We start from the raw sequence: 44,126 nt of genomic DNA on the forward strand, positions 1-44,126 counted from the left end.
CCATGCCCCTACCGTCGAACGCCTCCCGCGTCATACCCCGACCGCCGCATTGCTGCAATTTTTAGAGGCGCCCTATGGTGACGACGTTGCCGGTACGGATACGGTTGGCGGCGCGGATTCGATTGATGGCGGCGCTGGCAATGACAGCATCATCGCGGGCATCGGCAACGATACCGTCACCGGCGGTGCCGGGGGCGACACGATCCTGGGCGGCGCGGGCAACGACACCATCTATGGGGATGATGCTGCGGGCACGGATACGCTTGGCGGCGCGGATTCGATTGATGGCGGTGACGGCGATGACAGCGTCGTCGCGGGTGTCGGCAATGATACCGTTACGGGCGGTGCCGGGAACGACGTCATTCTGGGCGGGGCCGGGGCGGACTCGCTTTTGGGCGGCGCGGGCGACGACAGGGTGGACGGCGGGGCGGATGGCGACATCATCCGCGGCGATGCCGGCAACGACAGCATCGCCGGCGGCACCGGCAATGATACCATCTTCGCCGGCGACGGGTCCGACACCGTCGACGGCGGCGCCGACAATGACCTGATCTACGGTTATGGCGACTCGATCGGCGGCACCGACGACGGCGCGGCGGATTCGCTGACCGGCGGTTTGGGCAGTGACACGATCTTCGGTGGCGGCGGCAACGACACCATCTATGGCGATGACCTTGCCGGCACGGACGCCGCCGGCGGCGCGGATTCGATTGATGGCGGCGACGGCAATGACAGCATCGTCGCGGGTGCCGGCAACGATACCGTCACCGGCGGTGCGGGTGCGGACAACATTCTGGGCGGGGCCGGGGCGGATTCGATCTCGGGCGGCGCCGACAATGACCGCATAGACGGCGGCGACGGCAATGACGTGCTGAATGGCGACGCCGGAAACGACATCCTTTTGGGGGGCGCCGGGGACGACACCATGTCCGGTGGCGTCGGCAATGACTCGCTGGATGGTGGCGCGGGCGTCGACAACCTGACCGGAGGCGAGGGGTTCGATACCTTCGCCGCCGGCAACGGCGACACGATCACCGACTTCAACACCGGCAATGGTCAGGACTATAACGACGGCGTCCAGAACAATAACGATTTCGTCGATCTCAGCAGTTATTATAACAACGATAACCTTGCGATCATCAACGCGGCGCGGATGGCTGCGAACCTGAAGCCCTATACGACGGCGCTTGGCTGGCTGCGGGCCGATCAGGCCGATGGTGTGCTGGACGACATCAATACGAAGAACGGCTTCGCGTCGAACTTCACCATGACGATCAAAAGCGGCACCGCCGCCACCAAGCCCGACGATCTGACCTATGACAACACCAACGTGCCATGCTTCGCGGCCGAGACGCTGATCGAAACCGAAACCGGCTTTTCGCAGGCAGGTGATCTTGCGGTCGGCGATCTTGTCCGGACGCGTGACTGCGGGATGCAGGCGATCCGCTGGATCGGCAAGCGCCGGCTGGACAGACAATCGCTGGCGGCGCATCCAAACCTGCAACCGATCCGCATCCGCAAGGACGCCTTGGGCGCGGGCGTTCCTGCGACGGATCTTGTCGTCTCGCCGCAGCACCGGATCCTCGTCCGCTCGAAAATCGCGGCACGGATGTTCGGCGCCATGGAGGTTCTGGTCGCCGCCAAGCATCTGACGGCGATCGAGGGGATCGACGTCGCGGATGATCTGACCAGCGTGACCTATGTCCATCTGCTGTTCGATCAGCATCAGATTGTGTATTCCAACGGAGCCGAGACGGAGTCGCTGTTTACCGGGACCGAGGCGCTGAAATCGGTCGGCCCGGCTGCCCGCGCCGAGATCTTCGCGCTGTTCCCGGAACTGGAAAGCGGCATCGGTCTGCCGCCGGCGCGCGAGCTGGTGGCCGGCGGAAAGGGCCGCAAACTTGCCGGCCGCCATCATTCCAAGGGCCGCCCGCTGGTTTTCTGAACCGGGTGGTTGTGGCGCACTGTGGTGTGGTGATCACAGTGCGGCATAGCGGCCTTGTTGTTGGCTGTAACGGACGGATTGCCGCTGTGCCCTGCTGCTATGTGGAACGCAGGGAACGTACCGTCGCTGGAAGGGGTTGATCAGATAGCGCATTTTCCCCGCCCCGGCGCGGTCGGAAACCGTTCTGGATGTGCACGGTATAAATCGCTGAAACGTTCTCGACACACCGGTTTGGGGGTTGCGGTCAAACGATGCGCAACTCTGCGGACGGTTGCCTGATCAGCAGGGTGGCGACGCCTCGCAGCGGACTAAGCGCGATACGCTGCAGTAGACTTCCGGTCAGTTGACGGGTGGCGCGTAATCTTCACAACCGACCCCCCGCACGGCATGAAGGCAGAGGGTAACGACACACCACATTCATCCGGCCGGAGGGCTTAGCTGCGACCAAAGTCCTTCTGCTTGAAATCGGTTTCTCCGCGATAGCCGTACAGCTTCGATACCTTCTTAAATTCGTCCACAGGGAACCCTTTCCACGCATAGTTGCGAAGATTCCGGCCGGTCTTGATATCTTGGACGTAGAACGACAGATCTGCGGGTTTCTCTGGAAAATTTACGGTCTTATGCAGCGAAGGGACCCAGCGATAACTCTCAGTCGGATATGTTCGTTCTGTTCCCAGAAGCGTGGAGACCGAGATTCTGTCCGGCGAGAAAGCATAGCGATTTACGGAGATATAGTCCCGACGGAACGCCACGAATGTGATCAGCGCCAGAACAAGCGTCGCTGCATAGAACCAGAAGCCAGAGGCGTCCCAGTCGACCGCGAAACGATAGGCATAGTTGAACACCAGCGAGGTCAAGCCGACCGCTATAACCAACTGCCCAAACTGTGAAAAAAACCATTTCGCGGGTTCTTTCACAGAAACGATAATATCTGACCTGTTCATGCCTGCGCCTCCTTCATCGCCACGCCCGGCCCGGCGGCGACCTTTCCGTCTTCGAAAAACTGATTGCCTGGGGCTTCGAGGGTCAGCCTTGCAAGCTGCGCCGTCGCGGCTTTCCCTTCGCCCTGGTCCGGCTTGTTGAGCGGGTTCCCGTGCAACCCCGTCATTTCAGCAAGCTGTGGGTTGGTCAGGCCGAGAAACGCCTTTGCCGCTTTGAACCGTTCTGCGTTCATAACTCATTCACATACTTTAAGCACAAATTTTGTATTAACGGCATATGCTATCATCATACGAGAGGGAAGCCCGCCATGTTCAACCGCTCGGAAATCACGAAGGCCGCATGGGCGGGCAGGCCTTTCTGGACGTGATGTGCCCGCCGCGGCGGCAATTGGTCCATCCGATCTGATCCCAATGCCTCGAACGTGCGGGGGCAGTAGGAGGCCTGTTGCTCTCCCTTTCCTGAAAAATTCCGGGACAACCGTCCGTAACGTTCCCGCCTTGTCCACGTCTTTTCCTTTTAGGTAAGGAAGAATTGGGGGGCGCTTTCAGCCATTGGCTAAATAATACAGAAATATCAATGTTTTGAAGCGGGGAAGTGGCGGACGGTGAGGGATTCGAACCCTCGAGACGGTTCCCCGCCTACACACTTTCCAGGCGTGCGCCTTCGACCACTCGGCCAACCGTCCGTCCGGGCGATTTAGCCGGTCGGGCTGGGGGTGGCAAGGGCGGATGCGCCGATGTTCGCCGCTAAAGCTGCGAAATCTTTTTCTGAAGCGCGGCAAGCTCGCGCCGGATGGCGCCGAGTTTTTCGTCGTCCTCATCGGCCGGGTCCGCAGCCGGGGTTTCGGCGGCGGCGGCGCGGTTTTTGGCGGATCTGGCGGCTTTGGGCGGCGGTGGCGCAGTCTCGGGGGCGGGGTCGGGCGCCGGATCAGGCATCGGGGCGTCGTCATCGTCGAATTCCGGCCCGCTACTGCCGGCGCGGGCCCAGCCGCCCATCATCGCTTTCAGAAACCGCTGCTGTTGTTTCTGCAACTGCTCGAACCCCGGCATCGACGACATCGGGTTGGGGAAGGTCGACATGTTTTCCATCATCTTCGACTGCCCCTCGCGCAGCATCTCGAAGCTGGCGGCCAGAAACTGCGGCACCACGCTTTGCGCGCTGGTGGTATAGCTGCGCACCAGATCGGTCAGCACATCGACCGGAAGCACATTCTCGCCCCGACCCTCATGCTCGGCGATGATCTGAAGCAGATATTGCCGGGTCAGGTCGTCGCCCGATTTAAGATCGACGATCCTGACCTCGCGCCCCGCGCGAATGAACCCGGCGATGTCATCAAGCGTCACATAATCGCTGGTTTCGGTGTTATAGAGCCGCCGGCTGGCATAGCGCTTGATCAGCAGCGACGTTTGCGGGTCTGGCATGTGTTTCAATGACCTTCGGTAAAGCTATGGTTCCACAACGGAACGGCCGTCGCCTCATGATGGGAAAAGCGCCACGAAAACTCAAGGAAAACATGTCGCGTGCAATGGTGGGTGGTGAGGGGCTCGAACCCCCGACATCCTCGGTGTAAACGAGACGCTCTACCAACTGAGCTAACCACCCGGCGCGTGGCTTATGCCCGCTTGCGCGCGCCGGGGCAAGGGGGTTTGGCGGGGCTTGGCGACGCGGGTGCGGGCGTCGTGACGGGCGGCGGTTGCGTGGTTGACGGGGTGCCCGCAATTTGACAACCAATCCTGACGACAGGTGGGGAAAACCGGGGGACCTTATGACCAGTGGCAGCGATTCTAGGGTCTGGGATTTCTGGATCGACCGGGGCGGCACCTTCACCGATGTGGTGGGGCGCGACCCGGACGGCGGGCTTCATGCCCTGAAACTTCTGTCGGAAAACCCCGAATCCTATCCCGATGCGGCGATCGAAGGGATCGGGCGTCTGCTGGGCGGGCTGGATCCGGCGCGGATCGGCACCGTCCGGATGGGGACCACGGTCGCGACGAACGCGCTGCTGGAGCGTAAGGGCGACCGGACGGCGTTGATCATCAATCGCGGCTTCCGGGATGCCCTGCGTCTGGCCTATCAGGCACGGCCGGATATTTTCGCCAAGGAAATCATACTTCCCGACCAGCTTTATGAGAAAGTGATTGAGGTGACCGGGCGCCTGTTCGCCGACGGGACCGAAGAAACGCCGCTGGATCTGGACCCGCTGCGGCCCGAACTGGAAAGGTTGCGGGCCGAGGGCATCGACTCGGTCGCCATCGTGCTGATGCATGCATGGATCAACCCCGCGCATGAAATCGCGGTTGCGGCTCTTGCGCGGGAAATGGGCTTTCAGCAGGTTTCGGTCAGTCATCAGGTCAGCCCGCTGGTCAAGCTGGTCGGGCGTGGCGACACCACCGTGGTCGACGCCTATCTGTCGCCGATCCTGCGCCGTTATGTAGCGCGCGTGTCCAAGGCACTTGGGGCGACGCCGGCGAGTCAGCCGGGGCCGACGTTGCAATTCATGATGAGCAGCGGCGGGCTGACCGCGGCCGAGCAGTTTCAGGGCAAGGACGCGATCCTGTCCGGGCCGGCGGGTGGGGTCGTCGGCATGGTCCAGACCGCCGCCGAGGCGGGTTTCGACCGGGTCATCGGCTTTGACATGGGCGGGACCAGCACCGATGTCGCCCATTCGGCCGGCGCCTATGAGCGCGCCTTTGATACCGAGGTCGCGGGCGTGCGGATCCGCGCGCCGATGATGCGCATCCATACCGTCGCGGCGGGCGGCGGCTCGATTCTGCATGCCGAGCCGGGGCGGTTCCGGGTCGGCCCCGACAGCGCCGGCGCCGATCCGGGGCCGGCCTGCTATCGCCGGGGCGGGCCGCTGACCGTGACCGATGCGAATGTGATGCTGGGCAAGCTGAACCCCGAGCTGTTCCCGGCGATCTTCGGCCCCGGGCAGGATCAGCCGCTGGACGCCGAGGTCGTGCGCCGCAAATTCTCCGACATCGCGGCGGGCATCGGCAAGACGCCCGAGGAGGTCGCCGAGGGCTTCATCCGCATCGCCGTCGACAACATGGCCAATGCGGTCAAGCGGATCAGCGTCCAGCGTGGCTATGACGTGACCAATTACCTGCTGAACAGCTTTGGCGGTGCCGGTGGTCAGCATGCCTGTCTGGTGGCCGATGCGCTTGGCATGGAGGCGGTGCTGGTGCACCCGCTGTCCGGCCTTCTGTCGGCCTATGGCATCGGGCTGGCCCGGGTCTCGGCCAGCCGGCAGCAGGGGCTGGTGATCGACCTTTCCGAAACCGACCGGATCGAACAGGCGCTGGCGGCGCTGCGCGATCAGGTCACCGGGGATCTGGCCGGGCAGGGCGTGCGGGACCACGATTTCACCCCGCGCCTGCATCTGCGCTATGACGGCACCGACAATGCGCTGCCGATCGAGTGGTCGGGCGATGCGGCGGCGGCGCGCAACGGTTTTGAACAGGCGCATCGCGCCCAGTTCGGCTTCATCAGCCCCGAACGCGCCGTGATCGTCGAGGCGGCCGAGGTCGAAGGGGCCGAACGTCGCGACGATTCCCCGGCCGCTGCCGGCGCCCGGACGGCGGAAAACCTGCGCGAGCCGGGCCGCACGGTGCCGATGTATGCGGGTGGCGAAATGCGGGACGCGGCGGTCTGGCTGCGCGAGGATCTTGCCCCCGGTGACGCGGTCCGCGGCCCGGCGCTGGTCGTCGAGGCGAACCAGACCATCGTGGTCGAACCGGGCTGGACCGCGACGCTGACCGCGCAGGGCACTATCCTGATGCGGCGGCACGAGGCCGCGCAGCGCAGCCTTGCCGCCGGCACCAGCGCCGATCCGATCCTGCTGGAAGTGTTCAACAACCTGTTCATGAACATCGCCGAGCAGATGGGGCTGGCGCTGCAAAACACCGCGCAATCGGTGAACATCAAGGAACGGCTCGATTTCTCTTGTGCGGTGTTTGATGCGACCGGGGCGCTGGTCGCGAACGCGCCGCATATGCCGGTGCATCTGGGGTCGATGGATCGCAGCGTCGAGGCGATCATCCGCCAGAACCCGAACCCGCGTCCCGGCGACGTATTCGCGCTGAACGCACCCTATAACGGCGGCACGCATCTGCCTGACATCACCGTGGTGTCGCCGGTGTTTCTGGATGGCCGGATCATCTTCTGGGTTGCCTCGCGCGGGCACCACGCCGATGTGGGGGGAACCGCCCCCGGCAGCATGACGCCCCTTGCCACCACCGTGGACGAGGAAGGCGTGCTGATCGACAATTTCCTGATGGTCGAGCAGGGCCGTTTCCGCGAGGAAGCCACTTACCGGCTGTTGACCGAACATAAATGGCCGGCGCGCAACCCGGCCCAGAACATCGCCGACCTGAAGGCTCAGGTGGCCGCAAACGAACGCGGCGCGGCCGAGCTGCGCCGGATGGTCGATGATTTCGGGCTGGATGTGGTCACCGCCTATATGGGCCATGTGCAGGACAATGCCGCCGAAGAGGTCGCGCGCCTGATCGGCCGGCTGTCGGATGCCGAATATGAATATCCGACCGATACGGGTCAGGTGATCCGGGTGAAGATCACCGTCGACCGCGACGCACGCGAGGCGACGGTCGATTTCACCGGCACCTCGGACGCCATCGCCAACAACTTCAACGCGCCCGAGCCGGTGACGCGGGCGGCGGTGCTGTACTGTTTCCGGGTCATGGTCGAAAGCCCGATCCCGATGAACGCCGGCTGCCTGCGCCCGATCCGGATCATCGTGCCCAAGGGCTCGATGCTGGCGCCCGAATACCCCCGCGCCGTCGTCGCCGGCAATGTCGAGACCAGCCAGCACGTGACCAACGCCATTTTTGGCGCAATGGGGGCCATCGCCAACAGCCAGGGCACGATGAACAACCTGACCTTCGGCAACGACACCTATCAGTATTACGAGACGATCTGCTCGGGCAGCCCGGCCGGGGTGATGAACGACGGCCGGGTTTTCGACGGAACCGGCGGCGTCCATGTCCACATGACCAACAGCCGCCTGACCGACCCCGAGGTGCTGGAGATGCGTTTTCCCGTGTTGCTCGAGGAATTCAGCCTGCGCCCCGGCTCTGGCGGCAAGGGTGCGGGCACCGCCGGCGACGGCACGCTGCGCCGCATCCGCTTTCGCGCGCCGATGGAAATGGCGATCCTGTCGAGCCACCGGACATTGCCGCCGCGCGGCGTGGCTGGCGGCGGCGACGGCCAGCCCGGCGAGACGGCGGTTCTGCGGCAGGACGGCAGCCGCGAGATTCTGCCGGCCTGTGCGCAGACGGCACTCGAGGCCGGCGAGGTGGTGGAACTGCGCACCCCGACCTCGGGCGGCTGGGGGCGGGGCTGACCGCCCAGCCACCGCCCAGCCACCGCCCAGTCACCGGCCAGTCACCGGCCATCCCTCCCCAACCGTGTCCCTTTCGGCTTTCCGCCCGCGACCGGCCGGTGGTCATATTCCCCCATTGCCGCGCGCTGCCGTGGCCCGACATAACGCCATGCGTCCGCGCTGGACTTTCGGGCCGGACGTGGCAGGGTGGTGACAGGACAGGTTCCGGCTTGACCGCCCAACGGCGCGCCGGTAAATGAACGCCTGTTCAATAACCCCGGGGAGGGCCGTCATGTTCACGAAAGCCATGGAATTCGATCTGGGCGAGGATGTGAACGCCCTGCGCGATATGGTGCATCGCTGGGCGCAGGACCGCATCAAGCCGATCGCGGCCGAGGTGGACCGCTCGAACAATTTCCCCGCCGAGCTTTGGCCCGAGATGGGCGCGCTGGGTCTCTTGGGCATTACCGTCCCCGAGGAGCTGGGCGGCAGCGGCATGGGCTATCTGGCCCATACCGTCGCGGTTGAGGAAATCGCCCGTGCCAGCGCCAGCGTCAGCCTGTCTTATGGCGCGCATTCAAACCTTTGCGTGAACCAGTTGAAGCTGAATGGCAGCCCCGAGCAGAAGGCGAAATACCTGCCCAAGCTGTGCAGCGGCGAACATGTCGGCGCGCTGGCCATGTCCGAAGAGGGCGCGGGCAGCGACGTGGTGTCGATGAAGCTGCGGGCCGAGAAGCGCAACGGCTATTACGTGCTTAACGGCAACAAATACTGGATCACCAACGGCCCCGACGCCGATACGCTGGTCGTCTATGCCAAGACCGACCCCGAGGCCGGCAGCAAGGGCATCACCGCCTTCATCGTCGAGCGCGGCTTCAAGGGCTTCTCGACCAGCCCGCATTTCGACAAGCTGGGCATGCGCGGCTCGAACACCGGCGAGCTGATCTTTGAAAACTGCGAAGTGCCGTTTGAAAACGTGCTGGGCGCCGAGGGCAAGGGCGTGCGCGTTCTCATGTCCGGACTTGATTACGAGCGGCTGGTCCTGTCGGGCATCGGCACCGGCATCATGGCCGCCTGCCTTGACGAGGTGATGCCCTATGTCCGCGACCGCAGGCAATTCGGCCAGCCGATCGGGAATTTCCAGCTTATGCAGGGCAAGATCGCCGATATGTATGTCGCGCTGAACACCGCCCGCGCCTATGTCTATGAGGTCGCGAAGGCCTGCGACGCGGGTCGGGTGACGCGCCAGGACGCCGCCGGCGCGGTGCTTTACGCCAGCGAACAGGCGATGGTGCAGGCGCATCAGGCCGTGCAGGCCTTGGGCGGCGCGGGCTTTCTGAACGACAGCGCCGTCAGCCGGCTGTTCCGCGACGCCAAGCTGATGGAGATCGGCGCCGGCACCTCGGAAATCCGCCGCATGCTGATCGGACGCGAGTTGATGGGGCTGGTGTGATAAAGGGTTTGAACGGAGTTTTTGGAATGAATTGGTTGAGCGGAATTCTCGTGGTGTCGCTGCTGGCCCTTGGCGCGACGACGGCAAGCGCGCAGGAATCGGCGGCGGAACCGAAATTCGATAGCGCGATCCTTGATGAATGTCTGGATGCGCGCCGGGACGGGGACGGCGATCCGTTCGCCTGCATCGGCCGAGCCGCCAATCGCTGCATGGAGACGCCCGAGGGCGGCACCACGGTCGGAACGTCCTATTGCCTCAAGCAGGAACTGGATCGCTGGGACCTGATGCTGAATGAGGCCTACGGCGCCGCGCTGACCGAGGCCGAGGCCACGGATGCCGAGATGAAGGAACTCGGCTCGGCCGCCCCGCAGCAGGCGCCGCTGCTGCGCGACATGCAGCGGAAATGGATCGCTTTCCGGGATGTCGCCTGCGCCTATGAAGAAAGCAAATGGGGTGGTGGCAGCGGCGGCGGTCCGGCCAGCGTTCAATGCGCCATGAAGCTGACCGCCCAGCAATATCTGAATCTGATCGGCGACCAGACGGAGGAGCCCTGATGCCGCGCTTGCACCCCGCTCATCTGGCCGCGATCCTGTTCGCAGCATCTCCTGTCGCCGCGATCGGCGGTGACGCATCGGGCGTCGATCCGCAGGCGCTCGCGCAATGCATCAGCAACGCCGACAGCGATGGTGCGCGGCTGGATTGCGCCGGGACCGCGCAACCGGCCTGCATAGCCTATGCCAAGTCCCGGTACCCCGAAATGAACCCGGTGGATATGCAATTGAATTGCCTCGACGCGGAATGGCAATATTGGGAAACCGAGCTGACCCGGGTCTATACGGAATTGCTCGCGACCGAAGAGGCGCGCGGGGCCGACCGCGCGGCGGCATTGCGGCGGATGGAACGCGACTGGATCAGCTTTCGCGATGCCCGTTGCGCCTATGACAAGGTGACCAACGGGCGCGGCACCGGCGGCGCGGTCGCCGAGCCGCAATGCAAGCTGAACGAAACCGCGCGGCAGGTCATTCTGCTGATGTCCTATCAGCGCGACCGGACCTAGGCGGCGACAAAGCTGACGAACCATGGGATTGCCGAGATGAAGCTGAACTCACAGGCCCTGACCAGTTCCGACGCCTTCCGCGCCAATCGCGCCGCGCATCTGGACCTGCTGGCGACCGCCCGCGCCGCCGCCGATGCGGTGCTGGCAGGCGGCGGTGAAAAGGCGATGGAGCGTCACACCGCGCGCGGCAAGATGCCGCCGCGCGAACGGGTGGCGAACCTGCTCGATCCCGGCTCGCCCTTCCTCGAAATCGGGGCGACGGCGGCTTACGGCATGTATGACGGCGATGCGCCGGGTGCGGGGATCATCGCGGGCGTCGGCCGCGTGCATGGTCAGGACGTGATGGTCGTGGCCAATGATGCGACCGTCAAGGGCGGCACCTATTACCCGATGACGGTGAAAAAGCACCTGCGCGCGCAGGAGATCGCCGAACAGTGCAACCTGCCCTGCATCTATCTGGTCGATTCGGGCGGGGCGAACCTGCCCAATCAGGACGAGGTTTTCCCTGACCGCGAGCATTTCGGCCGCATCTTCTTCAATCAGGCCAATATGTCGGCGAAGGGCATTCCGCAGATCGCGGTGGTGATGGGGTCCAGCACGGCGGGCGGGGCCTACGTTCCGGCCATGTCCGATGTTTCGATCATCGTGCGGGGTCAGGGCACGATCTTTCTGGCCGGGCCGCCCCTGGTGCGGGCGGCGACGGGCGAGGTGGTCAGCTCCGAAGACCTCGGCGGCGGCGATGTGCACACGCGCCTGTCGGGCGTGGCCGATTATCTGGCCGAGGATGACGCCCATGCGCTGGCTTTGGCGCGGCGCGCCGTCCAGCAGCTGAACCGCCGCCTGCCGCAGACCGTGGTCTGGCAGTCGCCCGAGGCCCCGGCCTATGACCCCGAGGAAATTCTAGGCGTGGTGCCGGGCGATCTGCGCACGCCTTACGACATCCGCGAGGTGATCGCGCGGACCGTCGACGGCTCGCGTTTCGACGAGTTCAAGGCGCGTTACGGCGAGACGCTGGTGACCGGTTTTGCCCATATCGAGGGCTGCCCGGTCGGCATCGTCGCCAATAACGGCGTGCTGTTTTCGGAAAGCGCGATCAAGGGGGCGCATTTCATCGAGCTTTGCAGTCAGCGCAATATCCCGCTGATTTTCCTGCAGAATATCACCGGCTTCATGGTCGGCCGGAAATACGAGAACGAAGGCATCGCGCGCCACGGCGCCAAGATGGTGACGGCGGTGGCGACGACGCAGGTGCCGAAGATCACCATGCTGGTCGGCGGTTCGTTCGGCGCCGGCAACTATGGCATGGCCGGGCGCGCCTATTCGCCCCGCTTCCTGTGGACCTGGCCGAACAGCCGGATCAGCGTCATGGGCGGCGAGCAGGCGGCGGGCGTGTTGGCCACCGTGCGCCGCGACGGGATCGAGCGCAAGGGCGGCACCTGGTCCGCCGAGGAGGAGGCCGAATTCAAGCGCCCCACGATCGAGATGTTCGAGCGTCAGTCGCATCCGCTTTACGCCTCGGCCCGGCTTTGGGACGACGGCATCGTCGACCCGAGGAAAACCCGCGACGTGCTGGCCCTGTCGTTAAGGGCGGCGCTGAACGCACCGATCCAGCCGACGCGCTTCGGCGTGTTCCGGATGTAAAGGGGGGCGATGATGGCTGCCTCCGGCGGGGATATTTGTACAAGGAAGAAAGGCGGGTTAGCGGCATGAAATGGCTTGCGCGGCATTTTCTGACACCTGCGCTGATGGCCGCCGGCATGGCGGGTGGCCCTGCGGCAGCCGATGGCGGCGGCTTGCTGCGCGCCGCCGCGAATGGCGATGCGGCCGCGATCCGCGCCGAGATCGCCGCCGGCACCCCGGTCGATACCCGTAACACCAAGGGCGAAACCGCGCTGCTTCTGGCGACCCATGCCAATCACGTCGAAGCCGCCCGCACCCTGATCGAGGCCGGCGCCGATGTGAACGCCAAGGACGGCATTCAGGATTCGCCCTATCTTTATGCCGGCGCGCGCGGCCATCTGGAGATCCTGCGCCTGACGCTGGAAAACGGCGCCGATCTGAAAAGCACAAATCGCTATGGCGGCACGGCGCTGATCCCGGCCTCGGAACGCGGCCATGTCGAGACGGTGGCGACGCTGATCGCGGCCGGGGTCGATGTGAACCATGTCAACAATCTCGGCTGGACCGCGCTGATGGAGGCGGTGATCCTTGCCGATGGCGGAGCGCGCCACCAGCAGATCGTGCGCCTTCTGCTCGATGGCGGGGCCGATCCGAATATTCCCGATTTCGACGGGGTGACCCCCCTTCAGCACGCCACGCGGTTGGGGTTCGCCGAGATCGCCGGACTGCTAAAGGCCGGGGGCGGGCGATGAACCCGTCCGGCGGCATCATCGAGGAGGAATGGGTCGATACCGGCCCGGAATTCGCGCTGAGCCATCCGCTGTCGCAAAGCCTTGGCGGCATTTGGTGGATCATCGCATGGTGCGTGCTTACCGTTCTCGCCTCCGCCTATTTTCTGGCCATTATCGTTCTGGACATTCTTCTGTTCGGCAACCTGAATTGGCTCTCTCTCCTGTTGCTGCCGCTGAACCTGCTAACACTCATTGTCGGACTTGCCGCTATTCCCTGCCTGTTTCTGCGCAATCCGATGGCGTCGGCTCTGGTGTGGATCGTCCTTGTCCTGACCCTGATGGTGCCGCTGATGTTCTACTGGAATTCCGGCACGCGCCCCAACCTGATCTATCGCCACCGCTTTTCCCGCCTCATGCGTGCCGATCCCGCCGAAGGGAACGCGGCATGACCACCTGCCAGCCGCCCGCCTGTATCTTCCTTGTCTAAATATCCCGCGGGGTCCGGGGGCGCGCAGCCCCCGGCCGCACCCTCCGACCCAAGGGCCTGCTCATGTTCGAAAAAATCCTGATCGCGAACCGGGGCGAAATCGCCGCCCGCGTCATCGACACCTGCCGGCGCATGGGCGTGGCGACCGTCGCCGTCTATTCCGAGGCCGATGCCGCCTCGCGTCATGTCGCCATGGCGGACGAGGCCGTGCTGATCGGCGGTCCGGCGCCGCGCGACAGCTATCTGCGCGGCGACGCGATCATTCAGGCGGCGCTCGACACCGGCGCGCAGGCGATCCATCCGGGCTATGGCTTTCTGTCGGAAAACCCCGATTTCGTCGATGCGGTGACCGATGCCGGGCTGGTCTTTATCGGACCCACCGCCGATGCGATCCGCAAAATGGGTCTCAAGGACGCGGCGAAAGCCCTGATGGAACAGGCGGGCGTGCCGGTGGTGCCCGGCTATCACGGCGCCGATCAGGACCCCGCCCATCTTGCCAGACAGGCCGAGCGCATCGGTTATCCGGTCCTGATCAAGGCGGTGGCGGGCGGTGGCGGCAAGGGCATGCGGCTGGTCGAACGGCCGCAGGATTTTCAGGATGCGCTGGCCAGCGCGCAGGGCGAGGCGCAGACCGCTTTCGGCAACCCCGCCGTGCTGATCGAGAAATACATCCAGCAGCCCCGCCACATCGAGGTGCAGGTCTTCGGCGACGGCACCCGCGCGGTGCATCTGTTCGAGCGCGACTGCTCGCTGCAACGGCGCCACCAGAAGGTCATCGAAGAGGCGCCGGCCCCCGGCATGACCCCCGAGATGCGCAAGGTCATGGGCGCCGCCGCAGTCCGCGCCGCCGAGGCGATCCGCTATCGCGGCGCCGGCACGATCGAATTCATCGTCGACGGCTCGGACGGTCTGCGGCCGGACCGGTTCTGGTTCATGGAGATGAACACCCGCCTTCAGGTCGAACATCCGGTTACCGAGCTGATCACCGGCGTCGATCTGGTCGAATGGCAGCTGCGGGTCGCAAGCGGTGAGTTCCTGCCCAAGCGGCAGGAGGATCTGCACATCAACGGCCACGCTTTCGAGGCGCGGCTTTACGCCGAGGACGTGCCGGCGGGCTTTCTGCCGGCGACCGGGCAGCTTGCGCATCTGGCTTTCCCGGAAACCGCCCGGATCGAAACCGGCGTCCGGCCCGGCGATACGATCAGCCCGTGGTATGATCCGATGATCGCCAAGATCGTCACCCATGGCGCCACCCGCGCCATCGCGCTGCGGGCGCTGGAATCGGCGCTGGTCGACACCGAGGTCGCGGGCACGACCACCAATCTTGAATTCCTGATCGCCCTGACCCGTCACCCCGGTTTCCGCAAGGGGCAGGTCGATACCGGCCTGATCGGCCGCGATCTGGAGACGCTGACGGCGGCGGCGGCGCCCGATCCGCGCGCGCGGGCGCTTGCCGTGCTGGGGCTGGCGGGGCTTGACGATCCGAATGTACGGGGCGGGATCACGCTGTGGCAGCCCTTGCGCCGCACCGTCGCGTGGCAAGGTGGGCAGGCCGTGGTCGAGGTGCTGGGCCCGGGTGCGGCGCGGGTCACGCTGGACGATTCCAGCCACGACATCCTGTGGCGCGGCGACCGCTGGTGGGTCGATGGCAGCCCGCGGCGTTCGCGGATCATCAACCATGCCGCCGGCACCTCGGTTTTTGGCGGGCGCAGCCTGACACTGGTTCCTGCCGATCCGCTCGACCGGGCCGGCGCCGAGACCGGCGGCGGGTTGACGCTGTCGCCGATGCCGGGGCTGGTCAAGGCGATCTTCGTCGCGGCGGGCGATCAGGTGGCGGCGGGCGACCGGCTGGCGGTGCTCGAGGCGATGAAGATGGAACACACCCTGACCGCCGCCCGCGACGGCACCGTGGCCGAGGTGCTGGCCAGCGCCGGCGATCAGGTCGAGGCCGGCGCGCCCCTGATCCGTCTGGCCGAGGACGAGGAGACCGCCGCATGATCCGCCTGCATCATATCCCCGGCTCACGCTCGATCCGGGTGCTGTGGCTTTTGGAAGAGCTGAACCTGCCCGCCGACATCCGCATCTGGTCGCTGACCGACGGCAGTCTGCGCAGCCCCGAGTTTCTGGCGATGTCGCCGGCCGGTCGCGTGCCTGCGCTTGAAATCGACGGCCGTACGATCTTTGAATCGGGCGCGATCATCCAGTACCTGACCGAGCGTGAAGGCAAGCTGGCCCCGAAACCGGGCGCATCGGATCGGGCCGATTTTCTGGAATGGATCAGCTTTGCCGAAACCCAGGCCTATCAGTTTCAGGCGCTGAATATTCAGCATATCTTCCTGCGCCCGCCCGAGGCCCGCTCGATCCCGCTGATGCGGCTTGACACCAAGCGGCTGGCGCTGACCGCCGATGCGCTGGAACGCCATCTGAGCCATCAGGACTATCTGCTCGCCAGCGGATTTTCCGCCGCCGACTGCATGATGGGCTTCAATATGGGCGCGACCTTCCGCTATCTCCGGCGCGAGAGATACCCGGCCCTTGCGGCTTATGCAGCACGGACCCAGGCGCGCCCGGCATGGCAGCGCGCGCTGTCGATCGGTGGCGACGGCGACATTTACGAAAAAGATTTCTACGAGATCCCAGATGGCTGAACATATCGAGATATTCGAGATGGGGCCCCGCGACGGGCTTCAGAATGAAAAGCGGCTGATCCCGGCGGCGGAAAAGATCGCGCTGGTCGATCTGTTGTCCACGGCCGGGTTCCGGCGCATCGAGGTCACCAGTTTCGTTTCGCCGAAATGGGTGCCGCAGATGGCCGACGCGGCCGAGGTCATGGCCGGGATCACCCGTGCGCCCGGCGTCCGGTACGCGGTGCTGACGCCGAACATGAAGGGTTATGACGCCGCGCGCGCGGCCGCGGCCGACGAGGTCGCGATCTTCGCCAGCGCCTCGGAAGGGTTCAGCCGGGCCAATCTGAACGCCTCGATCGCCGAAAGTCTGGAACGGTTCGCGCCTGTGGCGCAGGCGGCGGCGCGGGACGCGGTGCCGGTGCGCGGCTATGTCAGCGTGGTGACGGATTGCCCCTTCGACGGCCCGACCCCTCCCGAAAACGTGGCCCGTGTCGCGGCGGCGCTGCGCGACATGGGCTGTTATGAGATCAGCCTTGGCGACACCATCGGGCAAGGCACGCCCGAGACGGTCGACGCGATGCTGTCGGCGGTGTTGGACGAGGTTCCGGCGACCCGGCTTGCCGGCCATTTCCACGACACCGCCGGCCGGGCGCTGATGAATATCGACGCGAGCATCGCCCGGGGGGTGCGGGTATTCGACGCGGCAGTCGGCGGGCTTGGCGGCTGCCCCTATGCGCCCGGCGCCAAAGGCAATGTCGCGACCGAGCGGGTGGCCGAATATCTGGCCGGGCAGGGGTTCGATACCGGCCTTGACATGGGCATCGTCGCCCGGGCGGCCGATATGGCACGGGGGATGCGCAATGTTTGACACGGTTCGGATCGAGGTCGATCCGCGCGGCGTCGCGACCCTGTGGCTGGCGCGCGCCGATAAGCACAATGCGCTGTCCGCACAGATGTTGCGCGATCTGACCGCCGCCGCCGGCCAGCTTGCGGCCGATCCGGCGGTGCGGGTCGTGGTTCTGGCGGCCGAGGGCAAAACCTTCTGCGCCGGCGGCGATCTGGGCTGGATGCAGGAACAGATGAACGCCGATACCGCGACCCGGCGTGCGGCTGCGACCGAGCTTGCGATGATGCTGAAGGCGCTCAACGATCTGCCCAAGCCGCTGATCGGACGCATTCACGCCAATGCCTTCGGCGGCGGTCTCGGGTTGATGTCGGTCTGCGACGTGGCCATTGGCGCCCGGACCGCGCGCTTTGGCCTGACCGAGACCCGGCTTGGCCTGATCCCGGCCACCATCGGCCCCTATGTGCTGGCCCGCATGGGCGAGGGCAAGGCGCGGCGGGTGTTCATGTCCGCGCGGCTTTTCGATGCCGATGAGGCCGTGGCGCTGAACCTGCTCGCCCGCGTCACCGAGCCGCAGGATCTGGATGCCGCGGTCGAGGCCGAGGTCGCGCCATACTTGCAATGCGCGCCGGGTGCGGTCGCGGCGGCCAAGGCGCTGGCGCGCGCGCTTGGCCCGCGCATCGACGATGAGACTATCGCCGACAGCATCGACGCGCTGATCGGCGTCTGGAACGGCGATGAGGCGCCCGAAGGTGTCTCGGCCTTCTTTGAAAAGCGAAAGCCGCGCTGGGGCTGAGCCGATACCGCCCTCCGCCACCGCTCCGGCCGGTCGCGGAGTCGGGATAGATCCGGCCAGACCAAGCCGCGTTGAGCGTGCTGCTGACCGCCGTGTTCAATCTCGGGCGGCGGCAATCCGCTGTCTTACGGTTTGCGGTAACGCGCCGCTGCATCAGCCGTGTCCCAATATCGCTGCGCCGAACCTTGGGCAGCAGACAGATGGCAAGGGTTTCGCCGTCCACGGCACAGGTCGGATCGCGCGCCGGGCCAGCCGATGATCGGCCGCGAACCGGCGCAGGTGACGCTCATGCTGTTGATCAGCGGACAGCCCGTTCAGAAACACAGCTGGCAGCAAACCCCGCAAAAGCATGCTGCCACGATTTCACAACGATTGCGCCGATTTGCGCCAAGTCGCCCTGTTCGGCGCGTCTGATCGCGATGCGGTGGATCCAACCGCGCCCAGCCGAAAGCGAAAGGGCGCGGCATGAACCGCGCCCGTTGTCCGATCAGTCGAAAGCCTTGAAGTTGAACTCGCCGCCTTCCTTGATCCCCGAGGGCCAGCGCGAGGTGATCGTCTTGGTCCGGGTGTAGAAGCGGAAGGCGTCCGGGCCATGCTGGTTCAGGTCGCCGAAGCCGGATTTCTTCCAGCCGCCGAAGGTGTGATAGGCAAGCGGCACCGGGATCGGCACGTTGATCCCGATCATGCCGATGTTGATCCGGTTGGCGAAATCGCGCGCGGTGTCGCCGTCACGGGTAAAGATCGCGGTGCCGTTGCCATATTCATGGTCCATGGCCAGACCGATCGCCTCTTCATAGGAGCCGGCGCGGACGGTGGACAGAACCGGGCCGAAGATCTCGGTCTTGTAAATGTCCATGTCAGGCGTCACCCGGTCGAACAGGTGCGGACCGACGAAGAACCCGTCCTCATAGCCCTGAAGCGTAAAGTCGCGGCCGTCGACGACAAGCTCGGCGCCCTGATCAATCCCGGTCTGGACCAGACGCGCGATATTTTCTTTCGCGGCCTTGGTGACGACCGGGCCGTAATCCACGTCGTTGCCGGCGGTATAGGGGCCGACCTTCAGCTTTTCGATGCGCGGCACCAGCCGTTCGATCAGCGCGTCGGCGGTTTTCTCGCCCACCGGCACCGCCACGGAAATCGCCATGCAGCGTTCGCCCGCCGCGCCGAAGCCGGCGCCGACCAGCGCGTCCGCCGCCTGATCCAGATCGGCGTCGGGCATGATGATCATGTGGTTCTTGGCGCCGCCGAAACATTGCGCGCGCTTGCCGGTTTTCGCGGCTTCTTCATAGATATATTGCGCGATCGGGGTCGAGCCGACGAAGCCCACCGCCTGAATGACATCGCTGTGCAAAAGCGCATCGACCGCGCCCTTGTCGCCGTTGATGACCTGCAACACGCCATCGGGAAGCCCGGCTTCTTTCCACAGCGCCGCCAGCATCAGCGGCACCGAGGGGTCGCGCTCGCTTGGTTTCAGGATCATCGCATTGCCCGAGGCAAGCGCCGGGCCCATCTTCCACAGCGGGATCATCGCCGGAAAGTTGAAGGGGGTGATGCCCGCGACCACGCCCAGCGGCTGGCGCATCGAATACATGTCGATGCCGGTCCCGGCCGAGTCGGTGAACTCGCCCTTCAGCAGATGCGGCGCGCCGATGCAGAATTCGATCACTTCCAGACCGCGCTGGATGTCGCCTTTCGCGTCGGGAAAGGTCTTGCCATGCTCGCTGGACAGGACCTCGGCCATCTTGTCCATGTCGCGGTTGATCAGATCGACCATTTTCATCATCACCCGGGCGCGGCGCTGCGGGTTGGTGGCGCCCCAGCCCTTCTGGGCCTTGGCCGCGCTGTCGATCGCGGCCTTGATCTCGGCGTCGCTGGCAAGGGCCACCTGGGCCTGAACTTCGCCAGTGGCCGGGTTGAACACATCCGCCGTGCGCCCCGAGGTGCCGGCGACTTCCTTGCCGTCGATCCAATGTCCGATTTGCTTCATGGTAGCCTCCAATCCTTAGCTTGACGCCGATCATAGTCTTGCGGAAATGCGGTGAACAGGCAAAGGTTGGCAAATCCATTTTGCGTTTTTGCAAAGGTTGGCGATCTTGGACTGGGACGATCTGCGGGTGTTTCTGGCGGTCGCGCGCGACGAAAGCCTGTCGGCGGCGGGGCGGCGGCTGGGCATGGATGCGTCGACCGCCGGGCGCCGGGTCGCGCGGCTGGAGCGTGAGCTGGGCAGCGAGCTTTTCGCCAAGACGCCGCAGGGTTACGCGCTGACCAAGGACGGCGCCCGGCTGGTTATTCACGCCGAGGCGGCCGAGCGGGCGGCGACCGGCGCGGCCGAGGCTCTGACCGGGCCGGGGGGCCTGACCGGGCAATTGCGGATCGGCGCGCCGGACGGGTGCGCGAACTATCTTTTGCCGCAGGTCGCGGCGGCGCTTTGCGACGCGCATCCGGGGCTTGAGGTGCAGATCATCGCCCTGCCGCGCATCTTCAACCTGACCAAGCGCGAGGCTGATCTGGCGATCGCGGTCTCGCCCCCTTCGGGCGGCCGGCAGACGGTGCAGAAGCTCAGCGATTACCGCCTGTCGCTTGCCGCATCCGAGGATTACCTGACCCGGCATCCGCCGATCCGCAGCCGCGCCGATCTGCGCAGGCACCGCATGATCGGCTATATCGCCGACATGATTTTCGACAGCGAGCTGGACTATCTGGCCGAAACCGGGGTCAGCGGTGCGGCGCTGACCTCGAACTCGGTGGCGGTGCAGATGCAGGCGATCCGCGCCGGCGCCGGGGTGGGGATCGTCCATGACTTCGCCATTCCCGCGGCGACCGGGGTGCGGCGGATCCTGCCCGACGAGGTTGCGTTAAGCCGCGCCTTCTGGCTGATCCGGCATATCGACGACCGCCATTCCGACCGGCTGACCCGGCTGGCCAATGAGCTTGCCGATGGCGTCCGGCAAGAAGTCGCCCGATTAGAGCGACTTGCGGCGAAAGCCGACTGGCCCGGCTGACGGTCCGGAATGGCCGGCGCGGCCCGGTTTTGCGGGTTTTCGCCGCGACGATGGCGCGCGAACGCGCAGGAATCTGCATAAACCGATGCCACGGGTCGCAAACGCCTGAACAGGCTTGACGATCATTTCCGTGCCGCGCAACTTTGGGGGTAATAGCCAGGGAGGCGGAAATGCTCGTCAGTCAGATTCTTGTCATGAAACCAGCGGTCAGCCCCGACCAGTTGGTGACCATCACGCCCGAGACGACGGTGGGCGAGGCGACGCGGGTTCTGGCCGAAAAGCGCATCGGCGCGGTTGTCGTCAGCGATGCGGCGGGCAAGCTGACCGGGATCCTGTCCGAACGCGACATCGTGCGAGAGCTGGGACGGCACGGCCCGGAAGTGCTGGACAAGCCGGTGGGCGAGCTGATGACCAAGGGCGTGCATACCTGCCACAGCGCCGATGACGCGCTGGTCGTGCTGGACCGCATGACGCAAGGCCGTTTTCGTCACCTGCCGGTGGTGGATGACAGCGGGCAGATGATCGGCATCGTCTCGATCGGCGATGCGGTATCGGCGCGGCTGAAGGAACTCGCGGCCGAAAAGGAAGCCCTGACCGGCATGATCATGGGCAACTGACCGATACCGGATGCCGGCGGGGCGCGCCGGCCCCGTGACGCGATCTTCAACAGTGATACGGTTTTCGCGCGTCGGGCAGGGCGCTCAGCGCGCCATCAGGATCGGGATGTTCGCATCCTGCAGCATGTTGCGTGTGGTGCCGCCCAAGATCGCTTCGCGGAAACGGGAATGGCCATAGCCGCCCATGACGACCATCTCGGCGGCGGTTTCAAGGGTGTGCTGCTTGATCACGTCGCTGGTCAGCGGATAGGTCTGGGCGACCACCGATATTTTGGTCGGGACGCCCTTGCGCGCCAGCATCTGCGACAACTCGCTGCCCGGTTCTGCCGCGTCGCGCCCCGAGGGCGGCGGCGCGATGATCAGGATCTCGACCGTTTCGGCGCCGCGCAGGAAGGGCAGGGACCGGCGGACGGCGTCCAGCGCCTCTTCGCCCTCGTTCCATGCGATCAGGATGCGGCGGGGCGGCAACTCGGGCGGAGCCCCCGGAGGCAGGACCAGCACCGGGGCCGATCCTTGGAACAGCGCCGCCTCGGTGATCGCCACGGTATCGGGGGGCGCGTCGTCGCCATAGGGGCGGGGCATCACCACCAGATCGGAAAACCGCGCCTTCTGCCCGACCAGCGCCGACACCCCGCCCAACTGGGCGACGGCGGTGTCGATGGACCAGCGGACCGTGCTGCCCCGCATCCGTTCGTTGACGATCGCCTCGACGGCGCGCGCGCTGTCGACGGCGCGGTCGATGGCGTCCTTGAAAACCTGCGGCGCGGCATCGGGGTAATAGAACCCCGCATGCACCTGATCCAGACCAAGACAGAATATGTCCAGATGCGCATCGAAAACCGAACACAGGGTTTCGGCCGCGGTCAGCGCGGCAAGGCTTGCCGCATTCGGTTGCTTGTCCTGATCGCGCCCGGCCATCACGGTGAGAATTGTATCGTAAGACATTTTCTTTCCCACGGTTCATGTGCTGCAAGGTATCGTCGGATTGTGGCTTACATCCCATGGCGGTTCAAGGCGCCCCCGCGGCAAACCGTCGTGGCGCTTTGCCGCAGGCGTCGGGGCTTGAACGCGGCAGCCGTGCAACAGTTGCGAATCCGCATCTTGTGGCCCGGTTTTCCGCCTACCCAACCGGAAGCGGCCCCCCTATAGTCATGGCCGAATGGTGGGCCAACACCGCCACATTGGGGATAAAAAGGGGGCGCCATGCGCTGTCCGTTCTGCGGAAACGTCGATACCCAGGTCAAGGATTCGCGTCCGGCGGAAGACCATGTCTCGATCCGGCGCCGGCGCTTTTGCCCCGCCTGCGGGGGCCGTTTCACAACCTATGAGCGGGTCCAGCTTCGCGATCTGGTGGTGGTCAAATCGACCGGCCGGCGCGAGGATTTCGATCGCGACAAGATGGGGCGCTCGGTCCGCATCGCGATGCAGAAACGCCCGATCGAGCCGGAACGGATCGACCAGCTGATTTCGGGCATCGTGCGTCGGCTCGAGTCGCTGGGCGAAACGGATATCCCCTCGAAAGTCATCGGTGAGATCGTGATGGAGACGCTGGCCAGGATCGACACCGTCGCCTATGTCCGCTTCGCCAGCGTTTACAAGAATTTCCAGGCCGCGGATGATTTCGACAAATTCGTGTCCGAACTGCGTCCCGACCAAAAGGACGACGCTTGAGCCATGCCGACGATGCGCGCCACATGGCCCATGCGCTGGGTCTGGCGCGGCGCGGGCTTGGCAATGTCTGGCCCAATCCGGCGGTAGGCTGCGTCATCGTCCGCGACGGTATCGTGGTCGCGCGGGGCTGGACCCAGCCCGGCGGCCGACCCCATGCCGAGCGTTTCGCGCTGGATGCGGCGGGTGACAAGGCGCGCGGGGCCACCGCCTATGTGACGCTTGAGCCATGCTCGCATTACGGCAAGACGCCGCCCTGCGCGGATGCGCTGATCGCGGCCGGTGTGGCGCGGGTGGTCGTGGCGCTGACCGATCCGGACCCGCGCGTCGCCGGGCGCGGGCTGGCGCGGCTGCGTGCGGCGGGGGTTACGGTGACCGAGGGCGTCGGCCGCGATCAGGCCGCCGCACTGAACCGGGGGTTTCTGAACCGGATCACCCTTGGCCGGCCGATGCTGACGCTGAAGCTCGCGACCAGCCTTGACGGCCGCATCGCCACCGCTTCGGGTGAAAGCCGCTGGATCACCGGGGCCGAGGCCCGGCGTCAGGTGCATCTTCTGCGCCTGACCCATGACGCCGTGATGGTGGGCGGGGGCACCGCGCGCGCCGATCTGCCGGCGCTGAACGTGCGTGGTTTCGGCCCGGTGCGCCAGCCGGTCCGCGTCATCGCTTCGGCCCGGGGCGATATCCCGCCGCTGCCAGAGGATCACGACGCGGGCCCCCTGTGGCTGCTGCACGACCGCGATGTGGCCGTGGCGCTGCCGCCGGGCGCGCGCGGCATCGGTGTCGATAGCGTGCAGGGGCATCTCGACCCGGTTGCGATGATGCGGGCGCTAGCCGGGGCCGGGCTGACCCGCGTGCTGTGCGAGGGCGGCGGCGCCCTTGCCGCAAGTCTGCTTGCCGCCGGACTGGTCGATGACCTGATCACCTATTCGGCCGGCCTGGTTCTGGGCGCCGAGGGTCGTGCCGCCGTCGCCGCGCTGCCTTTGGCGCCGCTGTCCGCGATGCCGCGCCTGCGGTTGCGGGGCGTGCGGCGGCTGGGCGGGGATGTCATGCAACTTTGGTCGGTGGTGAACGAATGATTTCCCCTAACAAAAAGAGTTTATTTGACTTTTTTATCGGAATATTGACTTAGGTGGCCACGCTGTCTTGCCGGGGCAGCGGGTATTCGTTGCCGGGTAGATGGTTCACGGGTTCTGAATACGGGTGTCGACGCCTTGCGCCGACAGGTCATCTTGTCCGCAGTCCCGGACATTGCATTCCCCGGATTGGCCCCGGGCGCGGCTCAGGCGGCCGCGCCCGGGCCCTCCGCAGAATGCGATATCCGGGTCGACGGAAAAGGCCCTGTGGCAGGCGTTGACCCCCAACGGCATCGGGTTTTGCGGGCATCGCCCCACCCGTCACCGATCGCGCCCCTGAGTTCTAGCCGCGGCGCCAGATCGCGGAATAGCCCGCGAAGACGCCCTGCAATTTGGCCAGCCAGCGCGGGCCGCCGGGTCGCAAATCCGGGTCGGCCAGACGCTCGACGGCGATTTCGGGCGGGCAGGGCAGGCCCGACACCGGGTCGGTATAGCGCGGATAGGCGATCAGCGCCGCATGGGCAAAGGCAAGGATCTCCGGGCGGGCGGTGCGGCGTTCCGGCGTAGGCGCCAGATCGCGCGTCAGCCCCCAGCCGGCATAGAACGGCACCCCCAGACAGGTCACCGGCACGCCGCGCAGCAGCGCCTCGAACCCGAAGGTCGAGGTCAGGGTCCAAAGCTCGTCCACCACGGAAAGCAGCCGCGCCGGATTGGCGCTTGTCACCACCATATCGGCCAGTCCCGCGGTATCCGTCGCCCCCGGCCGCAGGCCCGCGACCACATCGGGATGCGGCTTGTAGATGATGAACGCCTTGGGGTTTTCGGCCCGCGTCTGCGCCAAAAGGTCGCGGTTGGTCCGCCATACGGCGGTGCCCAGCCGGATCGAGGCATCATCCTCGACCTGACCGGGGACAAGGATGACCCGCTGGCCGCCGGTCGCCGGCAGGGCCGGAGGCGCGCCCGCCAGATTGTATTTCGACACGCCGAGCGCCCGCAGCCGGTCGACCAGCGCCTGCGCCCGGGCGACGCCGCCGGCGTCGGTCCCGGCGTTGACCAGCGCCTCGAACCGCGATGGGCGACCGGGGTCATAGTAGATGCCCAGATCATCGGCGACCAGCGACAGCGGCGGGACAAGCTGGGCCCCGAGCCCGCGAGACCGCAGAAAACCATCCTCGACGCGCAGAACGGCGGGCAGGTTTTCGGCGTTGCCCGAGATCGCTTCAAGACCCTCGGCCCGACCGGCCCAGACCAGCAGGTCGCGGCCCTGATGCCGGGCCAGATCGCGGGCCTGCGCGGGATCGTCGGCAAAGCGCACACCCCGCGCGGCGCCGAAGGTCCGGGCGATGTGGCGGCGTTTCCACAGCCGCATCCCGGTCGCGACATAGCCGCGCCGGTCCTGCCGCCATGCCCGCGCCTCGGCCTCGATCTGGTCGGCGGCGCCGAAGAAATCCGTCAGCCGGTCGTGGCAGGGATCATACCAGACCGGCGCCAGAAGATGGCTGGCCGCGAAAAGCGTTTCCGCACGGTCGGCGGCACGGCCCGGCACCGGGGCCTCATCGTCCGAAAGCCCGCGCCCGGCATAGAAGGGCCGGCCAAAGACGCGGGGCCGGTGGCCGGCCAGAATGGCCTCATAGCCAAGCTGCGAGGACCAGACATAGAGACGCGCGGCATTGCCGATCAGCCGCCACGGCGATGTCGGGCCGTCGTGCAGGACCTCGCCCGCCAGCAGGTCGCCGGGGCCGAAATGTCCCGGACGCAGGCCCTGGGCCGTTTCGGGATGGCTGCGGATGACCAGCGGCAGGCCCGGGTTCTCGGCCCGTGCGACCCGAAGCATGGCCAGAAATTCCGCCCGCCCCGCACCAAGAAGCGAGGCGTCGCCCCGGGTCTGATCCACGACCAGCACATAGCCGGGATCGGGCGCGGGTGCGTCCGGAAGATGGGCGTTATACTTGGACAGATCGGCCGAAATCAGCCGCGCGATGGCGTCGGCCGCCAGATCCTGCATCTTGCGGGCGCGGGGCAGGTGGTGGTCGATCAGCGACGGCCGCGCGGGATCGAAATGGACCCCGTAAGGGTCGATCAGCAGCCCGATCGGGCCGCGTCTGGCGATCGGCCCCCGCGCCCGCCCGGGCAGGACCGAGCGCAGAAACGCATCCTCGATCCGCACCAGCGGCGCACCGGTTCGTCCGGCGACGGCGAGGCCGCGCCAGGCATAGGGCGACGCGCCCCAAACCGCGATATGATCCCCGGCGCCCGGCCACCCGGCGCGAAGCCGCCATCCGGCCAGCGACAGGATCCGGCGCAGGCGCGGGCCGGTCCAGAAACCGGCATTGAACGCGAACAGCCGCCGGGGGAGGCCCTCGGCGGCTGTTTCAGGCGTCTTGGCCTGCGTCACTTGACGGCGTTTTCCAGCGATGCGGCCTGGCTCAGCGACCCGGTCAGGGCCGATATGGTCTTGTGCCACTGGACGAACGGCGCCTCGGTCACATAGACGGTGTCGCCGTCGCGCAGCAGGAAGTCGCGGGCCACGAACAACCCGTTCGGCTGGGTCAGATCCAGAATATAGGCGACCCGCTGCGTGCTTTGGACCGAGCGGCCAAGCACCTTGCTGGCCACCGATGCCGGTTCCTCGCGCAGGACGAACACCCCGGTCGGGTCTGCAAGGTTGGAACTGAGGCCGCCGACCATGGCGATACCTTCCAGCGCGTTGATCTGTTCGTTCCCCAAGGGCACCATGGTCTGGCCGCCAAGCGCGCCAAGGGCGGTAAAGTTGCGGCTGTCTTCCTCGACCAGGATCACGTCGCCCGGGCGCAGCGCGATATCGTTGCGGGGGTTGGAATAAAGGTCGGTCAGCCAGACCTTGCCGGTTTCGCCACCGCGCTTGACCGTAACCACGGCGACCTCGGGGGCGATGGCCACGCCGCCGGCCTTGGCCAGCATCGAGGAAAGCGTGCGGGTCGGCCGCTCGATCGGATAGACGCCCTGACCGCCGACCTTGCCCATGACCGAAACCGTGGCACCATCGCCGGCAAGCCGGGTCACGGTGACCTGCGGGTCGGGGGTCTGGCTGGCCAGACGGTTGGTGATGATCTGGCGCAGCGCGTCGGGGCTGTTCCCGGCGGCGCGGATCCGGCCGGCATAGGGCACGAAGATAAACCCGGCGCTGTCGACCTGAAGCTGTTGCAACTGGGTCGAGGATGCGCCCATCGAGGTCAAGAGCCCGTCATCCACGTTTTCCCAGATCATCAGACCCAGCGTGTCGCCCGGTCGGATCTCGTCCGCGCCGACTTGGCCGGCGGCCTGGAATGAGCGTGAAAAGCCGTAGGTGGGGGCATAGCTTGCGGCCCGGGCGATGGCGTCGTTCACCATGACGATATTGGTACTGCCGCCGTTTTCGACCGCGCCGCTCATCACCTCGCGTTTGGTTGGGCCTGAACGGGGAAGCCCGCAGGCTGCCAGCACCAGCATCGCGCCAAGCAGCGCCACCCGGCCACACCGGCCAAACGCGCTGGCCGAAGCCATCGGGAAACTCAACTCGGTCAAAACGATTCTCCTGTCACCCGTCTCCGCGGCCGTCTTTTGATGCGGCGCCTGACCGGACCATACGGAAAACAAAATGCGATTACTATATATTGTGTGATGTTCGGATACCGGGATACGCATAAATTTGCCGCATGTGGCCGGATGGCGACTTAATCCCCGCCCCAGATCTGCTGGCGGGATGTGCCGCGCCCCTGTTCCAGCGCCTGATAGGGGTCGTCGGGGGCAAGCATCATGTCCACGACCAGACGCAGCGCATGGCCGCGCGAACGTGCCGCGTAATAGCCCCCGGGCACCTGAGAACTGTCCAGAAGATAATCCCGGAACACCCGGTAAAGCCGGGCATCGGGGCGCGCCGGGTTTTCCAGAAACCGGTCCAGCGGCTGTTCCGAGACCAGCCCCGGCTTGTCATAGACCGCCCGCCCCAGCGCCTTGACCGGAAGCCCGCGCCAAAGTGCCTGCTGGGCCGAGGTGGAATTCACCGTCAACACCGAACGCGCCTGCGCCAGCAGCGCGGCCAGCTTGCCGCCCGGCACGAAATGTACCCGGTCCTGAAGCCCGAGTTGCGCCGCGCGGTCCCGGATCGCCCCCCTGACATCGCCGCGCCCGTCCTCCAGCGGGTGGGCCTTGAAGACGATGTGATGGTGGCGCGGCGCATGTGCGGCGAATGCGTCAAGGCACAGATTCACGAAATCCGCCATCCGCTCGAAATCCGAATGCGCGACGAAATTACTGTCATGTTCAAGCTGCAACGGCACAAGAACAAAGGGAAATCCGCCCCTTCTTATCTTGGAGGATTCGATCAGTTGCAGCGCCGCGTTCAGCGGCGTGCGCACGATCCGGCGCATGTGCAGGACATATTCGCGCCAGACCCCGACATCGCGATGGGTGCGATAGCGGGGCCATTGCCGGCGCCGCGTCAGCAGCAGGAAATGATAAAGCGCGCCATAGAATTTATGTTGCCGCATGTCGCCCCAAGTGGCCGGCGGCCGGGTGATCTCGGGGCCCGAGCCGTCCAGCGCCGCCCGCATCCGTTCCAGCGGGATCCGCATCAGCGCCGAATGCCCGTTCGATCCGCCACGCTCATAGGTGATCCAGAACGGCCGGAGATAACCTTCCTCGAACACGTGGAGTGTGATTCCATGCGCGGCGGCGGCGGCGCGGGCGGCGGCATGAATGGGCCGGACATCGCCGTAAAGCACGATGTCGGTCACGCCGTTGCGGGCGATGATCTGGTCAAGATGCGCGGGCCAAGCCTCGGGCGGGGCATCATGGCGGATCAGATGGTCCTGATCGCTCCAGAAAAACGCGTCGCCGCCGTTGAAGGCGACACGCCAGCAGGTGGCGCCGGCGGCGGTCAGCAGCCGCGCCAGCCGGTGAAAGAACGGCCCGTGCGGCCCCTGCAGCAACAGGAACACCCGTTTTTCGGGCGCAAGCGGCGTGGCGGTGAGGTCTGGGACGGGATCGGCGGATATGGGCAATGGCGAACCGGATACAGTGCTGAACAGGCGGGAAAAGACGGCACGATAGCCCTTGACCCAGCCGGTGAATAGCGGCTCTGTGCCCCCGATGTCATCCTAAATCGCCAAAACCGGCGCTGCGTCGTTCGCGGATGGTGAACAGGGCGTTCGCGGCCGCGCGCCCCCGCCCTTGCGAGCGCGCCCTTGCGGGAGTAGGCAAAGCCTTTATCTATGGCCCTATCCAGCGGTCGTATCAGAAGCAGGGGGCATGCCATGTTCACGGGGATCATCTCGGACGTAGGTGAATTGGTCGAATCCCATATGGATGGCGACCTGCGCGCCCGCATTTCGACCCGCTATGACATGTCGGGCGTCGATCTTGGCGCCTCGATCGCCTGCGACGGTGTTTGCCTGACGGTCGTCGACAAGGGGCAGGGCGCCGATGGCAGGGGCTGGTTCGATGTCGACATCTCGGCCGAGACCATCGCCAAGACCACCATCGGTCAACAGGAATGGAACGCCGGCCACCGCCTGAACCTTGAACGCGCCTTGCGGGTCGGGGACGAGCTTGGCGGCCATATCGTTTCGGGTCACGTCGACGGCGTGGCGGTGGTCGAAAAGATCACCGACGAAGGCGGCTCGACGCGGGTGCTGTTTCGCGCCCCCGAGGCGCTGGCGCGGTTCATCGCCCAAAAGGGTTCGGTGGCGCTGAACGGCACCTCGCTGACCGTGAACGAGGTTGACGGCAACACCTTCGGCGTCAACCTGATCCCGCACACCAAGCAGGTCACGACCTGGGGGCAGATCGCCGAGGGCGACCCGGTGAATCTGGAGATCGACACCGTCGCCCGATATGTCGCCCGTCTTCAGGAATGGGGCGCGTAGCGCAGATGACCCCGACCGGCCCCGTTCACGCCCAGACGATCCGTCCCGGCATCGGCCATAACAACGGTCCCGATATGGCGGGCACCGGCTGGCGCAGGCATTGCTGGCAGAAGGCGCGGGCCGATCTGCTGCCGCATCTGCCGGTCGAGGTCGTGCGCATGCAGGTTCGGCGCGCGGCGGCGCTGGGGTTGCCCTATCGCACCTATGCCAGCGTCCGCGCCACCACCGGGCGCGACCTGATCGCGTTCCTGTTTTCGTCAAACGGGCTCGAGGTGTTCCGCGACGGGCGCCCGGTCCGGCATGCGGCGCGTCTGGCCACGATCGCCGCCGACCGGCATCTGGTGACCGCGCCCGGCGTCGATCCTCAGGCGCTGGCGGCGCGGCTGGACCGGATCGCCACCGCCCGGCCGCTGCCGGTTTTCGGAACGTCCTGGGGCCGGATGCGCGCCGACGCCAAGGCGTGGCTGCGCGATTGCCGCCTGCCGGGCGATGCCGTGTTGATGGTGGGCGAGACCGATCATGAACGCGAATATGCCGGGGCGGGCGGCTTTGCCGCCTTCATCCCCGGCACCCAGTTTTTTCAGGAGAGCGACGTCCGATGAGCTATGAAAACCCGGGCCCGGTCGAGCGCCGCCATTCCGACGTCATCTCACCCATCGAGGAAATCATCGAGGATGCCCGCAACGGCCGGATGTTCATTCTGGTCGATCACGAGGATCGCGAGAACGAAGGTGATCTGGTGATCCCGGCGCAGATGGCGACACCCAATGCGATCAACTTCATGGCCACCTACGGCCGCGGCCTGATCTGTCTGGCGTTACCCGGCGCGCGCATCGACGCGCTTGGCCTGCCGCTGATGAGCCCGCGCAACTCCAGCCGTCACGAAACCGCCTTCACCATGTCGATCGAGGCGCGCGAAGGCGTGACCACCGGCATCTCGGCCCATGACCGCGCCCATACCGTTGCCGTGGCAATCGACCCCAGCCGTGGCCCGGCCGATATTGCGACGCCCGGGCATGTTTTCCCGCTCCGCGCACGCGATGGCGGCGTGCTGGTCCGGGCCGGCCATACCGAGGCGGCGGTCGATGTGGCCCGGCTGGCGGGGCTGAACCCCTCGGGCGTGATCTGCGAGATCATGAACGAGGACGGCACCATGGCGCGCCTGCCCGATCTGATCGCTTTCGCCCAGCGGCACGGGCTGAAGATCGGCACGATCAGCGACCTGATTGCCTATCGCCGCCGCCACGACAATCTGGTGGCCGAGCGCGGCCAGCGCCAAGTGCAATCCGCCCATGGCGGCAACTGGATGATGCGGATCTTTGCGGATGAAACCCAGGGCGCCGAGCATATCGTGCTGACCAAGGGCGATCTTTGCGCGCCCGGCCCGGTTCTTGTGCGGATGCACGCGCTGGACCCGTTGCACGACGTGCTGGGTATCGGGCGCGAAGGCGCGGGCGATCTGCCCGCCGCGATGCGCCTGATCGCGGCCGAGGGGCGGGGGGTCGTGGTGCTGCTTCGCGACACCGCGATGCGGCTGTCGCAGGGCGAGCCCGGCGGCCCCCATACGCTGCGCCAATACGGGGTCGGCGCCCAGATCCTGTCGACGCTGGGCCTGTCGGATCTGATCCTGCTGACCAACTCCGCCCCCTTGAAAGTCGTTGGTCTGGACGCTTATGGCCTGACCATCACCGAGACCCGTCCGATTCCGCCCGACGCCTGAAGGAACCGCCATGGCCAGCAATGAACAGCATTACACGCTCGACCTGCCGAAATTCGATTCCGCGCCACGGCTGCTGATCGTCGTCGCCCCCTATTACCGCGACGTGGCGGACGGGCTGATCGCGGGCGCGCGCGCGGTGGCCAGGCGCGCCGGCGCGGTGGTCGATCTGGTCGAGGTGCCGGGCGCGCTGGAGATTCCGACCGCCATCGGCATGGCCGGCCGGATGGCGGATTATGACGGGTTCGTGGCGCTTGGCTGTGTGATCCGGGGCGAGACCACGCATTACGAGACAGTCTGCAACGACAGTTCGCGCGGCTTGACGCTGCTGGGGTTGCAGGGGCTTTGCATCGGCAACGGTATCCTGACGGTCGAGAACAAGGCACAGGCCGATGTCCGCGCCGACCCGGGCGGTCAGGACAAGGGCGGCGGGGCCGCCGCCGCCGCCTTGCATCTGGTCGCGCTTTCGCGCAGATGGGCGGGCACCCGCCGGGGCAAGGGCAAAAAGCTGCCCGACACCATCCTGATCGCCGGCCAAACCGAAGGACCGACCACCGCATGAGCTCTGCCCCCACTCAGCGCGCCAACCGCCGGCAACTCAGCTCGGCCGCGCGTCTTTATGCCGTGCAGGCGCTGTTTCAGATGGAGGCCGCCGGCCAGTCGGCAGATCGCGTCCAGCGCGAGTTTCAGGATTACCGCATCGGCGCCGATGTCGAGGGCGAGGCGATGCCCGACTGCGACGAGGATCTGTTCAACCGCATTCTTGACGATGCGGTGACATGGCAAAGCCGGATCGACCAGATGGCCGACCGGGCGCTGGTCGCGCGCTGGCCGATCGACCGGATCGATCCCGTGCTGCGGGCCGTATTCCGGGCCGCCGGGGCCGAACTTGTCGCGCCGAACACGCCGCCCAAGGTGGTCATCTCGGAATATGTGAACGTCTGCGCGGCGTTTTTCCCCGACAGCCGCGAGGCGAAATTCGTCAACGCCGTGCTTGATCACATGGCACGCGAGGCGCGTCCCGACGCCTTCTGAGGTCTTGCCGCGATCCGAACCGGGCCAAGCTGCGGCGCCGGCGCCTCTCCGATCTTGGCAAAGGCAAGTGGCAGCGGCTTTATGCATCATTTGTCAAACCAGATTTTGGGTCGCCGCGTGTCGATTTGGCAACATTTTCGACGGGGCCCGGCGGGCGCGCGTGGGTAGTGTGATGAACCACGTGAACGGACATCACGAAAGCGTGATAACGGGGCGAGGTTCCGCAACTTACGCGCGCATCGTTAAGCATTGTTTCGCTTGATGTTCCCGGGATTGCCTCAACGTGACGATCACGTGAAAGCCTGCCGAATGACCGGCACATTGGGCGGGAAATCGCCCAAAGGGGGGTTCCATCTCACGACTTCAACTTATCGCGATCCGGGGCGGTTTCAGGCATCAGCACGGGCTGTTCTTTCATACCCGGGGCAGGGGGCATATGTGTCCGTTCGCAGAGATGCTCGGGCACTTTCGGGTGCGCCGATCACGTAACGGAACTTGAGGATTCAGTCATGAAAACCATTTCCATGCTGGCGGGTGCGACGGCACTTGTAGCTTCGCTTTCAGTCCTTCCCGCCTTCGCCCAGACCGAGTCGGCCGCGGGCGCCAACATCACCGGCGGCACCAATGTCGAAACCCGTATCGACGACATCCAGGACGCGGTTCAGGACAACTTCGACCGCTCGAACGATATCTATCGCTGGGGCACCCCGAACGCCCGTCAGGGCCTGACCGGCGGCGTGTCGCTGTCCTATGTCGGCCGCACGGGTAACGTCGAGAACCAGAACTTCGACCTTGCCGGCCGTCTGGCCTATACGCAGGGCCCGTTCTCGCAGCACGTCGGTATCGCGCTGGAATTCGGCGAAGACGATCGTGGCCGCAAGGACACCGAGGACACGCTGGCCGTCTATGACGCGATGTATTCGTTCAACGACCGTCTGTATGCCTTCGGTCTTGGCCGTGTGGCCGTCGACGGTCTGGCCGACGACTTCAAAGGCCTGACCGCGGACGAGATCGCCGACCACGCCGGCCGCGTCAAGCGCGACGCGTTCCTTGGCTTCGGTCCGGGCTACCGCATCATCAACACCGACACCACCGCGTGGCGCGTGCAGGCCGGTGTGGGTATCCGCTATACCCAGACCGTCGACTTCAACGAGGCCGACAACCTGCGCTCGAACACCGGCGTTGGCTACATCGTGTCGTCGCGGTTCTACCACCGCTTCAACGACAACGTCTTCCTGACCAACGACACCGACTTCCTGAAGTCGGACGACAACAAGACGGCCACCAACGAACTGGGCGTGAACGTCAAGATGTCTGACGCATTCTCGACCCGCGTCAGCTATATGACCGAGTATCAGTCGGACCGCGAAATCCGCACCGACAACAAGCTCGGCGTGGCACTGGTATACGGTTTCTGATCCCTTTCCCTCGGATCAGTCCCTCTGACGGGGCGGCCTTCGGGTCGCCCCTTTTTTATTGGTGCGTTTTATCGCTGGGGCGACGCGGTTTGCGGCGGTTTGCGACCATCCGGACCCGGCGCCGCTGCGCCATACCATCGCGCCCCGAACCAAAGCGCCACATGCACCAGCAGGATCAGTGCCGGCACCTCGACCAGCGGCCCGATCACGGCCGCAAATACCACCGGTGAGGCAACGCCGAAGGCGGCGATGGCGACGGCAATCGCCAATTCGAAATTATTGCCCGCCGCGGTGAATGCGATGGCCGTCGTGCGCGGGTAATCGCTCCGGATCAGCCAGCCCATGGCGAAGCTGATCAGGAACTGGACGAGAAAATAGATCGCCAGCGGCACCGCGATCCGAATGGCGTCCAGCGGCAGGTCAAGCACCTCGCCGCCTTTCAGGCTGAACACCGCAACGATGGTGAACAGAAGCGCCGCCAGCGTGATGGGGCCGATGCGCGGCAGGAATGCGGTCCGATACCAGTCTTCGCCCTTACGGGCGATCAGGGTTCGGCGGGTCAGAAACCCGGCCGCGAAGGGGATCCCCAGATAGATCAGGACGGCCTTGGTGATCGTCCAGAACCCAACGTCGATCACGCTGCCCTCGAGCCCGAAAAGCGGCGGCAGCACCGACAGGAAGAACCATGCGTAGGTTGAGAAGAACAGGATCTGAAAGACCGAGTTGAAGGCGACCAGAGCCGCGACATACTCCCCGTCGCCCTGCGCAAGCTGGTTCCAGACCAGCACCATCGCGATGCAGCGCGCCAAGCCGATCAGGATCAGCCCGGTCATATATTCTGGGCGATCGTGCAGAAAGATCACCGCCAGGGCGAACATGAGCACCGGGCCGACAAGCCAGTTCTGCACCAATGACAGGATAAGAACACGGCGATCACGAAACACCCGGGGCAGCTCTTCGTATCGCACCTTTGCAAGCGGCGGATACATCATCAGGATCAGCCCGACGGCGATGGGAATATTCGTCGATCCGACCGAAAGCCCGTTCAAGGCGCCCTGAAATCCCGGAAATGCCGCCCCCAGCGCCAGGCCAACGGCCATTGCCGCGAAAATCCACAGGGTCAGCCAGCGATCCAGGAAAGACAGACGGGCAGGGGTGGCGGCGGGGATCATCTGGGCTTTCCTTGATCTGGAGTGGCCGGAAAAACCGGGTTGCCGCTGTTGTCGACCACTGGGGCGCCATCCTCTTTGAAAAAGGCACCGCGTTGCGGGGGCAACAAATCAAGCACCTGTTCGGACGGGCGGCACAGGCGAACGCCGCGCGGGCTGACGACGATGGGTCGGTTGATCAGGATCGGATGGGCCATCATGGCCTCAAGCAACTGATCGTCCGTCAACAGCGGATCAGCCAGCCCCAGTTGATCGTAAGGCGTGCCTTTTTCGCGCAGGACCGCCCGCAGCGGGATCGACATGCGCGCCACAAGCCGGGTCAGCATCTCGGCCGACGGCGGTGTTTTCAGATATTCGATGACATGCGGCTCGACCCCCGCATTGCGGATCAGGCCAAGCGTATTGCGCGAGGTGCCGCAATCGGGGTTGTGATAGATCACTACGTCGAAGGACCAGTCAGACATCGGCGGACTCCTTGGTCGGGGTGCAACCGCAGGTCAGGATCCGTTCGATCGGCGCGCAGATTTCGGGGTGACCCTGACAGCAGTCGCGCATCAGAAAGCCGATCAGTTCGGAAAGCGCGTCAAGCTGCGCACAATAGATTATCTGCCGGCCATCGCGGCGCGATAGCACCAGTCCGGCATGTTCCAGATGGCTAAGATGAAACGACATCCGGGACGAGCTTGCGTTGTCCATCGCCTTGGCGATCGCCCCGGCGGGAAGGCCTTTGGGGCCTGCGGTGACCAACAGCCGAACGATACGCAAGCGGGTTTCCTGCGCGAGGGCCGCGAAAGCGGAAAGGGCCTGTGCTTCTTTCATCGAATCAATATCTCAAGATATGTTGAGATAAATTAGCCGGTGTTGGTGTGTCTATGCAAGCCATGATCGTGAACCGGGTGCCGAACCGTTCGGCCCGGAATGCAAAAAGCCGTCCCCTTGGGGACGGCTTTCTTGGGTGACGGGAACCGCGGCAGCCGTGTCGGCTGTCATTTCCCGAGAGCCTGGAGAACCAGGTGGGCGCCGGGTAGCCGGACCAGGGTCCGGGCAGAGCCAGCTCCCTCGGAAATATTATAGGCCACTGGAAAAGGGCCGATCACGCACAGGGCAGAAGCCCGTCGGCATCAAAGATAAGATCGTCGGTAACCTGCTGCAAGAGCCGCCGCGCGGCTCCTGTCGCGCGCGACCCGTCTTGCCAGATGTTGCCGTTTCGTTCATGGTGCCACGATGGATGACACCAGCCGCCTTCAACCCGGACAGCGCCTGCAGCGCGGGGTCGCGCGTTTTCTGCGCGATCTGGGTCACGCCAGCCTTCTGGAATTCGTGCCGGCGCCGGGGCTGCGTGTCGATGTGATCTCTATCTCGCCCAAGGGCGAAATTTGGATCGTCGAATGCAAATCCTGCCGCGCGGATTTTACCGGCGACCGGAAATGGCAGGGCTATCTGGAGTGGAGCGATCGGTATTATTGGGCCTGTGACACCGCGTTTCCGGCCGAGTTGTTGCCCGAGGATACCGGCATGATGCTGGGCGATGCCTATGGGGCCGAGATCGTGCGGGAATCGCCGCTGACCCCCCTGGCCGGTGCGCGCCGGAACCGGCTGACGCGGGATATTGCGCGGACGGCCGCGCTGCGGCTTCAGACGGCGATCGACCCCATGGGCGTGCTTCAGAGCGGCCCGGGCGGCAGGTGATCCCGGCCGCCGGCCGCCGTCGGTTCAGGCATTGACGAAATCACGCACGAAAGCCGTTGCCGGCCGGGCGCGGATGTCCTGCGGGCGGCCGATCTGCTCGATCCGGCCCATCGACATGACCACGACCAGATCGGCAAGCTCCATTGCCTCTTCCTGATCATGGGTCACGAAGATCGTGGTCAGCCCGGTTTCGTCGTGGATGTCCCGCAACCCCTGACGCAATTCCTTGCGGACCTTGGCGTCCAGCGCACCGAAGGGCTCATCCAGCAGCAGCATCCGCGGCTCGATCGCCAGCGCCCGGGCAAGGGCCACGCGCTGACGCTGGCCACCGGAAAGCTGGTTGGGATAGCGGCCGCCCAGATCGGGCAACTGGATCAGGTCGAGAAGCCGGGTGACGCGGCGCGCGATCTCGGCCTTTTCGGGGCGGCGCGCGCGCGGGCGGGCGTTCAGACCATAGGCGATGTTGTCGAACACCGTCATATGCCGGAACAGGGCATAGCTTTGAAACACAAAGCCCGCGCGGCGTTCCTGAATGGTCAGCCCGGTCGCGTCCTGCCCGTCGAACAGCACCCGGCCGGAGCTGGGAAACTCAAGGCCCCCCAGAATGCGCAAGAGCGTGGTCTTGCCCGAGCCCGACGGCCCCAGAAGCGCCACCAGAGCGCCCGAGGGGATCGCCAGCGACACCGGATGCAGCGCGATACTGGCCTTGAACGATTTTGCGATTTCTTCGATCTCGATATGCATGGCGGTCTCTTTCAATGGCGGCGGGTGGCGGCAAGCTGGTCGGCATGACGCAGCTCCAGCCCGGTTTTCAGCATCAGGGTCAGCAGGGCGAGGGCGGTCAGCAGCGCTGCCATCGAGAATGCGGCGACCGAAAGATATTCGTTATACAGCATCTCGATGGTGATCGGCATGGTCGCGGTCTTGCCCCGGATCTTGCCCGAGACCACGGCGACGGCGCCGAACTCGCCCATGGCGCGGGCGGTGCACAGCAGCGTGCCGTAAAGCAGCGCCCAGCGGATATTGGGCAGGGTCACGGTGCGGAAGGTCCGCCACCCCGAAGCGCCCAGCGTCAGGGCGGCCTCTTCCTCGGCCCGGCCCTGTTCGATCATCACCGGGATCAACTCGCGGGCGACGAAGGGGAAGGTGACGAAGACCGTGGCCAGCACGATGCCGGGGATGGCGAAGACGATCGGGAAGCCATGCGCCACCAGCCAGCCACCGACGACCGAGTTCGCCCCGAACAACAGCACGATGCACAGGCCCGCGACGACCGGGCTGACCGAAAACGGCAGGTCGATCAGGGTGATCAGAAACGCCTTGCCGCGAAAGTCGAATTTGGTGATCAGCCAGGCGGCGGCGATGCCGAATGCGGCGTTGACCGGCAGGGCGATGGCCGTGATGATCAGCGTCAGCCTGATCGCCGACAATGCGTCCTTGTGGGCAAGGCTGGCCAAGGCGGCGGCGATGCCGTCGGCCAGCGCCTCGGCGAACACGGTGACAAGCGGCGCAAACACCAGCACGGCCATGCCCAAAAGGCTGATGGCGATCAGTGTCAGCCGCGTGGCCCGGCTTTCGGCGGTTGCGTCGCGGAACCCGCGCGGCGGGGTTGCCCGCTGCGGCGCGGGCGCCCCTGCGGGCCGGTTGGTGATGATGGCGTCAGACATTGCCCATTCTCCGGCGCGAGAAAATCTGGATCAGGTTGATGACCAGCAGCATCGCGAAAGAGATCACCAGCATGGCGATGCCGATGGCGCCCGCCGCGTCATAGTTGAACTCTTCCAACTGGATCACGATCAGAAGCGGCGCGATCTCGGTCTTCAGCGGGATGTTCCCGGCGATGAAGATGACCGAGCCGTATTCGCCCACCGCGCGCGCCAGCGACAGCGCGAAGCCGGTCAGCGCCGCCGGCGTCAGCATCGGCAGGATGACATGGCGGACCGTGTACCCGCGCGAGGCGCCGAGCGTGGCCGAGGCTTCCTCGACCTCGCGGTCGATCTCTTCGATCACCGGCTGCACGGTCCGGGTGACGAAGGGCAGGCTGACGAAGATCAGCGCCAGAAGGATACCCCATTGCGTATAGGCGATCTTCACGCCGATCTGGGCGAAGAACTGCCCGAAGGCGCCGTTCGGGGCGTAAAGCGTGGTCAGGGCGATGCCGGCCACGGCGGTCGGCAGCGCGAAGGGCAGGTCGACGGCGGCGTCGATGATGCGGCGCCCGGGAAAGTCATAGCGCACCAGTACCCAGGCCAGCAGGACCCCGAAAACCAGATTGAACAGCGCCGCCAGAAAGGACAGCCGGAAGGACAGAAACAGCGCCGCCCAGACCCTTTCGCGGTTCACCACCTCCCAGATATTGCCAAGGCCGAAACCCGCGCCCTGCAACAGCAGCGCGCCGATCGGCAGCAGAACGACGATGGACAGCATCGTCAGGGTGATGCCGGCCGACAATCGCAGGCCGGGCATCGGGGTTTTCTGGACAAGACCGCTGAACATGGCGGTCACTTCGCGGTATAGATCTGGTCGAAGATGCCGCCGTCGCCGAAATGTTCGGGCTGGGCTTTTTGCCAGCCACCGAATTGGCTGATATTGACCAGATCCAGTTTCGGGAAACGGGCCACGTCCTTGGGGTCGGCGGCCGAGCTGTCCCAGGCGCGGTAGTAATGCTTGAAGGCAAGCGCCTGCCCCTCGGGGCTGTAGAGATAGTCCAGATAGGCATTCGCCAGCTTCCGCTGCGCGTCGCTGGCGATATTCGCCTCGACCACCGCGACCGGCGGTTCAGCCAGGATGCTGACCGAGGGGACCACGATCTCGAACTGATCCGGTCCCAGCTCTTCCAGCGCCAGATAGGCCTCGTTCTCCCACGCCAGCAGCACGTCGCCGATGCCGCGTTGAGCGAATGTCGTGGTCGCACCGCGCGCGCCGGTATCCAGAACCGGGACATGGGTGAACAGTTGACGGACGAATTCCTTGGGGTCCTGATTGTTCTTCTCGGCCCATGCCCATGCGGCCAGATAGTTCCAGCGCGCCCCGCCCGAGGTCTTCGGGTTCGGCGTGATCACCTCGACCCCGTCCTTGATCAGATCGCCCCAGTCCTTGATGCCTTTCGGATTGTCCTTGCGGACCAGAAACACGATGGTCGAGGTATAGGGGCTGGAGTTGTGCGGCAGTTTCGCCTGCCAGTCCTTGGGCAGCTTGCCGGCCTCGGCGATCTTGTCGATGTCCGAGGCCAGCGCCAGCGTCACCACCTGCGCCCCCAGCCCGTCGATCACCGCCCGCGCCTGCGCGCCCGATCCGCCGTGGCTGGTTTCGATTTCGGGCGCTTCATTGCCCTCGGCCTGCCATTTGGCGGCGAATTTCTCGTTCAGTTCCTTGTACAGCTCGCGCGTCGGGTCATAGCTGACGTTCAAAAGCGCCTCGGCCTGCACCCCGGTGGGCAGCGACCACAGCGCCATGACGGCCAAAGCCATTGCAGAGATACCGTTCCGGACGCGGCGCAGGGCGATGTCGCGCAGGCAATCCGCCGGGATTGCGCGGGCCGCGGCGAAGGGGCGGGGCTGCTGACTGGATTTGGTGAGAATCAACATTTCGGCTTTCCTTGGTCGTTCGGTTTCAGGGATGCCCGTATGCATCCCCATTAATACGACCGATTAAATCGTCTAAAGCAAGATAAAAATCACGATGCGACAAGTCGGGAATAAATACCGCCGGCAGAAGGGGGCATGATCCACAGGAAATACGTGAAATCAGTGACTTGCCGACAAGCTGCCTTGCCTAAAAATTACGCAGATCGCCTCTCGCCCGGCCGGCCTCGGCGGAAATGCGCGTGCCGGGCCGCTTCCGTTCCGGTTCCGACTCGCGACTGGGGCGGATGACTTCCGCCCGGATACCGAGTCAGCGCGCTTGATTGGCGGCGGCCTTGGTGGCAGTCTGGGCGCATAACAGGAGGACCGGTTTCGTGCCGGAAAAATAGACAATATATTTCAGTAAGTTGTAGCTTATCTGCCACCATATTGTGCAGAAACTCGCGATGAACGACGAAAAGGAACCACCATGTCTGACACGGTTGAAACCGATATGAAGGACCCTGACGACACCGCCCCGAAGGCCACGGCGCCGGAGGCGGGTCAACCCGTGCAACCCGGCCGCCGGGCGTTCCTTCGCAAAGGGGGGTTGTCGGCATTCGGCGCCATGCTCGGCATGACGATCCCGTTCGAGCGCGGCTTGCCGGCGGGGGTGATTCCCGTCGCCTTGGCGCAGGACACTGGGCAGGACCTGATGTCGGGCAAATCCGGGCTGGTGGTTCTAAGCGACCGGCCGCTGAACGCCGAAACGCCGGCCCATCTGCTGGATGACGACATCACCCCCTATGACCGCATGTTCATCCGCCTGAACGGCCTTGTGCCGCAGACGGCGCTGGATGGCGATGCCACAGATTGGAAACTGGTCATCGACGGCGAGGTCGACAAGCCGCTGGAGCTGACGCTGGATGACCTGAAATCTCAGTTCGAGAACGTGACCAGCGCGCTTGTGGTGGAATGCGGCGGGAACGGCAGGGCGTTCTATCAGCCGGGCACGACCGGCAACCAATGGACCCTCGGGGGGGTTGGCTGCCCCGAATGGACCGGCGTCCGGCTTGCCGACGTCCTGAAAGCCGCAGGGGTCAAACCCAGCGCGGTCTATACCGGGCATTACGGCAATGATGTGCATCTGTCGGGCGAAGAGAAAGACACGATCTCGCGCGGGGTGCCGATCGAGAAGGCGATGGAGAACGACGGAATCATCGCCTGGGCGATGAACGGCGAACCGATTCCCGCCTTGCACGGCTTTCCGCTGCGGCTGGTGATCCCCGGCTATCCCGGCTCGGTCTCGCAAAAATACCTGACCCGGATCTGGGTCAGGGATAAGGTGCATGACGGGGAAAAGATGGGCGGGGCCTCCTATCGCATGCCCGCCCATCCGGTCGCGCCGGGTGCCGAAGTGCCCGAATCGGACATGGAAATCCTGACGGAAATGCCCGTCAAATCACTGATAACGTTCCCCGAAACCGGAACGAGCGTCGCAAGCGGGCAACAGGCCGAGGTGCGTGGCCACGCCTGGACCGGAAATGGCGATGTCGCGGCGGTCCATACCTCGATCGACTTCGGACAGACCTGGCAGGAAGCCACCCTTGATGCGCCGCCGAACCGTTTCGCATGGCAGCGGTGGCGCGCGATGGTGACCCTGCCCGCGGCCGGCTATTACGAGGTCTGGGCACGCGCGACGGACAAGAACGGCGTGTCTCAGCCGCCGGTATCGCCCGGCTGGAACCCGCGTGGTTATGCCAATAACATCCAGCACCGCATTGCCCTGATCGCGACCTGAGCCATGGCGCAGCACATGTCATATCCCGCGAAAAGCCCCGCGTCCCGCCCGGTAACGGCTGCCGTCCTGGCCGCAGGATTATCCTGCGTCATGCTGTTCGCCGGGCCAGTCACGGCACAGACGGATGCGACGCAGGCGGTCTTTGACCCGATGAAGGCGCTGACGGAAAAGGGCGCGGTGGTTTCGTCGGGCAAGGATCCGATGACGGCCCTGCGCATGGCCGAACCGACCGAGGAGGGCGCGCCCGCGCCCAACCCGGAATTCGGCGGACTGCCGGATGCTCCGGGGGCGGAAGAAACCTTTTATCAGTGCACCGCCTGCCATTCGACCGAGATCATCAAGCAGCAGCGTCTGACCGATGGGCGTTGGGACGAGCTGTGGAAATGGATGGTCGACAAGCAGGGCATGGTCGAGCCTGACCCCGAAACCAAGGTGGTCATACTGAACTATCTGAAAGCGAACCAGTCGTCCGAGCGATAGGCGCGGGAGACAGCGACGGGACCGGAGCACCACGGGCTGCTCCGGTCCATTTTTTTCAGCCGTTCGGCATCGGATAGTCGTCGGCGTTCAGAACCCAGCCGTCTTTCTGCGAAAAGTCGATGCGCGGCGGGCAGAAGATATCGACCAGATCATTTTCCCCTGCACCGACCGAGCGGGTGGTGTGGATGACCGGCGGCGGAATGATCAGCGACGAGGGCGAGCCGACCGTGATCGTCAGATCCTCGCGCCAGTCAGCCATGTCGACAGTCCATGGCCAGCGCAGATGATGGACGAAATCGCCGCGCAGCGTCAGCGAGCATTGCTCGAAATCGTCATGGTGATGGGGCGACAATTTCGTCGTGTCGCGCGGGCCGACCTGCGGGCGAAAGACGTTGACCATGAATGTGGTGCACCGAAAGATGCGCCCGAACCGCCCCGGTGCATCAGGCACGTCAAGCGCATAATGACGCACCTTCCAGCCGCCGACGGGGTCGGGCCATGGGGCGAATGCGGGGATATGGTGGCGATGCTGGTCATAGGCATCGGCGTTCGACGCGGCCCCGGCCAGATCCCGCGACCTGATGGTGAAAAGCCGCGTAACCTGACCACCGCCGCCCAGCGTCACGCGGCTGTCGCCGGCGGGGATAAAGGCGATGCTCTGTCCCGGAATCTCGACGGTTTCGCCGCCCCATTCCACCACCGCGCCCGGGCCGGCGTCCGGCAGGTACAGCACATATTCATCGGGCTGGCCCTCACGGCTCAGCACCGCGCCGGGTTCGGTTTGCGAATAGGCGAGCACGAAATTGTTGCCGCGATGATACCAGCTTTTCCAGCCGGGACCCGTCGCCTGCGGGTCGGACGCATAGAACAGCGCAAGCTGTTCCTTGGCGATCAGCCCGGTCGCCGGGGGTTTCGCGCCCGCCGCGAACAGCTCGGCCCGGGGATCCTTGTCCTTGTACATGGCTTGTTCCTTCCTTTGCCTCAGCCCTGGGGTGGGGCCACAAGGCGCCGCGCGGATTTCAGCAGCATGCTCTGATCCGAGCCGCAGACGAAAACCGAGATGCCTCTCTCGCGCCACTTCGGGACCTGTGGGCGCCTCTAAAAATTGCAGCAATGCGGCGGTCGGGGTATGACGCGGGAGGCGTTCGACGGTAGGGGCATGG

At 65.3% G+C, this 44,126-nt stretch carries 41 protein-coding genes, 2 tRNA genes and 1 other RNA gene; 25 read left to right on the forward strand and 19 right to left on the reverse strand.

Annotated features, from left to right (window positions below; all coding sequences use genetic code 11):
• Window positions 1-1,945, forward strand: a 1,945-nt coding sequence (locus ACFSCT_RS04260; RefSeq protein WP_379140378.1) for a Hint domain-containing protein, incomplete at its 5' end; no start/stop codon positions are given.
• Between the two features lie 434 nt (window positions 1,946-2,379).
• On the opposite strand, the gene ACFSCT_RS04265 is transcribed toward ACFSCT_RS04260, so the two are convergent.
• The 5 genes from ACFSCT_RS04265 to ACFSCT_RS04285 form a co-directional block, all read right to left on the reverse strand.
• Window positions 2,380-2,889: a hypothetical protein gene (locus ACFSCT_RS04265; RefSeq protein ID WP_379140380.1), complete on the reverse strand. Its 510-nt coding sequence runs from the start codon at window positions 2,887-2,889 to the stop codon at window positions 2,380-2,382.
• Window positions 2,886-3,119 (reverse strand): hypothetical protein, encoded by a 234-nt coding sequence (locus ACFSCT_RS04270; protein ID WP_379140381.1) that lies wholly within the window; start codon window positions 3,117-3,119, stop codon window positions 2,886-2,888. The genes ACFSCT_RS04265 and ACFSCT_RS04270 overlap by 4 nt, the downstream gene beginning before the upstream one ends.
• A 363-nt stretch (window positions 3,120-3,482) precedes the next feature.
• Window positions 3,483-3,572 (reverse strand) — tRNA-Ser (locus tag ACFSCT_RS04275).
• 61 nt (window positions 3,573-3,633) lie between these two features.
• Window positions 3,634-4,308 carry a polyhydroxyalkanoate synthesis repressor PhaR gene (phaR, locus tag ACFSCT_RS04280; RefSeq protein ID WP_379140383.1) on the reverse strand — a complete coding sequence of 225 codons (675 nt, stop codon included), beginning with the start codon at window positions 4,306-4,308 and terminating at the stop codon, window positions 3,634-3,636.
• A 105-nt stretch (window positions 4,309-4,413) separates the two neighbouring features.
• Window positions 4,414-4,489, reverse strand: a tRNA-Val gene (locus ACFSCT_RS04285).
• A gap of 163 nt (window positions 4,490-4,652) precedes the next feature.
• On the opposite strand from ACFSCT_RS04285, the gene ACFSCT_RS04290 reads away from it, so the two are divergent.
• The 11 genes from ACFSCT_RS04290 (at window position 4,653) to ACFSCT_RS04340 (ending at window position 17,843) form a co-directional block, all read left to right on the forward strand.
• Window positions 4,653-8,249 (forward strand): hydantoinase B/oxoprolinase family protein, encoded by a 3,597-nt coding sequence (locus ACFSCT_RS04290; protein WP_379140385.1) that lies wholly within the window; start codon window positions 4,653-4,655, stop codon window positions 8,247-8,249.
• A 271-nt stretch (window positions 8,250-8,520) separates the two neighbouring features.
• Window positions 8,521-9,681 carry an isovaleryl-CoA dehydrogenase gene (locus tag ACFSCT_RS04295; protein WP_379140387.1) on the forward strand — a complete coding sequence of 387 codons (1,161 nt, stop codon included), beginning with the start codon at window positions 8,521-8,523 and terminating at the stop codon, window positions 9,679-9,681.
• A gap of 35 nt (window positions 9,682-9,716) precedes the next feature.
• Window positions 9,717-10,235, forward strand: coding sequence for a lysozyme inhibitor LprI family protein (locus ACFSCT_RS04300; RefSeq protein ID WP_379140389.1), 519 nt, complete (start codon window positions 9,717-9,719; stop codon window positions 10,233-10,235).
• Window positions 10,235-10,738: a lysozyme inhibitor LprI family protein gene (locus tag ACFSCT_RS04305; RefSeq protein ID WP_379140391.1), complete on the forward strand. Its 504-nt coding sequence runs from the start codon at window positions 10,235-10,237 to the stop codon at window positions 10,736-10,738. The genes ACFSCT_RS04300 and ACFSCT_RS04305 overlap by 1 nt, the downstream gene beginning before the upstream one ends.
• A gap of 36 nt (window positions 10,739-10,774) precedes the next feature.
• Window positions 10,775-12,379 carry a carboxyl transferase domain-containing protein gene (locus ACFSCT_RS04310; RefSeq protein ID WP_379140393.1) on the forward strand — a complete coding sequence of 535 codons (1,605 nt, stop codon included), beginning with the start codon at window positions 10,775-10,777 and terminating at the stop codon, window positions 12,377-12,379.
• A 65-nt stretch (window positions 12,380-12,444) separates the two neighbouring features.
• Complete coding sequence (locus ACFSCT_RS04315) at window positions 12,445-13,110, forward strand: ankyrin repeat domain-containing protein (protein ID WP_379140395.1); 666 nt, start codon at window positions 12,445-12,447, stop codon at window positions 13,108-13,110.
• Complete coding sequence (locus ACFSCT_RS04320) at window positions 13,107-13,538, forward strand: hypothetical protein (protein WP_379140396.1); 432 nt, start codon at window positions 13,107-13,109, stop codon at window positions 13,536-13,538. The genes ACFSCT_RS04315 and ACFSCT_RS04320 overlap by 4 nt, the downstream gene beginning before the upstream one ends.
• Before the next feature lie 101 nt (window positions 13,539-13,639).
• Complete coding sequence (locus tag ACFSCT_RS04325; RefSeq protein ID WP_379140398.1) at window positions 13,640-15,574, forward strand: ATP-binding protein; 1,935 nt, start codon at window positions 13,640-13,642, stop codon at window positions 15,572-15,574.
• Entirely contained in the window at window positions 15,571-16,224 is a 654-nt protein-coding gene (locus tag ACFSCT_RS04330) for a glutathione S-transferase family protein (RefSeq protein WP_379140400.1), read from the forward strand. The genes ACFSCT_RS04325 and ACFSCT_RS04330 overlap by 4 nt, the downstream gene beginning before the upstream one ends.
• Entirely contained in the window at window positions 16,217-17,071 is an 855-nt protein-coding gene (locus ACFSCT_RS04335; RefSeq protein WP_379140403.1) for a hydroxymethylglutaryl-CoA lyase, read from the forward strand. Before ACFSCT_RS04330 ends, ACFSCT_RS04335 begins: the two co-directional genes overlap by 8 nt.
• Window positions 17,064-17,843: a crotonase/enoyl-CoA hydratase family protein gene (locus ACFSCT_RS04340; RefSeq protein ID WP_379140405.1), complete on the forward strand. Its 780-nt coding sequence runs from the start codon at window positions 17,064-17,066 to the stop codon at window positions 17,841-17,843. Before ACFSCT_RS04335 ends, ACFSCT_RS04340 begins: the two co-directional genes overlap by 8 nt.
• Window positions 17,844-18,330: 487 nt before the next feature.
• Here ACFSCT_RS04340 and ACFSCT_RS04345 read toward each other — a convergent pair whose 3' ends face one another.
• The gene (locus ACFSCT_RS04345) at window positions 18,331-19,830 is read right to left on the reverse strand and encodes a CoA-acylating methylmalonate-semialdehyde dehydrogenase (RefSeq protein ID WP_379140407.1); all 1,500 of its coding nucleotides are present in this window, start codon (window positions 19,828-19,830) and stop codon (window positions 18,331-18,333) included.
• 106 nt (window positions 19,831-19,936) lie between these two features.
• On the opposite strand from ACFSCT_RS04345, the gene ACFSCT_RS04350 reads away from it, so the two are divergent.
• Both ACFSCT_RS04350 and ACFSCT_RS04355 read left to right on the forward strand, forming a co-directional pair.
• Window positions 19,937-20,845, forward strand: coding sequence for a LysR family transcriptional regulator (locus ACFSCT_RS04350; protein WP_379140409.1), 909 nt, complete (start codon window positions 19,937-19,939; stop codon window positions 20,843-20,845).
• A gap of 170 nt (window positions 20,846-21,015) precedes the next feature.
• The gene (locus ACFSCT_RS04355; protein WP_379140411.1) at window positions 21,016-21,462 is read left to right on the forward strand and encodes a CBS domain-containing protein; all 447 of its coding nucleotides are present in this window, start codon (window positions 21,016-21,018) and stop codon (window positions 21,460-21,462) included.
• A gap of 84 nt (window positions 21,463-21,546) precedes the next feature.
• Here ACFSCT_RS04355 and ACFSCT_RS04360 read toward each other — a convergent pair whose 3' ends face one another.
• Entirely contained in the window at window positions 21,547-22,407 is an 861-nt protein-coding gene (locus tag ACFSCT_RS04360) for a universal stress protein (RefSeq protein WP_379140412.1), read from the reverse strand.
• Between the two features lie 258 nt (window positions 22,408-22,665).
• Here ACFSCT_RS04360 and nrdR point away from each other — a divergent pair, with 258 nt between their 5' ends.
• A complete protein-coding gene (nrdR, locus tag ACFSCT_RS04365) occupies window positions 22,666-23,133 on the forward strand; it encodes a transcriptional regulator NrdR (RefSeq protein ID WP_379140414.1) in 468 nt (155 codons plus the stop codon).
• A complete protein-coding gene (gene ribD / locus ACFSCT_RS04370) occupies window positions 23,130-24,209 on the forward strand; it encodes a bifunctional diaminohydroxyphosphoribosylaminopyrimidine deaminase/5-amino-6-(5-phosphoribosylamino)uracil reductase RibD (protein ID WP_379140416.1) in 1,080 nt (359 codons plus the stop codon). The genes nrdR and ribD overlap by 4 nt, the downstream gene beginning before the upstream one ends.
• A 340-nt stretch (window positions 24,210-24,549) precedes the next feature.
• Here ribD and ACFSCT_RS04375 read toward each other — a convergent pair whose 3' ends face one another.
• The 3 genes from ACFSCT_RS04375 to ACFSCT_RS04385 all read right to left on the reverse strand — a co-directional run bounded on the left by ACFSCT_RS04375 (window position 24,550) and on the right by ACFSCT_RS04385 (window position 29,164).
• Complete coding sequence (locus tag ACFSCT_RS04375) at window positions 24,550-26,601, reverse strand: capsular polysaccharide biosynthesis protein (protein WP_379140417.1); 2,052 nt, start codon at window positions 26,599-26,601, stop codon at window positions 24,550-24,552.
• Window positions 26,598-27,728, reverse strand: a complete 1,131-nt coding sequence (locus tag ACFSCT_RS04380; RefSeq protein ID WP_379140447.1) for a polysaccharide biosynthesis/export family protein — start codon at window positions 27,726-27,728, stop codon at window positions 26,598-26,600. Before ACFSCT_RS04380 ends, ACFSCT_RS04375 begins: the two co-directional genes overlap by 4 nt.
• Before the next feature lie 170 nt (window positions 27,729-27,898).
• Window positions 27,899-29,164: a capsule biosynthesis protein gene (locus tag ACFSCT_RS04385; RefSeq protein ID WP_379140419.1), complete on the reverse strand. Its 1,266-nt coding sequence runs from the start codon at window positions 29,162-29,164 to the stop codon at window positions 27,899-27,901.
• Between the two features lie 315 nt (window positions 29,165-29,479).
• Here ACFSCT_RS04385 and ACFSCT_RS04390 point away from each other — a divergent pair, with 315 nt between their 5' ends.
• The 6 genes from ACFSCT_RS04390 to ACFSCT_RS04415 all read left to right on the forward strand — a co-directional run bounded on the left by ACFSCT_RS04390 (window position 29,480) and on the right by ACFSCT_RS04415 (window position 34,261).
• On the forward strand, window positions 29,480-30,091 hold the full coding sequence (locus ACFSCT_RS04390; protein WP_379140421.1) for a riboflavin synthase: 612 nt from the start codon (window positions 29,480-29,482) through the stop codon (window positions 30,089-30,091).
• Between the two features lie 5 nt (window positions 30,092-30,096).
• Complete coding sequence (locus tag ACFSCT_RS04395) at window positions 30,097-30,693, forward strand: hypothetical protein (protein ID WP_379140422.1); 597 nt, start codon at window positions 30,097-30,099, stop codon at window positions 30,691-30,693.
• On the forward strand, window positions 30,690-31,811 hold the full coding sequence (gene ribB / locus ACFSCT_RS04400; RefSeq protein WP_379140423.1) for a 3,4-dihydroxy-2-butanone-4-phosphate synthase: 1,122 nt from the start codon (window positions 30,690-30,692) through the stop codon (window positions 31,809-31,811). The genes ACFSCT_RS04395 and ribB overlap by 4 nt, the downstream gene beginning before the upstream one ends.
• A 10-nt stretch (window positions 31,812-31,821) precedes the next feature.
• Window positions 31,822-32,370, forward strand: coding sequence for a 6,7-dimethyl-8-ribityllumazine synthase (locus tag ACFSCT_RS04405; RefSeq protein ID WP_379140425.1), 549 nt, complete (start codon window positions 31,822-31,824; stop codon window positions 32,368-32,370).
• Window positions 32,367-32,843 (forward strand): transcription antitermination factor NusB, encoded by a 477-nt coding sequence (gene nusB, locus ACFSCT_RS04410; RefSeq protein WP_379140428.1) that lies wholly within the window; start codon window positions 32,367-32,369, stop codon window positions 32,841-32,843. Before ACFSCT_RS04405 ends, nusB begins: the two co-directional genes overlap by 4 nt.
• Before the next feature lie 509 nt (window positions 32,844-33,352).
• Complete coding sequence (locus ACFSCT_RS04415; RefSeq protein ID WP_379140430.1) at window positions 33,353-34,261, forward strand: DUF481 domain-containing protein; 909 nt, start codon at window positions 33,353-33,355, stop codon at window positions 34,259-34,261.
• Between the two features lie 68 nt (window positions 34,262-34,329).
• On the opposite strand, the gene arsB is transcribed toward ACFSCT_RS04415, so the two are convergent.
• The 4 genes from arsB to ssrS all read right to left on the reverse strand — a co-directional run bounded on the left by arsB (window position 34,330) and on the right by ssrS (window position 36,544).
• A complete protein-coding gene (gene arsB, locus ACFSCT_RS04420) occupies window positions 34,330-35,433 on the reverse strand; it encodes an ACR3 family arsenite efflux transporter (RefSeq protein WP_379140431.1) in 1,104 nt (367 codons plus the stop codon).
• A complete protein-coding gene (gene arsC / locus ACFSCT_RS04425; protein WP_379140433.1) occupies window positions 35,430-35,894 on the reverse strand; it encodes an arsenate reductase (glutaredoxin) in 465 nt (154 codons plus the stop codon). The genes arsB and arsC overlap by 4 nt, the downstream gene beginning before the upstream one ends.
• A complete protein-coding gene (locus tag ACFSCT_RS04430) occupies window positions 35,887-36,249 on the reverse strand; it encodes an ArsR/SmtB family transcription factor (RefSeq protein WP_379140434.1) in 363 nt (120 codons plus the stop codon). The genes arsC and ACFSCT_RS04430 overlap by 8 nt, the downstream gene beginning before the upstream one ends.
• Before the next feature lie 139 nt (window positions 36,250-36,388).
• Window positions 36,389-36,544: non-coding RNA, 6S RNA (gene ssrS / locus ACFSCT_RS04435), on the reverse strand.
• A 110-nt stretch (window positions 36,545-36,654) separates the two neighbouring features.
• Here ssrS and ACFSCT_RS04440 point away from each other — a divergent pair.
• Window positions 36,655-37,119, forward strand: a complete 465-nt coding sequence (locus tag ACFSCT_RS04440; protein WP_379140436.1) for an MmcB family DNA repair protein — start codon at window positions 36,655-36,657, stop codon at window positions 37,117-37,119.
• A gap of 24 nt (window positions 37,120-37,143) precedes the next feature.
• Here ACFSCT_RS04440 and ACFSCT_RS04445 read toward each other — a convergent pair whose 3' ends face one another.
• Genes ACFSCT_RS04445 through ACFSCT_RS04460 form a run of 4 tightly spaced genes read right to left on the reverse strand, consistent with a single transcriptional unit; the run spans window position 37,144 to window position 40,589 of the window.
• Complete coding sequence (locus ACFSCT_RS04445) at window positions 37,144-37,863, reverse strand: sulfate/molybdate ABC transporter ATP-binding protein (RefSeq protein WP_379140438.1); 720 nt, start codon at window positions 37,861-37,863, stop codon at window positions 37,144-37,146.
• Between the two features lie 11 nt (window positions 37,864-37,874).
• Window positions 37,875-38,786 (reverse strand): sulfate ABC transporter permease subunit CysW, encoded by a 912-nt coding sequence (gene cysW, locus ACFSCT_RS04450; RefSeq protein ID WP_379140440.1) that lies wholly within the window; start codon window positions 38,784-38,786, stop codon window positions 37,875-37,877.
• Window positions 38,779-39,615, reverse strand: coding sequence for a sulfate ABC transporter permease subunit CysT (cysT, locus tag ACFSCT_RS04455; RefSeq protein ID WP_379140442.1), 837 nt, complete (start codon window positions 39,613-39,615; stop codon window positions 38,779-38,781). Before cysT ends, cysW begins: the two co-directional genes overlap by 8 nt.
• Window positions 39,616-39,620: 5 nt before the next feature.
• Window positions 39,621-40,589, reverse strand: a complete 969-nt coding sequence (locus ACFSCT_RS04460) for a sulfate ABC transporter substrate-binding protein (RefSeq protein ID WP_379140448.1) — start codon at window positions 40,587-40,589, stop codon at window positions 39,621-39,623.
• A 583-nt stretch (window positions 40,590-41,172) separates the two neighbouring features.
• Here ACFSCT_RS04460 and ACFSCT_RS04465 point away from each other — a divergent pair.
• Window positions 41,173-42,483 carry a sulfite oxidase gene (locus tag ACFSCT_RS04465; RefSeq protein ID WP_379140444.1) on the forward strand — a complete coding sequence of 437 codons (1,311 nt, stop codon included), beginning with the start codon at window positions 41,173-41,175 and terminating at the stop codon, window positions 42,481-42,483.
• Window positions 42,484-42,573: 90 nt separating this feature from the next.
• Window positions 42,574-42,963, forward strand: a complete 390-nt coding sequence (locus ACFSCT_RS04470) for a cytochrome C-552 (protein WP_379140445.1) — start codon at window positions 42,574-42,576, stop codon at window positions 42,961-42,963.
• Between the two features lie 55 nt (window positions 42,964-43,018).
• Here ACFSCT_RS04470 and ACFSCT_RS04475 read toward each other — a convergent pair whose 3' ends face one another.
• Window positions 43,019-43,924: a cupin domain-containing protein gene (locus ACFSCT_RS04475; RefSeq protein ID WP_379140446.1), complete on the reverse strand. Its 906-nt coding sequence runs from the start codon at window positions 43,922-43,924 to the stop codon at window positions 43,019-43,021.
• Window positions 43,925-44,126: the final 202 nt, after the last annotated feature.

The sequence above is a fragment of the Paracoccus pacificus genome, assembly GCF_042680785.1.
GTDB lineage: Bacteria > Pseudomonadota > Alphaproteobacteria > Rhodobacterales > Rhodobacteraceae > Paracoccus > Paracoccus pacificus.

Bases quoted from the DNA above. Each gene is read 5' to 3' on its own strand.
- ACFSCT_RS04315 (WP_379140395.1), top strand. From the start codon at position 12,445: ATGAAATGGCTTGCGCGGCATTTTCTGACACCTGCGCTGATGGCCGCC.
- ACFSCT_RS04265 (WP_379140380.1), bottom strand. From the start codon at position 2,889: ATGAACAGGTCAGATATTATCGTTTCTGTGAAAGAACCCGCGAAATGG.
- ACFSCT_RS04290 (WP_379140385.1), top strand. From the start codon at position 4,653: ATGACCAGTGGCAGCGATTCTAGGGTCTGGGATTTCTGGATCGACCGG.
- ACFSCT_RS04355 (WP_379140411.1), top strand. From the start codon at position 21,016: ATGCTCGTCAGTCAGATTCTTGTCATGAAACCAGCGGTCAGCCCCGAC.
- ACFSCT_RS04405 (WP_379140425.1), top strand. From the start codon at position 31,822: ATGGCCAGCAATGAACAGCATTACACGCTCGACCTGCCGAAATTCGAT.
- cysW (WP_379140440.1), bottom strand. From the start codon at position 38,786: ATGTCTGACGCCATCATCACCAACCGGCCCGCAGGGGCGCCCGCGCCG.
- ACFSCT_RS04380 (WP_379140447.1), bottom strand. From the start codon at position 27,728: ATGGCTTCGGCCAGCGCGTTTGGCCGGTGTGGCCGGGTGGCGCTGCTT.
- ACFSCT_RS04465 (WP_379140444.1), top strand. From the start codon at position 41,173: ATGTCTGACACGGTTGAAACCGATATGAAGGACCCTGACGACACCGCC.
- ribB (WP_379140423.1), top strand. From the start codon at position 30,690: ATGAGCTATGAAAACCCGGGCCCGGTCGAGCGCCGCCATTCCGACGTC.
- ACFSCT_RS04440 (WP_379140436.1), top strand. From the start codon at position 36,655: ATGGATGACACCAGCCGCCTTCAACCCGGACAGCGCCTGCAGCGCGGG.
- arsC (WP_379140433.1), bottom strand. From the start codon at position 35,894: ATGTCTGACTGGTCCTTCGACGTAGTGATCTATCACAACCCCGATTGC.
- cysT (WP_379140442.1), bottom strand. From the start codon at position 39,615: ATGTTCAGCGGTCTTGTCCAGAAAACCCCGATGCCCGGCCTGCGATTG.
- ACFSCT_RS04390 (WP_379140421.1), top strand. From the start codon at position 29,480: ATGTTCACGGGGATCATCTCGGACGTAGGTGAATTGGTCGAATCCCAT.
- ACFSCT_RS04335 (WP_379140403.1), top strand. From the start codon at position 16,217: ATGGCTGAACATATCGAGATATTCGAGATGGGGCCCCGCGACGGGCTT.
- arsB (WP_379140431.1), bottom strand. From the start codon at position 35,433: ATGATCCCCGCCGCCACCCCTGCCCGTCTGTCTTTCCTGGATCGCTGG.
- ACFSCT_RS04345 (WP_379140407.1), bottom strand. From the start codon at position 19,830: ATGAAGCAAATCGGACATTGGATCGACGGCAAGGAAGTCGCCGGCACC.
- ACFSCT_RS04430 (WP_379140434.1), bottom strand. From the start codon at position 36,249: ATGAAAGAAGCACAGGCCCTTTCCGCTTTCGCGGCCCTCGCGCAGGAA.
- ACFSCT_RS04475 (WP_379140446.1), bottom strand. From the start codon at position 43,924: ATGTACAAGGACAAGGATCCCCGGGCCGAGCTGTTCGCGGCGGGCGCG.
- ACFSCT_RS04395 (WP_379140422.1), top strand. From the start codon at position 30,097: ATGACCCCGACCGGCCCCGTTCACGCCCAGACGATCCGTCCCGGCATC.
- ACFSCT_RS04415 (WP_379140430.1), top strand. From the start codon at position 33,353: ATGAAAACCATTTCCATGCTGGCGGGTGCGACGGCACTTGTAGCTTCG.
- ACFSCT_RS04460 (WP_379140448.1), bottom strand. From the start codon at position 40,589: ATGGCTTTGGCCGTCATGGCGCTGTGGTCGCTGCCCACCGGGGTGCAG.
- ACFSCT_RS04310 (WP_379140393.1), top strand. From the start codon at position 10,775: ATGAAGCTGAACTCACAGGCCCTGACCAGTTCCGACGCCTTCCGCGCC.
- ACFSCT_RS04470 (WP_379140445.1), top strand. From the start codon at position 42,574: ATGCTGTTCGCCGGGCCAGTCACGGCACAGACGGATGCGACGCAGGCG.
- nrdR (WP_379140414.1), top strand. From the start codon at position 22,666: ATGCGCTGTCCGTTCTGCGGAAACGTCGATACCCAGGTCAAGGATTCG.
- ACFSCT_RS04320 (WP_379140396.1), top strand. From the start codon at position 13,107: ATGAACCCGTCCGGCGGCATCATCGAGGAGGAATGGGTCGATACCGGC.
- phaR (WP_379140383.1), bottom strand. From the start codon at position 4,308: ATGCCAGACCCGCAAACGTCGCTGCTGATCAAGCGCTATGCCAGCCGG.
- nusB (WP_379140428.1), top strand. From the start codon at position 32,367: ATGAGCTCTGCCCCCACTCAGCGCGCCAACCGCCGGCAACTCAGCTCG.
- ACFSCT_RS04325 (WP_379140398.1), top strand. From the start codon at position 13,640: ATGTTCGAAAAAATCCTGATCGCGAACCGGGGCGAAATCGCCGCCCGC.
- ACFSCT_RS04295 (WP_379140387.1), top strand. From the start codon at position 8,521: ATGTTCACGAAAGCCATGGAATTCGATCTGGGCGAGGATGTGAACGCC.
- ACFSCT_RS04330 (WP_379140400.1), top strand. From the start codon at position 15,571: ATGATCCGCCTGCATCATATCCCCGGCTCACGCTCGATCCGGGTGCTG.
- ACFSCT_RS04305 (WP_379140391.1), top strand. From the start codon at position 10,235: ATGCCGCGCTTGCACCCCGCTCATCTGGCCGCGATCCTGTTCGCAGCA.
- ACFSCT_RS04360 (WP_379140412.1), bottom strand. From the start codon at position 22,407: ATGTCTTACGATACAATTCTCACCGTGATGGCCGGGCGCGATCAGGAC.
- ACFSCT_RS04445 (WP_379140438.1), bottom strand. From the start codon at position 37,863: ATGCATATCGAGATCGAAGAAATCGCAAAATCGTTCAAGGCCAGTATC.
- ACFSCT_RS04270 (WP_379140381.1), bottom strand. From the start codon at position 3,119: ATGAACGCAGAACGGTTCAAAGCGGCAAAGGCGTTTCTCGGCCTGACC.
- ACFSCT_RS04340 (WP_379140405.1), top strand. From the start codon at position 17,064: ATGTTTGACACGGTTCGGATCGAGGTCGATCCGCGCGGCGTCGCGACC.